The sequence below is a fragment of the Youxingia wuxianensis genome (assembly GCF_014385085.1).
GTDB classification, from domain to species: Bacteria; Bacillota; Clostridia; order Oscillospirales; family Ruminococcaceae; genus Youxingia; species Youxingia wuxianensis.
On record NZ_JACRTD010000008.1, the window covers coordinates 111,261 to 152,516 of the forward strand.

The 41,256-nt window shown below is 51.1% G+C and carries 47 protein-coding genes and 2 pseudogenes (1 of these 49 cut by a window edge); 31 read left to right on the forward strand and 18 right to left on the reverse strand.

What is annotated here, in order from left to right:
• From H8705_RS11385 to H8705_RS11450, 14 genes are all read right to left on the reverse strand, one after another.
• Nucleotides 1-186, reverse strand: the 5' portion of a protein-coding gene (locus H8705_RS11385; RefSeq protein ID WP_262395905.1) for an HNH endonuclease. 174 nt of this gene lie to the left of the window's left edge; 186 of the gene's 360 nt are visible here — the first part of the coding sequence; its start codon is at nt 184-186; the stop codon falls past the left edge of the window.
• 123 nt (nt 187-309) lie between these two features.
• Nucleotides 310-810: a hypothetical protein gene (locus H8705_RS11390; RefSeq protein ID WP_392392090.1), complete on the reverse strand. Its 501-nt coding sequence runs from the start codon at nt 808-810 to the stop codon at nt 310-312.
• 18 nt (nt 811-828) lie between these two features.
• A complete protein-coding gene (locus H8705_RS11395; protein ID WP_262395906.1) occupies nt 829-2,193 on the reverse strand; it encodes a DEAD/DEAH box helicase in 1,365 nt (454 codons plus the stop codon).
• Nucleotides 2,174-2,455, reverse strand: a complete 282-nt coding sequence (locus H8705_RS11400) for a VRR-NUC domain-containing protein (protein WP_128746776.1) — start codon at nt 2,453-2,455, stop codon at nt 2,174-2,176. The genes H8705_RS11395 and H8705_RS11400 overlap by 20 nt, the downstream gene beginning before the upstream one ends.
• A 142-nt stretch (nt 2,456-2,597) precedes the next feature.
• Entirely contained in the window at nt 2,598-4,874 is a 2,277-nt protein-coding gene (locus tag H8705_RS11405; protein WP_392392091.1) for a phage/plasmid primase, P4 family, read from the reverse strand.
• Nucleotides 4,874-5,197, reverse strand: coding sequence for a hypothetical protein (locus H8705_RS11410; RefSeq protein WP_262395908.1), 324 nt, complete (start codon nt 5,195-5,197; stop codon nt 4,874-4,876). Before H8705_RS11410 ends, H8705_RS11405 begins: the two co-directional genes overlap by 1 nt.
• The gene (locus tag H8705_RS11415) at nt 5,190-5,618 is read right to left on the reverse strand and encodes a DUF7768 domain-containing protein (RefSeq protein ID WP_262395909.1); all 429 of its coding nucleotides are present in this window, start codon (nt 5,616-5,618) and stop codon (nt 5,190-5,192) included. Before H8705_RS11415 ends, H8705_RS11410 begins: the two co-directional genes overlap by 8 nt.
• 80 nt (nt 5,619-5,698) lie before the next feature.
• The gene (locus H8705_RS11420; protein ID WP_262395910.1) at nt 5,699-7,639 is read right to left on the reverse strand and encodes a DNA polymerase; all 1,941 of its coding nucleotides are present in this window, start codon (nt 7,637-7,639) and stop codon (nt 5,699-5,701) included.
• A gap of 63 nt (nt 7,640-7,702) precedes the next feature.
• Nucleotides 7,703-7,873 (reverse strand): hypothetical protein, encoded by a 171-nt coding sequence (locus H8705_RS11425; protein ID WP_262395911.1) that lies wholly within the window; start codon nt 7,871-7,873, stop codon nt 7,703-7,705.
• A gap of 13 nt (nt 7,874-7,886) precedes the next feature.
• Nucleotides 7,887-8,462 carry a DUF2815 family protein gene (locus H8705_RS11430; protein ID WP_128744955.1) on the reverse strand — a complete coding sequence of 192 codons (576 nt, stop codon included), beginning with the start codon at nt 8,460-8,462 and terminating at the stop codon, nt 7,887-7,889.
• A 1-nt stretch (nt 8,463) separates the two neighbouring features.
• The gene (locus H8705_RS11435) at nt 8,464-9,591 is read right to left on the reverse strand and encodes a DUF2800 domain-containing protein (RefSeq protein WP_262395912.1); all 1,128 of its coding nucleotides are present in this window, start codon (nt 9,589-9,591) and stop codon (nt 8,464-8,466) included.
• Entirely contained in the window at nt 9,581-9,892 is a 312-nt protein-coding gene (locus H8705_RS11440; RefSeq protein WP_262395913.1) for a DNA ligase, read from the reverse strand. Before H8705_RS11440 ends, H8705_RS11435 begins: the two co-directional genes overlap by 11 nt.
• Nucleotides 9,828-10,034 (reverse strand): hypothetical protein, encoded by a 207-nt coding sequence (locus H8705_RS11445; RefSeq protein ID WP_262395914.1) that lies wholly within the window; start codon nt 10,032-10,034, stop codon nt 9,828-9,830. Before H8705_RS11445 ends, H8705_RS11440 begins: the two co-directional genes overlap by 65 nt.
• Nucleotides 10,035-10,175: 141 nt before the next feature.
• A complete protein-coding gene (locus tag H8705_RS11450; RefSeq protein WP_262395915.1) occupies nt 10,176-10,628 on the reverse strand; it encodes an RNA polymerase sigma factor in 453 nt (150 codons plus the stop codon).
• A 443-nt stretch (nt 10,629-11,071) separates the two neighbouring features.
• Between H8705_RS11450 and H8705_RS11455 the strand changes: the two genes are divergently transcribed.
• The 10 genes from H8705_RS11455 (at nt 11,072) to H8705_RS11500 (ending at nt 21,848) form a co-directional block, all read left to right on the forward strand.
• Nucleotides 11,072-11,263 carry a hypothetical protein gene (locus H8705_RS11455; RefSeq protein WP_262395916.1) on the forward strand — a complete coding sequence of 64 codons (192 nt, stop codon included), beginning with the start codon at nt 11,072-11,074 and terminating at the stop codon, nt 11,261-11,263.
• Nucleotides 11,264-11,333: 70 nt separating this feature from the next.
• Nucleotides 11,334-11,525, forward strand: a complete 192-nt coding sequence (locus H8705_RS11460; protein WP_262395917.1) for a helix-turn-helix domain-containing protein — start codon at nt 11,334-11,336, stop codon at nt 11,523-11,525.
• Between the two features lie 25 nt (nt 11,526-11,550).
• Nucleotides 11,551-12,279, forward strand: a complete 729-nt coding sequence (locus H8705_RS11465; protein ID WP_262395918.1) for a DNA-methyltransferase — start codon at nt 11,551-11,553, stop codon at nt 12,277-12,279.
• Nucleotides 12,276-13,343, forward strand: coding sequence for a DNA cytosine methyltransferase (locus tag H8705_RS11470; protein ID WP_262395919.1), 1,068 nt, complete (start codon nt 12,276-12,278; stop codon nt 13,341-13,343). The genes H8705_RS11465 and H8705_RS11470 overlap by 4 nt, the downstream gene beginning before the upstream one ends.
• Entirely contained in the window at nt 13,340-15,553 is a 2,214-nt protein-coding gene (locus tag H8705_RS11475) for an AAA family ATPase (RefSeq protein WP_262395920.1), read from the forward strand. Before H8705_RS11470 ends, H8705_RS11475 begins: the two co-directional genes overlap by 4 nt.
• The gene (locus tag H8705_RS11480) at nt 15,550-17,022 is read left to right on the forward strand and encodes an LlaJI family restriction endonuclease (RefSeq protein WP_262395921.1); all 1,473 of its coding nucleotides are present in this window, start codon (nt 15,550-15,552) and stop codon (nt 17,020-17,022) included. Before H8705_RS11475 ends, H8705_RS11480 begins: the two co-directional genes overlap by 4 nt.
• Nucleotides 17,023-17,037: 15 nt before the next feature.
• Complete coding sequence (locus H8705_RS11485; RefSeq protein WP_262395922.1) at nt 17,038-17,838, forward strand: helix-turn-helix domain-containing protein; 801 nt, start codon at nt 17,038-17,040, stop codon at nt 17,836-17,838.
• Nucleotides 17,839-17,852: 14 nt separating this feature from the next.
• Nucleotides 17,853-19,745 (forward strand): transcriptional regulator, encoded by a 1,893-nt coding sequence (locus H8705_RS11490; protein ID WP_262395923.1) that lies wholly within the window; start codon nt 17,853-17,855, stop codon nt 19,743-19,745.
• 19 nt (nt 19,746-19,764) lie between these two features.
• On the forward strand, nt 19,765-21,306 hold the full coding sequence (locus H8705_RS11495; protein WP_392392092.1) for a hypothetical protein: 1,542 nt from the start codon (nt 19,765-19,767) through the stop codon (nt 21,304-21,306).
• Entirely contained in the window at nt 21,306-21,848 is a 543-nt protein-coding gene (locus H8705_RS11500; RefSeq protein WP_262395924.1) for a hypothetical protein, read from the forward strand. The genes H8705_RS11495 and H8705_RS11500 overlap by 1 nt, the downstream gene beginning before the upstream one ends.
• A gap of 50 nt (nt 21,849-21,898) precedes the next feature.
• Here the strand turns inward: H8705_RS11500 and H8705_RS11505 are convergent, their stop codons facing one another.
• From H8705_RS11505 to H8705_RS11515, 3 genes are all read right to left on the reverse strand, one after another.
• Nucleotides 21,899-22,384: a hypothetical protein gene (locus H8705_RS11505; protein ID WP_262395925.1), complete on the reverse strand. Its 486-nt coding sequence runs from the start codon at nt 22,382-22,384 to the stop codon at nt 21,899-21,901.
• A gap of 6 nt (nt 22,385-22,390) precedes the next feature.
• Complete coding sequence (locus H8705_RS11510; protein ID WP_262395926.1) at nt 22,391-23,593, reverse strand: recombinase family protein; 1,203 nt, start codon at nt 23,591-23,593, stop codon at nt 22,391-22,393.
• A 174-nt stretch (nt 23,594-23,767) separates the two neighbouring features.
• A complete protein-coding gene (locus tag H8705_RS11515) occupies nt 23,768-24,082 on the reverse strand; it encodes a helix-turn-helix domain-containing protein (RefSeq protein WP_262395927.1) in 315 nt (104 codons plus the stop codon).
• A gap of 128 nt (nt 24,083-24,210) precedes the next feature.
• On the opposite strand from H8705_RS11515, the gene H8705_RS11520 reads away from it, so the two are divergent.
• The 17 genes from H8705_RS11520 to H8705_RS11600 all read left to right on the forward strand — a co-directional run bounded on the left by H8705_RS11520 (nt 24,211) and on the right by H8705_RS11600 (nt 37,127).
• Nucleotides 24,211-24,699, forward strand: a complete 489-nt coding sequence (locus H8705_RS11520; RefSeq protein ID WP_262395928.1) for a DUF1273 domain-containing protein — start codon at nt 24,211-24,213, stop codon at nt 24,697-24,699.
• A 4-nt stretch (nt 24,700-24,703) separates the two neighbouring features.
• Entirely contained in the window at nt 24,704-25,138 is a 435-nt protein-coding gene (locus H8705_RS11525; protein WP_262395929.1) for a hypothetical protein, read from the forward strand.
• A gap of 436 nt (nt 25,139-25,574) precedes the next feature.
• Nucleotides 25,575-26,249: a hypothetical protein gene (locus H8705_RS11530; protein ID WP_262395930.1), complete on the forward strand. Its 675-nt coding sequence runs from the start codon at nt 25,575-25,577 to the stop codon at nt 26,247-26,249.
• Nucleotides 26,250-26,322: 73 nt separating this feature from the next.
• A complete protein-coding gene (locus H8705_RS11535; RefSeq protein ID WP_262395931.1) occupies nt 26,323-27,012 on the forward strand; it encodes a hypothetical protein in 690 nt (229 codons plus the stop codon).
• Nucleotides 27,013-27,015: 3 nt separating this feature from the next.
• Nucleotides 27,016-28,212, forward strand: a complete 1,197-nt coding sequence (locus tag H8705_RS11540) for an antirestriction protein ArdA (RefSeq protein WP_262395932.1) — start codon at nt 27,016-27,018, stop codon at nt 28,210-28,212.
• Between the two features lie 160 nt (nt 28,213-28,372).
• A complete protein-coding gene (locus H8705_RS11545) occupies nt 28,373-29,425 on the forward strand; it encodes a hypothetical protein (protein WP_262395934.1) in 1,053 nt (350 codons plus the stop codon).
• Nucleotides 29,426-30,520 (forward strand): DUF4314 domain-containing protein, encoded by a 1,095-nt coding sequence (locus tag H8705_RS11550; protein WP_262395936.1) that lies wholly within the window; start codon nt 29,426-29,428, stop codon nt 30,518-30,520.
• Between the two features lies 1 nt (nt 30,521).
• The gene (locus H8705_RS11555) at nt 30,522-31,694 is read left to right on the forward strand and encodes an antirestriction protein ArdA (RefSeq protein ID WP_392392095.1); all 1,173 of its coding nucleotides are present in this window, start codon (nt 30,522-30,524) and stop codon (nt 31,692-31,694) included.
• A complete protein-coding gene (locus tag H8705_RS11560) occupies nt 31,691-32,725 on the forward strand; it encodes a hypothetical protein (RefSeq protein ID WP_262395939.1) in 1,035 nt (344 codons plus the stop codon). The genes H8705_RS11555 and H8705_RS11560 overlap by 4 nt, the downstream gene beginning before the upstream one ends.
• A gap of 153 nt (nt 32,726-32,878) precedes the next feature.
• Entirely contained in the window at nt 32,879-33,223 is a 345-nt protein-coding gene (locus tag H8705_RS11565) for a hypothetical protein (RefSeq protein ID WP_262395940.1), read from the forward strand.
• Complete coding sequence (locus tag H8705_RS11570; RefSeq protein WP_262395941.1) at nt 33,220-34,206, forward strand: DNA adenine methylase; 987 nt, start codon at nt 33,220-33,222, stop codon at nt 34,204-34,206. Before H8705_RS11565 ends, H8705_RS11570 begins: the two co-directional genes overlap by 4 nt.
• Before the next feature lie 2 nt (nt 34,207-34,208).
• Nucleotides 34,209-34,634: a hypothetical protein gene (locus H8705_RS11575; protein ID WP_262395942.1), complete on the forward strand. Its 426-nt coding sequence runs from the start codon at nt 34,209-34,211 to the stop codon at nt 34,632-34,634.
• Complete coding sequence (locus H8705_RS11580) at nt 34,627-35,352, forward strand: DUF3849 domain-containing protein (protein ID WP_262395943.1); 726 nt, start codon at nt 34,627-34,629, stop codon at nt 35,350-35,352. Before H8705_RS11575 ends, H8705_RS11580 begins: the two co-directional genes overlap by 8 nt.
• A gap of 18 nt (nt 35,353-35,370) precedes the next feature.
• Nucleotides 35,371-35,730, forward strand: coding sequence for a SpoVG family protein (locus H8705_RS11585; RefSeq protein WP_087295641.1), 360 nt, complete (start codon nt 35,371-35,373; stop codon nt 35,728-35,730).
• 80 nt (nt 35,731-35,810) lie between these two features.
• A complete protein-coding gene (locus H8705_RS11590; RefSeq protein ID WP_087295639.1) occupies nt 35,811-36,317 on the forward strand; it encodes a YodL domain-containing protein in 507 nt (168 codons plus the stop codon).
• A 145-nt stretch (nt 36,318-36,462) separates the two neighbouring features.
• Entirely contained in the window at nt 36,463-36,717 is a 255-nt protein-coding gene (locus H8705_RS11595) for a DUF6133 family protein (RefSeq protein WP_087295637.1), read from the forward strand.
• Entirely contained in the window at nt 36,717-37,127 is a 411-nt protein-coding gene (locus H8705_RS11600; protein WP_262395944.1) for a prepilin peptidase, read from the forward strand. The genes H8705_RS11595 and H8705_RS11600 overlap by 1 nt, the downstream gene beginning before the upstream one ends.
• 77 nt (nt 37,128-37,204) lie before the next feature.
• Here H8705_RS11600 and H8705_RS11605 read toward each other — a convergent pair.
• Nucleotides 37,205-38,638 (reverse strand): annotated as a pseudogene (locus tag H8705_RS11605) (recombinase family protein); the annotation flags it as partial.
• Nucleotides 38,639-38,817: 179 nt separating this feature from the next.
• On the opposite strand from H8705_RS11605, the gene H8705_RS11610 reads away from it, so the two are divergent.
• The 4 genes and pseudogenes from H8705_RS11610 to H8705_RS11625 form a co-directional block, all read left to right on the forward strand.
• Nucleotides 38,818-39,036, forward strand: coding sequence for a hypothetical protein (locus H8705_RS11610; RefSeq protein WP_002604486.1), 219 nt, complete (start codon nt 38,818-38,820; stop codon nt 39,034-39,036).
• A 128-nt stretch (nt 39,037-39,164) separates the two neighbouring features.
• A complete protein-coding gene (locus tag H8705_RS11615) occupies nt 39,165-40,109 on the forward strand; it encodes a DUF6017 domain-containing protein (protein WP_002604485.1) in 945 nt (314 codons plus the stop codon).
• 36 nt (nt 40,110-40,145) lie between these two features.
• The gene (locus H8705_RS11620; protein WP_002604484.1) at nt 40,146-40,619 is read left to right on the forward strand and encodes a PcfB family protein; all 474 of its coding nucleotides are present in this window, start codon (nt 40,146-40,148) and stop codon (nt 40,617-40,619) included.
• A pseudogene (locus tag H8705_RS11625) lies at nt 40,616-41,149 on the forward strand (type IV secretory system conjugative DNA transfer family protein); the annotation flags it as partial. The gene H8705_RS11620 and the pseudogene H8705_RS11625, both read left to right, overlap by 4 nt.
• Between the last annotated feature and the right edge of the window lie 107 nt (nt 41,150-41,256).

Sequence of the window (41,256 nt, forward strand, 5' to 3'; positions counted from 1 at the left end):
ATGCTGCTGCACATAGCTGTCACGGATACGCTTCCAGGCCCGTCCGTATCTACGGCGTACAGCAGGGTCTCTGTCGTACTTCTCGTAGCGTTTGGCTTCAGCCTTTGCGTGTTCCTCACAGAACCTGCCATCCGTTAGCTTGGGACAGCCGGGGTAAGAACACGGACGCTTCGGTTTCTTCGGCATCGTTTCACCTCCTTGGGGCATACAAAAAGCCCCACGGGATTGCTCCCATGAGGCTCTCTGTGCAGTCTTTCATGATACTATTATACAACGCCGTAACGGAAAAAGCGTCCACGATATTACTCATCACTTGCCATACAGAAGCAGGGCCAGATGCTGAACAGCACGGTTCTTTTTGTTGTATGCGGAAGACCGCTCGATGTTGAAGTGGTCACAGATGTCGTAAACGGCATCGGTTTGACGCTCGTCCTCGTTCCAGTAGAAGGTCTGCAGGACATAGCGTTCATCCTCGGACAGTGCCATCCACGCCGGTTTGAACCAGTCCATGTACTCAACAGCCTGTCTGTACCGCTCCTTCAGCACATCGATTTCATCAATGGCTGCGATGATGCGGTTTTCATTTGCCTGCGGATTATGGGGACCTTTCGGCATATCCGAGAGGACGGGACTGCCAACAGAGGACATTCTGTCATGGACGGTATCGATCTCCTCATCGGTGTGGTCAATGATGTACTGCATACTGCCATAATCCTTCAATGCATTGATGGCAGCGCCGCGTTTGTCCAAATAGTGCCAGATAATATTCATATTCGTACCTCCGAAATGTTGTGATCCTCGGATTGGCACGGATTTTCATAGATTGACTCAGATTTTCAAGGCCGCTTTTACGGCATCAATCAATGCCGTCTGGGTATGCTCCTTTTGGGAGAGGGCTTTCATGATGCGGTTGTCAATGGTGCCCTTTGTGACGATGTGCTGAACCACCACGGTTTCGGAGGTCTGACCCTGCCGCCACAGACGGGCTACGGTCTGCTGATACAGTTCCAAACTCCATGTCAGCCCGAACCACACAAGTGTGGAGCCGCCGGACTGGAGGTTCAAACCGTGTCCTGCCGATGCAGGGTGGATCAGAGCCACCGAGATTTGACCGTTGTTCCATCTACGGATGCTGTCGGAGTCATCCAGGCGGGAGAACGGAATATGCAGTTTTTTCAGCCGCTCGGATATGCGGGTCAGGTCATGCTTGAACCAGTAGGCCACCAGAACCGGCTTGCCGTTTGCCGCTTCGATGATGTCCTCAAGAGCATCCAACTTGCGGTCATGGATTTGGATAACCTTACCGCTGTCATCGTAGATCGCGCCGTTTGCCATCTGTGACAGCTTGCCGGAAAGGGATGCTGCGTTGGCAGCAGTGATCTCGCCGTCATCCAGGGTCAGAACCAACTCACGCTTCAGTTCATCGTAATGCTCCCGCTCCTCATCGGAAAGCTGAACCGTGTACTCGCTGTTTACCAGTTCCGGCATCTGCAGGTGGTCAGTGGATTTCATGGAAATGGTGATGTCTGAAATCTGTCTGTAGATGGCATCCTCCGCATACGGCAGTGGCTTGTAGGAGTAGATGATCTGACCGTTGCGCTTATCCGGCATGAAGTAGTCGGTGCGGTACTTGGTGATGAATCGCCCAAGGCGCTGACCCATGTCCAGGATGCGGAACTCTGCCCACAGATCCATCAGGCCGTTGGAGGCGGGAGTGCCGGTCAGTCCAACGATGCGGCTGACTCTGGGTCTGACTTTCAAGATGGACTTGAACCGCTTTGTGTTGTGGTTCTTGAAGGAGGACAGTTCGTCAATCACAATCATATCGAAGGTGAACGGAATGCCGCTTTCCTCCACAAGCCACTGCACATTTTCACGGTTGATGATATAAATATCGGCAGGTCGCATCAGGGCGGCTTTGCGTTCTGCTTCTGTGCCAACAGCCACGGAACAGATGAGGTTCTGGAGGTGATCCCACTTATCGACTTCAGCCGTCCATGTATCCCGTGCCACACGCAGCGGTGCGATTACCAGAACTCGGTGTACTTCGAAGCTGTCAAACAGAAGATTGCCGATGGCCGTGAGGGTGATGCTCGTTTTGCCAAGACCCATGTCCAGAAAGACGGTAGCGATGGGATGGGTTTCGATGTAGTCGATGGCATAAGCCTGGTAGTCATGCGGTGCGTATCTCATCAAGAATCCCTCCGATCTGCTCTTCGTTATCCAGGACATAGACCCTGAACCCCAATCTCCGCAAGAGTGCGTGGCGGGAGGTCTGCAATGCCCGTGGCTTTTTCCCTGGGGCCTTTACTTCCACAAAAGCCATACAGCCACCGGGCAAAAGAACGATTCTGTCCGGCATCCCATCAAATCCAGGAGAAACGAACTTCGGACAGATGCCGCCCTGCTTTTTTACCATCAGCGTTAATTTTTGCTCGATTGCTTTTTCTCTCATAATGCTTTCTCCATTCGTTTTTCTGACCATGTGCAAGGTGTATCAATGTCATTTACTAAACTCTTTCTTATGGTTTTTTCTTGAAATTTTCCCTTAAGAGACTTTTTGTAATAGACCTTGATACACCTTGTCATAGTCCCGGTTAATTCAAAAAATCCTCAAAGTCGCCATCATCTGTTTTCAGCTTCAGACCCTTAAAATAACGCTTGCGGTTCAGTACCAAACGCTCAAAACCCGCATTCTCCAAGGCAAGGTAGAAATCTGCGGTGTTACGCACATACTCATTGCAATCAAGGCAGTAGTTGCGGTATGCCTGGTAAAGGGTACTGGAACTTTCTTTCAGACCGTCACCGACCTCACACTTTTCAGTCAGGAAGTTACCGAACCAGTCATTCTGGCTGCGGTAGTCATCAATGGCTTTCTGCACGATAGCGGGAACGGGAAACTTGTAGCCCAGGTCAATGACCTTTTTGGCACCCTCGATAATCCAGGCAAGAATGCTCTCGGCAGCGTTCTGATACAGGTAGTCACCGTAATTTTTGATGTCGCTTTTGCCCTCAATCTTGGCATTGAACGGGATAACGATAAGGCGGCGCCAGGTACCGTCATCGGAAGCGCTGACTCTGGGAAGATGGTTGGTGTACAGCACCAAGCTGTGGCTCGGAGAGAAGCTGAAGGGGTCCTTGTACTTCTTTTCCGCAAAAATGTCATCCACGGAGCAGAGCTGCTTTACGGTAGAATCGTTCAGCCGAGCGCCTTCTTGCATCTCGGCGGCAATGAGCAGACGCTTGCCCTTGACCTCGGCCATCTCCGGCTTCACATTGCGGCGGCATCCGAAGGTCAGCGTGTCGGCGGAGATATTGCCGCTGTAAAGACCCAGGACACGGGACACGGAGTTCCAGAAGGTGGACTTACCGTTACGGCCACAACCGTATGCGATAATGAGAGCTTCGACCTCGACCTTGCCAACGGCAGCGAGACCACAGATCATCTGCACATAATCGATGAGTTCCTGGTCACCGCAGAAAATGGTGTTCAGGCAGTCGAGCCAGATCTGTTTGCCACGGTCGCCGGGAGAAACGGTGGTAGTCTTGGTGATAAAGTCCTCCGGCGAATGTTCCCTTGCACCCGCCATACCCAGACGGAGGTCATAGGTGGCATCCGGGGTACAAAGCAAATACGGATTGGCATCCAAGTCCTGTGGGGTGATTTCCAACATGGGGCGGGACTCTTTCAGCGTTGCGGTGATATTCTTGGATGCACGGCGCTGAATGACATAGGACTGATATGCCTTTGCGGCGAGGAAGGCTTTGTAGGCTTCCATCTGTTTCTCGTTCATCATGCCTTCGGCTTTGGCTTTGCTGTTGTTTTCCATGATTTCCTGTGCACCGCAAGCCTTCAGCGTAGCAAGGGCGGCAAGCATATCGGAAGATGCCTCTGCAAGCTGACGGCGGGTCAGTTCGTGGGCAACAGCCTGTGCGCCGGGTTCGGTTTCCTGCCAGTACCGGCCGTTGTAACGGATGTAGTGGGTTGCCGGAGAATAACGCAGTTCCCCGGAGAAGTGCTTTGCCAGAACCTCTGCCTGCCCGACATCGGAGAAATCGTCCGGTTTATAGGATGTATCATCGTTGTATAATTCGGGAGGAACATATCCGTCCTGCTGCTGAACCTTGGCATAGAACTTCTGGGCGGAGTGCCAGATGGTCATCAGTTCCTGCTGTTCCAAGGGAGGATTGCACTTGTCGGCTTCCTCCATGAAGCACTGGAAAGCGGTGTCGTTGTCACCATATTTTTTGATGACGCGACCGGCAAAGCGGGACATAGTAGCATTACGGCTGCCTTCGGGAATGACCTGTGTGCCACCGTGGGAACCACCGGGCATATCCGCATCAAAATCCTCTGCGGACAGATACTCACTTAAGGTCATATCACCAGGGTACAGTTCGACCTCTGGGTTCGCCGTTCCGAAAAAGAAACGGGCAGCATCCAGGGCTTTGGTATCGAAATACGGGAAAATGGTATTGACCAGTTTCTTCATTTCGCTGTATGCGGCGGAGTCCGTCATATACTCAATGGGAAACAGGACATGGAACTTGGGACGAGCGGGTTTGCCGTTTTTCTCACGCATATTGAAGCGACTGTAGTGAACGGCAAAGGTAATGCCGGGGAAAGCCGCCTGAACATCAGCCGGAGTGACCCAATCGGCAGGGTTCTCGGAGTGGTCATTGTCACAGTCCACAGGCAGACAGTCCGAGCCGAGGAAATTATCGCCGTTGCGGTAATTGTTCATGTACTCGGCGCAGACATAGTCGCGGCTGACCGCTTCCGCAAAACTGGCAGGATCGGTCACCTCGACTTTGTGGGGATAAGAGCAGTTGCTTGGGGCATTGATAAAATCTGCACTATACAGGGTGAACATCAGTCATGCACCTCCTTGGCACCGTCCTCCAGGGCTTTTGTGATAAACTTGAGCGCACGGATCATGGTCTCCAGTTCACAGTCGCCGCCGAGGAACAGTTCAAAACCTTCATCACCGTCTCGCCCCAAGGGGTTAACACGGATATCGGTAGAACCCATATCCTCAATGCGGATATAGGCGCGGCTGCCGTGACCACTGTCGCCACCCTGGAATCCATTGGTGCCTGCTTCGACTTCCAGGACATTGGCGCTGTAAATTTCTCTGGTGTAGGTGGTGATTTCCTTACCGTACACTTTTCTGGTTCCTTCAGTTATTTCAAACATGGTGTACCTCCTCGCAGGTTTCAGTAAAATAACGCAAGCGGTAATTTTTCCACTTGGCACGGTTGATCTCTGCTTCCATTCCGGCAGAGATACGGCTGCCAAACACCCAGACCTCGGAGCATTTGCTCATGAGGGCGTTGCCGAAGAACAGACCAAGCTGCCGTTCCTTGGGGTTGGCATCATTCAGAAATTGCGGAAACAGTAGGTGCGGTGCTATGGGGATATAGCCTTTTTCCACCGCAAAGCGGCTGTATCCTTGGGCGGCCTTTACATTTTTCTCGATCTCTCCGGCATAGGGAGAGCAGATATACACGATAGGCCGAAATGCACGAAGCGCCCGTTCCTCTTTTTCTACGGTGGACATAGCCTCGTATGCGGTTGGGTCGTAATAACCCTCGCTGTTGAATTTATCTACACTCATACAGGACTCCTTTCACGATGGGCTTCACCGCCATCTCTACTATCCACTGGAGGTGAAGCCCCGTTTTGAACACAAAAGCATCAATCTTTTTTATAAAAATCTGTTTCATAGCCATCGGCACGGAGCAACAGTCCCGACGCCCAGGGCGGGGTTCTGCCCATCTGGTCGCAGACTGCCTGCAGAGACATCCTGCGATCCGCTTCGATGACAACTTCATCGTGGATATGCATCACAATGGAACAGCAGCGGAGGGTGTTCATTGCATAGCAGAGAATGTCACGGGCAGTTGCCTGGACAATGTTTTCCACAAACTTGGGACCGTAGCTGTCGAGCCGCTCCCATTTCTTTGTGCCGCCGACGCCTTCGTAGGTGATACAATCGCCGCCGAACTTATTTGTGCCGACCTTGGGTTTTACATAGGAAAGCTGCCTGCCGGACGGAAGCGTAATAAAAAGCATCCCGCTCCTGCAGGAGAACTCAATGCCGTGGGTTTCGTTGGTGTGCTTGTAGCGCACTGCTTCCATTGCCGCACGGTCAACATCCCACCACAGTTTTGTAATGTTTGGATTGGCCTGCCTCCACGCATCTACCAGAGGCGGCAGTTCCTCTTCGGAAAGCCCCATCTCCAATGAACCCATTGCCTTCAAAGCACCGACTGATCCGCCATAGCCCAGAGCCAACTCTGCGATTTTGCCCTTCTGCCGGAGGTGACCGTTGACACCGTGCTTTTCGACCGGGACACCAAACATCTGGGAAGCGGAAGCACAATAAATGTCCTTACCTTCGGCAAAAACCTTCTGCCGCCACTCTTCTCCGGCAAGCCACGCAATGACACGGGCTTCAATGGCAGAGAAGTCCGCCACGATCAGCTTGGCATCTGCTCTGGGGACGAATGCCGTGCGGATAAGCTGCGACAATGTATCTGGCACATCTTCGTAGAGCATTTCCAGAGCATCGAAATCGCCGCAGCGGACAAGTCCACGGGCTTCCGCCAGATCCACCAAATGGTTCTGGGGCAGATTCTGCATTTGGATGATGCGCCCCGCCCATCGACCAGTGCGGTTGGCACCATAGAACTGGAACATCCCTCTGGCGCGACCATCGGCACAGACAGCAGTCTCCATTGCCTGGTACTTTTTCACCGAGGACTTGGCAAGCTGCTGACGGAGAGTCAGAACTTTCTGCAATTCCGGCGGCGCAGTCTTCAGCATTTCAGCCACAGCCTTTTTGCCAAGGGTGTCGGTTTCCATGCCGTTGTCCGAAAGCCACTGCTTCATTTGCTGCACAGAGTTGGGATTTTCCAGAGCCGTCAGTCCCTTCATTGCCTGGGTCAGTTCAGAGCGGGATCTGCCATCCATCTGAATGGCCTGCTGCACCAGTTCCATGTCCAGGGCAACGCCACGGTCGTTGATTTCCTGGTCGATGTGGTATTCGTCCCAGACGCTGTCCGGCACAGGGTACTTGGCAAGTCGCGCCTGGATGGACATCTCGGTTTCAACATCACGGATGTTATATTTTTTGAAAGCCAACCACTTGTCCGGGGCATGAGCCGGAAGGTTGCGGGTGCGCTGACCGTTGGACTTGGTAGGCGCACAGGGCTGACAGAAATATTTGATGAGGTCTTTGCCTTCGGTCAGCTTCTGCTTCTCAAGCCCAAGCACTGAACCAACACCTTCCAGAGAAAGCGGCAGTCCCATCGTTGCTGCCCACACCATAGAACACTTCCATGAATCTGGCTCCAAGTAGTCTCCAGTGGGGTAACCCAGGTGCCGAGACAAGCAGATGCGTTCAAAGTTGGCGTTAAAGGCCCACTTGGTTACAGAATCGTCCTCTAAAGCGGCAACAATGTCGGCGGGGATCTGTTCTCCGCAGGCAAGGTCGACCAGTTGCACGGGACCGCCGTCCACACTATAGGAAAACAGCAATATTTCAAATAAAGGTGACTCTACATAGCGATACACGCCAGTTTTTGCAAGGGGCTGATCGCTGTAGGTCTCGATATCAATTGAGAGAATTTTCATATCATTGTCCTTTCAACGAGAATAAGGGCGGCAGAGACTGATCCCCGCCGCCCCATTGGTGCGTTAGTCCACCTTTGTGGCGGATTCCCTCATTTTCTTGGCTTCCTTGCGCTTGCGGATCTTGCCCTTCACCCAACTCACCGCAGATGCGATGAGGAAGATGAGTTCAGCGATAAACACGCCGGTCATGGCTCCGAAGCAGGTGTAAAGCATCAGTTCCTGAAATTCAGTCATGGTCGCACCTCCATTAAGCCAGGAAATCGTCATCCGCATCGGTTGCGAAGTCGGACTCGGCGCTTGCCTTACCACCCAGAGGTTCTCCGGCACGGATGAGCTGGAGATTGTTCAGACCGCAAGCGATACCCTTGTTGCCATTGGAATTGAAGGCATACAGGTTGATGCTTGCACGGCCATACACGCCGGAGTAGACCTCGGAGCGGGTCAGCACAGGATTGCGGTCAGCATCCACGATGCCGGGAGCGGTAGCGGAGTTGGCATTGATGAAGTAGGCGTTGGCATAGGCAGGATCATCGGGTCTCTCGATATCGCCGTCGCGCAGAGGGGTCTTGATGGCAGCCAGAGGGGGTACGCTCTTGCTGTTGCCCTTCAACTTGGACTGACCCTCCTGGTAGGCAGCTTCGATTGCCGCCTTGATCTTTGCGACAGTCTTGGTGTCGGACTTGGGAATGATGAGACTGACACTGTACTTGGGAGTGCCGCCGTTAATGGACTTGGGTTCCCAGACATTGGCATAAGACCAACGGGTATCGGGACCGGTGATGACCTTCATAGGGTTGTTGACTCTGTTTGCGTTGTTAGACATATTAAAATTCCTCCATAAAATCATTTTTGGCTGTGTTCATTGCCGGACGTTTGTCGCTCTCCGGCACGAGCGTCGGTTTGCCTTGCGGCTTTTCAATGTAGGGAGCGAGAAGTTCCTCAAAGCGGGATTTTCCGAGCAGCTTCTGCATGGCGGTGACACCGAGGACTTTGCGCTCATACGGGTCGAAGCCTGCGCCCTCCACGGTGGCGGCAACAACGGCTTCACTGGTGTACTTGCGGTTGGAACGGCCTTCGACCAATTTCCATCCGCTCCAGTCCTTGCCGCTGATAGCCTGCTGAAGGGCGTATTCCTTCACATCAGAAGCCCAGGCTGTCAGAGCATCGACCTTGCCGAGAATATCTGCAATTTCCGCATCATCGAGGAGCGCAGGAGTCTGGAAATCATATCGGGCAAGAGCCGTATTCGCTTCGGCGCGTTCTCTGCATTCGGCTTTTGCCTTACAGAAACGGCACCATTCACCACAGTGGAAGTCACCTTGACCCTCATAGGCCAGTTTCGCTTTCTGGGTGAGTTCTGTGTCTGCCCATTGAAGCAGATCGGCCTTTTCCATCTCGTACACGCTGATATTGGCCTTCCGGGGTTGGAAGATGGTCATGCGGACGGTATCGATGTCGTAGATGTCATCGAAGATTTCCAGGGCACCCAGGGCATACAGCATCATCTGGGGATTTGCCACGGCGGAAACCTCGACGCCTTTGCCGTGCTTGTAATCGCAGATGTTCATCACACCGTCAGCGATAACGATGCAGTCGGCAGTTCCGAATCCGTCCTGAACCCAGCGGGAGAAGTTCACTCGCTGTTCAATCATGACCACAGGATCGGTGCAGGTCTGCTTTGCAGTTTCCAGGAGTTCTACCACATAGGCGGCATATCCGGCAGCGCATTCTTCCATCTCCTCGTTGTACCAGGAGAGGTTTTCGATGGGGTCCTCCGTGGGCATCCCCAGAGCCTGTTTCAAGCGGAACTCGCAAAAGGTGTGGGCATCGGTGCCTTCAGCAGCGTAGTCACTACCTTTGTCCTCGTAGTTCTCGCAGAGCCGAGCAGAAGGCGGACAGTTGAGCCACCGTTCAGAAGAGGATGCGGACAGAACAGCGTGTTTATTTGCCATCAGTCAGCACCTCCGCATCGGCAAGCAATGCCTTGTAGTGGGCGGGGTCGATCTGGGACAGCTTGGCGGCACCATACTTCTGGAGCAGGGAGCGGATCTCTGCGGTATGACCCTGGCGGGACTTGTCTGCAAGAACGGCTCTGACCTGTTCCAGGGTCAGTGCGGGTTCGGCGGGAGCAGCCGGTTCTGCATCTCCTGCACCGCTGAACATCTCTGAAAGCCAATTGGCGGCATCGTTAATAGCGGCAGCAGCAGTGCGCAGCTCTTCGATGGTCGCAGCCATATCGCTCATTTTGCTCATCCTGTTTTCCTCCTTCCGTAGATTGACTTTGAATCAGCGCCAGCTTCATAGCCAGTCGCTTGGACACTACACTGATGGCCGTGAGAACATCGATGAGTTCCTGGTCAGTGCCGGTGCCGTGTTTCTTCTGGGCTTCGTACATTCTGTTCACCTCCTTGGAAGGAGCGGTGTCGTTTTTGCTCTTTCCACTACCCACTGGAGGTGAGGTATGCGTTTGAACAGAGAAACACAGAAAAATTTCAAAAAAATCTCCAGTCACCGAAATGATGACTGGAGCAGGTGTTTAGATGTAGTCTCCGAGCAGAACACGCAGTCTGTCAAAGGCTTTCTGTTTTCTGTAATTCACAGCACTCTGGTTGTTATAGCCCATGATGGAAGCAATATCTCTCTCGGATTTACCTTCCATAATCAGTTCACAGATACGGCGACCTTCGGGGTCGAGTTCCTGCAACTTCTGATACAGGGCGCAGAGCAGTTCACGATCCTCCATGATGGACTGTGCGTCTGGGGTGTCATCCTGCAAGTTATCCGCCCAACTCTTCTGGTTACCCTCGCCGTCCTCAACGGTGTAATCCAGAGAGAGGTTATCTCCTGCGGCTCGGAATTCACAGGCAAGGCAGTCGCCATCGCACATCCAGGTCTTGGACTTGGGACACATACACTGACCGTGTGCCTGGGCGCGTTTGCGGGTAGCCCAAATATCGCGGTAGTAGGCGTAATACTGCTCTTCGGTCACTTCCACCCAGGTCTTGAGACGGTGGATGTAGACCTTGTACTCACGGGTTGACTTCTGATTTTCATTGGTTTTCATAGGTTGTCCTTTCCGCCTGGTCAGCGGGGGGCGGAAGGACACAAAAAGGTCTGTGCAATTCGATACACAGACCCTTGGAGCCTAATATGGGCGCAACAAGAACAGGGTACCGATATTGCGACCCACCAACGATGCAGTGGGAAGACAATATTTGTATCCTCGGCCCTTATTGCAAATCAGGCTTTGAATAATTAAATTGTTCAGTCTACGGAGATTCCGTCTGACTGTGCTTTAATTATAGAAGAAAGGACACCATTTGACCCGGACACGGCGTGTCCGCTGAATTTAGGGGTAAAAACAAAAAAACCTCTCCAGACAAGCACTAAGGCTCGTTGGAGAGGGTGCAGTGATGCTGCAGGGGGGCAAATTTGTCTCGTTTTGCCGGACACGATATGTCCACCAAGAGAAAAAATATTTTTGATTTTTTTGTGGCACACACGATGTGTCCGCTTTATTGGACTGTGTTTGCAGTAGAATTAGAGTGGCTTGAAGCACACCCTACGGTATCGCAAATATCACGAAATAGCGGAAAAAGCAAGAAAGATGCCCAAACGACTTGAAAAAGATACAAATATCTGGTATAATATAAAAGCGAAACTGCGCAAACATACGAAGATGAGGTGTGCAAATATGTCTAATTTAATTAATGAGAACTATATCAGTATTGAAGATGCAGCGTTGTTTCTTAACATCAAGCCTGTTACATTGCGTAAATGGATAAAGGATAAAAATGTACCTGCCCACAAAATCGGCAAACAGTGGAAGTTCAAACGCTCCGAACTGGAAGAATGGGTAAAAAGCGGTAAGAGCGCGATGGAATAATAACTCACCAGGAAGGAACAATGATATGTCTGAAGTGATACTTTATAACAGTGATTGCATACAGGCTATGACCGAAATTGCAGATCACTCTATTAACTTGATTCTTACTGATCCGCCGTATAATCTCGGCAACTTTATGATAAGCAGAGATACCAACCTCAAAAAAATGCGTGATAATTTCTTTGGGGCTGCGGGTTGGGATAACCTCGAATATGATGAGTGGGCAAATGCTATGGACGGTTTCTTTGCGCAAGCTGCGCGAGTTATGAAAAAGGGCGGGTCTATGATTGTCTTTATGGCAGCCATCAAAGTCGAAACCACCATCAGTTTGGCTGAAAAGCACGGATTTTACTATAAGACCACCGGAATCTGGCACAAACTGAATCCTATGCCCCGTAATATGAATTTGCATTTTGTAAACTCAACGGAAACATGGATTTATTTCACATACAAAACACGCACCGGTACCTTTAACAACAATGGTGCAGTTCTGCACGATTTTATTGAAACCGCAGTAACCCCTGCCAGTGAGCGCAAATATGGTAAACACCCTACGCAAAAGCCAGAGGTGCTCATGAGTCATTTTGTTGAAGTTTTGTCCAACACAGACGATTGGGTTCTCGATCCTTTCATGGGAAGCGGTACATCCGGAGTCGTAGCAAAACGAGCCAGTCGCAATTTTATTGGAATTGAACTGGATGAGAATTACTTTGATATGGCAAAGAAACGCATCGAAGGAGGTCGAACTGAATGAAACCTACAGTCATTGACCTCTTTGCGGGTGTTGGTGGTTTGTCACTTGGCTTTGAGCAAGCCGGTTTTCATGTTGTACTGGCAAATGAGTATGACAACGAAATTGCAACTGCATACCGACAAAACCACCATGAAACTAAAATGGTGGTCGGTGATATCACTGCGTTAGATCTCGAAAATACCTTCGGTACATTTGCAGGAAAAATCGATGTAATTATTGGTGGTCCCCCATGCCAAGGGTTCTCCCAAAAAGGACAGCGCAAAACAATTCACGATGAGCGTAACTTCTTATTCAAGTATTATGTCAAAGTCGTAGATCTTGTTCGACCCAGATATTTTGTAATGGAAAACGTTCCGAATTTGCTGACAGCCGAGAATGGATACTTTCAGAAGGAGATTATTGACCTTTTCAATGGAATGGGGTACAGCCTGAACACTGGTGTCCTTAACGCAGCAGACTATGGTGTACCGCAAAACAGAAGGCGTGCAGTGATTATCGGTAAAAGAGACGGTAAAGCACCTGCGTTACCGATAAAAACAGAACAACGAGTAACAATTTGGGATGCAATCGGTGATTTGGCTTATCTTAAATCAGGCGAGGGTCAAGAAGAACAGCAATATGCTGACCTTCCGGCCAGCGATTATGCAAAATCTCTGCGTGGAAATATGTGTGTGCTTCATAATCACGTCGCTACCAAGCATTCAAAATTGGTATTAGAACGACTGGCGCTTATTCCGCCGAACTGCGGAAAGGAAGTTTTGCCGGACGAACATTTGACAAAATCCATTTATAGTGGTACCTGGTCCCGAATGATAAAAGACGATATTTCTGTTACTATCACGACCAGATTCGATACGCCATCCTCTGGGCGTTTCACGCACCCTTATTTGGATCGTGCCATTACCGTGCGAGAGGCAGCACGTATTCAGTCATTCCCAGATAGTTTTATTTTCACTGGGACAAAGAGTTCCCAAATGAAACAGGTTGGAAACGCCGTTCCACCGCGTCTGGCAAACGCCATTGCAACAGTGATAAAAAAAGATATGGAGGACAATGAATTATGATCAGACCAGAATCTGCTCCTGTATATGACCAAATAGACTTGAAATTAGGAATCAAATCCTCTCTGCCATCCGTTAAGCCGACATTAGCATTGCTCTTTCTTATGTGGCGTGAAATGGGGCGTCCGTCTGAGTTAGAGTATGCAACTGCGCAGGGAAACGCAATTGTACTGCGAACAGATATTGAAGAAGCGCTGTATCAGAGACTGCAGGAGGTTTCTGACGGGGTAACATTAGAGCAATTCCGAGATAAGGTGAACAACAATTTGATGCTCAAAGCGCAGCTTGAAGCATTGTTGGTTGCTTTTGAACTTGTATGGAAAGTTGCAAAAATTAGATTTTCTGATGGTAGGCCTAATAGTGCCGAAAGAACGGGCGGTTCTCGTTTCCCTAAAAAAGTATGGTTTACACTCAATATGGATCTGCTCGACGCTGTCTGTGGTGATGATGCTGATTACATAAAAGTCTTTTTTTCGTGGCTTGGCTTTGATCTGAATGCTGATAATGAAAAAGAAAGTAATATTATTCGTTTTCTGACCATCATTTCGGAATCAGCATACTACAAGCTGATTGACAACGAAGCTGATGTGGTGTTTAACCTGGAAAGTGTGTATAAAGCAGTCTTGTCCCATACCGATGCCGTGGATATCTCTGGTGACAAGGAAGCAAAGGGCTCTTTGCGTATTTTGAAATCTGCCCTTGCAGAAAACCTTATTTCAAATATTTCTGCCCACAACAATGCAGTAACAGCAATTGACGCAGATGCTTTGAGACATTATGCCGACAGAGTGGCTGTATTCCATCAGCTGGAACCTAAGGTATATCTCACAACTCCCGCTACAGAGCCAACGATTGATTTTGATGCTCTTCGTCGGGAGTGGATGGATAAGGACAACCAGGAATTTATACTTTCATGTCTTGATTTCATGAAAACACACGGATTGTTCACAGATAAATCTCTTGAAACACTCCAGGACAAAGAGCAATGTGCAGTTCTGTTCCGCCACAACTCGCTTAAGGGCATTCTCTTGTGCGTGAATCCTAACCAACCAGACGATGAGCAGCGCAAGGATGCTAACGGCAATGCCCGCTACTATTCCGAAAAGTATATGATTGCTGAAAATGGATATTTTGTTTCCTCCGAATGGAGACCCGACAGAGAGGATGCAAGAAAGCCATTAATAGATTGGATTTTTGCACTAATGCAGGAAATTAAATTCAGCACAGGTTATCAGAGTGAATTCCCTCGTAACCGTATCCTCTTCGGTGCTCCTGGCACTGGTAAGAGCTTTACGCTGAATCACGAAAAGGATCTGCTGCTTGCAGATGGCGGCGAGTACGAGCGCGTTACCTTCCACCCGGACTACTCCTACGCTAATTTTGTCGGTACATACAAGCCGGTGCCCTGCAAGGACAGCGATGGCAAGGACGCCATCACTTATTCCTATGTACCTGGTCCGTTCATGCGTACCTATGTAAAAGCCCTCCAGAACAGCAGAACTGATGCACCCAAGCCTTTCCTGCTTGTAATCGAGGAAATCAATCGTGCCAATGTCGCTGCTGTGTTCGGTGATGTATTCCAGTTACTCGACCGAGGCGATGACGAGGTTAGTGAATATCCGATCCAGGCATCCGAGGACATCAAAAAGTATTTGGCAGGAGAACTCGGCGGCAATCCCGACGATTACGCTGAAATCCGCATCCCAGACAATATGTTCATCTGGGCTACCATGAACAGTGCTGACCAGGGCGTATTCCCGATGGATACTGCTTTTAAGCGCAGATGGGATTTCACCTATTTGGGCATCGATGATAGCGAAGCCGGAATCGTTGGCAAAAAAGTCATCCTCGGTCAGGGTGATTATCGCCGCATTGTGGAATGGAACGCGCTCCGCAAGGCCATCAATAATGAACTGCTCACTTATAAGGTGAACGAGGATAAGCTGATGGGTCCGTATTTCATCTCCAAGAAGAATCTGCCGGAGGGGGAAATGATTGACCCTGCAGTCTTTACTCGCATCTTTAAGAACAAGGTCATTATGTACCTGTTCGACGATGCCGCAAAACAGAAGCGCCCGTCTCTGTTTGCAGGGTGCAAGGACGAAAACAAAAACCTTTACTCTCAAATATGCAGAGAGTTCGACACAAAGGGCGTTTTCATCTTCTGTACCAAAATTAGTGACTGTTTCTTGCCAGAGGATGATGGAGAATGATTTCAGTATTTTTACGAGAACAAAAACGCTATACCCAGGAAGACCTGGTTAAAGAGTTTCGTTGCTCCGAGGAAAAGACTGTCCGCATTCTGAAGTGTCTGAAAGAATATGGCGTTCTGAAGGCCGTAAAAGCAAATGACACACAGAGGGATCTCACCGATCTGTTGGATGAGGACATTGAAATCGCTGATGTTGAGGTCGGTGAAAACGAATATCTGTATGTGTTCACTTTTGTAGGTGTTATTACAATTGAGGGTCGTGTGCTGAAATGCTATCCGAAATATCTGCTTGATGCCACGGCCCCCAAAGCAGAACTGAAACAAGTGCTGAAGGTTCTGGAAAAGTACAATTCCAAGGAACAGATCATTCGTATGTACAACGATACGAGTGACAGCAGTGCATTTAATATGTTGGCTGTTATGCTGTTTCTCCTCCAGGATTATTTCGAGTATGGTGCCTATACCAACACGCAGGACATCATCGAGTACAACGGGTCCGGCGACATTCTTTGGGATAAGACCATCAACGAAACATTCACCCTCTTAAGCAACAACCGGCCGTATTACCCGGAATTGCTGACCATGAAGCGTGTGAATGACGATTTCGATTTCTTCAAGCGCCTGCATGAGTGTGTCCTCACCCGTTGCACGGAGGAATTGCGAGATGCCGATCTGTTGGATCTGTTCGATATTATGGGTGTCGATATTTCCGATGAGAATATCGAGGACTTTGGTGACAAGGAGTATGTCCTGGAGCGCATTGTCAAAGAACTCAATATCCAGTTCAATACCCGCAAACAGCTTCTGCTGAAAACACTGTATGCCTACATAGCCAACAGCAGCGCACTGGACGATCTTGACTGCTTCAGTATGTTCGGAACGAACAGTTTCAATCTGGTATGGGAAAAGGTCTGTGCGGAAGTAATGGACAACCAGTTGCAGAAGCCAATCGGTGGACTGCGACTGCCCGTACCATTGGCCGAGCAATACCGCGATATGCGGCATAAGAAACTCATTGACTTGATTGATAAACCGCAGTGGTCTGGGACTGCACCGAACGGTGAACCGTTTGTTAAGCAGGCCGAGGATACACTTATCCCAGACCTCATTTCCATCGTTAATGTCGATGGGGACTATCAGTTTATCATCTTTGATGCCAAATACTACAATATTCAACTGGAACACAATAAAAAGCTGCGTGGTCAGCCCGGTATCGAGTCCATCACCAAACAGTACTTGTACCAGTTGGCATATCAGCCTTTTGTGGAAGCACACCAGATCAGCACCGTGCGGAACTGCTTCCTCATGCCGACCGCTTCTACGGAAATAGTCGAAAAAGGCACTGCATCCCTCGCCATGTTGCGGAATCTGGGATTGCAGGACATACAGGTGCGGTTACTGCCTGCGGAGCTGATGTATCGGCACTACATTGAAAACACAAGAATCGATATTCAAACCTTAAATCTGTAAAAAGGAGGTAGAGCCATGGCCCCTGTTGCTTCTCCCATGCCGTCAAAAAAGAATGATAATACCGATGGTCATGTCTTTGCCGAGAAGCGTGTCCTGCGCATTCCGAAGGGTTTGGTTCTTTCGTACTATAAACGGCACCCCGATTTTCGAAGAGCCATCGATAGCGGAAAGTACATCTATATTGATGGTCTCTTTGTCCTTCGTCCTATAGCAATTATCCTATTGGAACAGAATATTGATGTTCACGCATTTTTCCGTTCCCAAAAACTCTTCGGAGAGAAAAATGGGCTGACGGCTTTCTGCTTGTGCGAAGAGCATCTCTTTGTCGAGCGGAAGCCAAAGCCCGATGAGTTATATCATTTCGCTAAAGAATATAAGGGTAAGCGGATAGCTCATGCCGAAAAGATTGCATCGATCGACACGATTTCTGAAGAAATGTTTCGGAATATCATATCCGGCGGTGGACAAGAGCCCCCATTTAATTTCGGCGGAATGCTGTCCTTTTTCATGGAACTGAAAGATGTTACCGAAGAGGGACTGGCGGAATTGACAGGCATTTCTGATCGCACAATTCGCCGATACAAGAACGACGAGGGCGAACGCCCAACGCTCGAAAATGTTGTTGCTATCGGGATCGCTTTGCATTTGTTTCCACACCAAATTGTCAATTTGCTTGGTGCGGCGGGTTATCAATTGCGGAAAACTCCCAAGGAAAGAGCATATCAGTACCTTATCGATGCCGCTTACAACAACACAGTTTATGAGTGTAATATGTTCCTGAAAAAGTCAGGAATGCCGCCACTAACAAATCTATAGAAGGAGGGCTTTCTGTGGCTGACCGTTCGTTTAAGGAATACATCGGCAGCAGATTTTATGACCAGTTCTTCAATGCCATAAAATCGTATGTCATACAAAACCGCCATAATATCGAACTGAGTTCCCGTACGGTCAGCAGTGCCGATTACGCAGAACTCTCTGATTTTGAAATAAAAACCGTGGGAATCGATGATCGAGACGGGATGGGCATCGCATTTGATGTTCTCGTTGAGGCAGAGGTGTATGTTAAAGAACACCACCGCCACCGAGATGTAGATGAGGATACCTGTTTCCCCTGGTTCATCCTTTCCTGCACAGCCGACCTCTCCGAAAATATGGATGATCTCCGTATTCATCGGGTCGATCAGTATAACCAAAAAAATAAGCAAAACAAGCCTTTGTCTGATTCTCTTGTTCCTATCAGCTATAAAATCGACCTTGATAAGATAGCTACGGAATTTTTGAGGAAACACTACCCGGAAGCCCTGCGAACTCCTATGCCTGTTGACCCTATGGTTCTTGCCGACAGGCTCGGTCTTTCGGTTGTTACCCAGGAACTGACAGAGGATTTTTCTGTATTTGGGCAGATTTTCTTCCAGGACTGTGATACCGAAGTATTCAACTCCGATACGGGAGAAATGGAAGTCACTCACTTTCCAGCAAAGACCATCGTTGTTGATCCCAAGGCATTCCTTTTGAGAAATCTGGGTTCCGTTAACAACACCATTGTGCATGAGTGCGTCCACTGGGATCAGCACAGAAAAGCCTTTGAACTGGAGCGTCTTTATAACCGTGACGCAACACAGATAAAGTGCTTGGTCATTGGCGGATCGAAGGGTTCGTCTGACCGAACCGCAGCCGACTGGATGGAGTGGCAGGCCAACTCCCTGGCACCGCGTATCCAGATGCCGATCGGCTCTTTCAAAACAAAAGCGGCCGAATATGTCCGTAAATTTCAACGAGAAATGAATGCCACCCACATTGTAGATGTGATGGAAGCTGTCATTGATGCCCTTGCGACCTTTTTCGTTGTCTCCCGCCACGCGGCTAAAATGCGTATGGTGGATGCGGGATACGAGGAAGCAATTGGTGCATTCACTTATATTGACGGACACTATGTGAAGCCCCACGCCTTCAAAAAAGGTCGCTTGCAAAAAGACCAGACATACTGTATCAGCGCAGACGATGCCCAAATCATCGCCTTCAGCGATATACGTCTTTCCACTCAATCACAAAAGGGTTCCTACATATATGTGGATTCGCATATGTGTTTGAATGACCCGAAGTATGTCACCAGAGATGAAAACAATACCGTGCAGATGACCGATTATGGCCGCTTGCACATTGACGAGTGTTGCCTGGTCTTCAAACTGAAAGTAAAGGCAACCAATAAATATGGCGAGGAATTTTATAAAGAGTGCGTTCTCTTTAGGGATGTGGATTCCGGCATTGTGTTCCAGACCACTTTTGCCAAAGAGGTCAGCGCCGATGTAATGGGAAAAGCAGATGCCATCCTCGCTCGTGAAACAGAGATTCAGCGAGTTCTTCAAGAATTACCCGCTACATTCGGTGCTGCGCTTATATACCTTATGGATTGGGTAGAAATATCCGAGGAGTCTCTGGCAGAAAATGCCCTGATATCCACGAGAATGGTTCAGCGTATGCGTAATAATCCTCAATACCCAAAGAGCATAGATAGTGTTGTTGCGATATGCATTGGTATGCATTTGCCACCAGAGTTGAGCAAAGCACTTATTGAAAGATCTGGTTTTACCCTGCGATTGGCTCAAAGCGAAGCCCATTTGCTCTATAACTTCTTTCTCCACCACTACTACACGCATTCTATTCATGACTGTAACGATATGTTGGTGTCGAAAAATCTGCCTGTTATGACCGGCACAGAATAATCACGGGAGGTGAACCGCAGTGGCAGATATGAAGCAAATCCACGAATTTGCCGTCAAGTGGTTTGACAAATTCAGAAACAAGAAAATCAACTACCTCGAACTGGTAGATCACTATATGGCCGATGACTGCGAGGCTCTTGGCTTCGTAATGGACTGCGGTCATGCCTTTACTGAGAAGTACGGTGATGCTGCAAGCAACAGCGAGGCTTTGGAGCGTATCATCGGTCAGGTGACCGACATTCCGTTGCTCGGCTCGGCGATTTATTCTCGGTGGCGCTATTTCAATCATTGGGCATATTCCGGCGAGGAAATCCTGGAAACGCAGAACCGTGCGTGGTTTACGATAGCATTGTCCCGTCTGGGGGAACTGGCCGAATGTCAGTTAAAGCGATTCGACGGCACTCCGCAGAAGGTGCGCATCGTTTCCAATAACATCTGCTATGGCCCGCCGCCTGAACCAGATGACGAGGTCGAACAGCATATCACCATCAACGCCGATGGGCGCGTGTGGTTCTCGGCATACAACTTTGGCTCTGGCTTTGACGGACACGAAAAATCCAGAAGCAAGATTTATAAAATTGATAAAGATACCGCTGCCAGGGTGCTGAACAGCATCGCACAATATTTCAGCATCGAGTACATCGAGGTTTTCGCTACCGACATTGGCGAATGGGAGATGGAAATCACCAACACCGATGGCGAGGTTTATAAGTACCGTGGTTCGCTGATTGCGGACTTTGAGGTGGACGGCGTTGACCTGTCGGATATGGTGCGTGAGGCGCTCGAAATGGATGACCTCTATGTATTTGACGGCAATAACAAGCTGGACAGAGTTGACCGTGTCACCATTGATTATCGCCGAATCACCAAGATTAAGCCAAAGCAACCGATCTCCGAAACAGCCGAATATATGACCTGGGATTACACCGAGAGGTTGGTGCTTGATCGTGAAAGCGAAACCTTGGAGCATATTCAGAACATCGGTAGTGGATGCGTAGTGTCCAGAAAATACTATGTCCAGGGCGGTGTTGAGGGGCTCCTTGATGACATTGATGCCTATGACCTGTTCGGTGAGATCGAAGGCAACCCCGATGATGTGGTTAGCAACCCGTTTGAAACAAAGGATTACACTATCACCGTGGACTTTACGAAAGGACCACAGCGTGTTATCCAGGGAACATACGATAAGAAGGCTCTTCCAGAGTTCTGGGGCGATTTTGCCGACTCCGTATGGCAGTTTATGCGTTTCTACGGAATGGGTGAAATACTCGATCCTGCGGTCTACGAGAAGGTCAAGCGCCGCAGAACCGATTACATTTACTGTAGCGTGGAATTTGACGAGGGCTACAAAAGCTATTACTACATTGCTGATGAGGACAATATTTCCGTTGGCGATTATGTGATTGTACCCGTTGGCAAGGATAACCACCACTCCGCAGCGGAAGTTGTGAAGGTGGAGTATTTTGCAGAGGAGGATGTCCCTCTGCCGCTTGACCGCACAAAGCATATCATCCACAAATGTACGGACAACGATTTCGACCCGCCGGAGGTGACAGACTGATGCGTTGGGATAAAGCTGATATTCCACACAAGGGCTGGCAATATGTTGGTATGGAGGATTTGGGAGAGGATGTTTATCCCGGTGATCCAATTCCGTATGAACAATGCGAGATGTGCGGCAAAGAGAAAATCCGATATGTCCATTTATTGAAGCACCCTAATTATGACGGGGAAATACGGGTCGGCTGTGACTGTGCCTCGAAAATGCTCTGTGATTATGTGACGCCACAGGATCGAGAACGGAATCTAAAGAACCGTGTTAACCGTAGAAAAAACTTCATGAAGCAAGAGTGGTATCGCAAACCCGAAACTGGCAACTACACGCTGCGTTATAAAGGCGACTATATCACCATTATGAAGAGCAAGTTTGGGCCGGGATGGGGTATCATTTATAAAGGACAACAGCAATGGGAGTACCACGGAAGGAAAATCACCGACTTCGATACTGCAAGAACCGTTGCTTTTAATCTGTTCGATGACCTTCATGAATCCCGCCATCAAGAGCAGCCATATTGGGATGGTGACAGATGGATATATGTCTAACAACAAATGCCGGACTGACATTTTGAAGGTGTCAGTCCGGCATCTTTTATTTATTCATCAACCTCCTCTGCACCATCCGCCACGGGATTTCCGGCAAGAGCTGCCGCAGCCGCTTCTTCCTTCTGACGCTTAACCGTCCAACCACCCTTCGGAGACGGTCTGTAAGCAGCACCCACATCGTAAACGAGCGCATCATCCTCGGCAAAATAAATGCCGGGGATATTCCAGTTATCCTCGGCAGACCAGTTTGCCATCTTGCGGATCATATCTACCACAGCGGCGGCACTAATCTTAATCTGGTATTTCTGCTCACCCTCCGGCTTGGAGAACGGCACTGCGTTCGGCGCATCCTCCTTGCAGCCGCGGATGGCGAACTGCTTGTCCTTCGGGTTGATCAGCACCTGGATGTACGGAGCGAAGTGCAGTTCGGCAGCGGTCTGGTTGTTGAACTTCAGGACATTGCCGGTGATGGTGGCAACGGAAGCGGAACGGGTCTTGATGAGGTCGATGACAGTGAATTTTTCCAAAATAGACATAGTAGGTTACTTCTTTTCAATCATAAAATTTTCGTCCTCCAACACAGGTGAAGTGACGATTTCGGTCGGTAGGGACAGCTTTTCCATAATGCTGTCCACATCTTCTGGTTCCCATTTGGGGTCGGCAATGATGAAGCCCGCCAGGGGGCCTTTGACCACAATCCGTGGTTTGCACTTCCTGGTTTGCCTTCTGGTATATCGCCGTTCTTTGCGGATTTGCTGTACCAACAGCCAGTCGCTCTTTTCAATGATGGGTTCGTGATGACCCTCAATGAAATACTGCGTTTCCAGTCCGTTGTTTTTGACGCTCTTGTGTGTAAAGAAATCTACCGTTACTGTTTTTTGACACAGGGCATCACCGCAATACTTCTCGTTGCGGAGAATGCCGAGGACGCTGCCGGAACTCCATGTCGATAGACCCTTTACAGTCAGAATGCCGCTCTTTGTCAGCAAGTCTGCAATCTGGGTGGAGGAATAGCCCTCCAGATAAAGACTGTAGATGGTTCGTACCACATCGGCTTCGTCCTCATCAATCTCCCAATCATGGCCTTTGTAGCCGAGGAGAGACCAGTTAGGGTAAATGCCCAAGCCCTGGGCTCGGCGGCGTTTGAATGACCATTTCAGGCTGTTGGACTTCTGCTCGGATTCGCTCTGGGCTACAAGGCTCAATACGGTGATGACCATATCGCTGCTCCGATCCAGAGTGTTCAGCTTTTCCGTTTCAAAGTACACGCCCACAGGAGGGTCGAGTTTGCGGAGCATAAAGATGTAGTTCAGACTGTCCAGGACATTACGGGCAAAACGGCTGACCTGCTTGGTGATAATCAGATCGATTTCACCGGCCTTGCATTTCTCTATCATTTCAAGAAAATGCTCACGATGCAGAACCGAAGTGCCGGAAATGCCCTCGTCCGCAAAGATGCCTGCAAACTCCCACTCTGGATTCTCTTGAATCATTTTCGTGTAGTTCTGCACCTGCAACTCATAACTGCTTGCCTGGTTGTCCTCTTCGGTACTTACACGGCAATAGGCGCAGACGCGGAGTTTTTTCTTTTCCGCATCTGTGACCAGATCCTTTTTTGCCGGTATTATCTGCACCTCCTTCTGAGGATCGTTAGCATACGCCTCACGAATCGCATCTTTGGTAGACTGCCTTTTCTCATCACTACGCCCACGCGGTCGAAGTGGTTGTTTCTTGGTTATTTTCATACGGGTTCACCTCCTCCCGCTGCAGAATTGTAACTGTGGCAAGAAATCCACAGGCTACGGCAGCACGGAGCCGGCGCCCTTTAATTATAGTGCAAAAGCATCATATTTGAGCGATATTTGCATTTCAGTCCGTATGTATTCTGGGCAAAAAATAAGAAGCCCGAAGGCTTCCTACTATTCGTTGTCATGGCTCATGGCTTTGAGCATTTGGATGGCTGCGGATTTCTGGCTCGGTGTAAGGCAGACCCAACAGTCAAACAGTTCCTTCATATCCGGGGTCAGTTCGACCATGTCGGTATCGGCGAAGAACTGTGACATAGTGATGCCGAATCCTCTGCATATCGTCTCAAGGGTCGCAACGGAAGGGACTGTATTTCTTCTGAAGATGTTTCCGATAGTGGACTGTGCCAAACCGCACTCTTTTGAAAGTTTGTACTCCGTCCATCCGCGTTCCCGCAATAACTGCTGGAGACGAGCGTGCGTATCCATAGCATCACCACCTTTCTCATATCTATTTTACTTCCAAGGTGAGAGATAAAATACATACGAGTTGAAACGAAAATAGGTATGTAGTATGATGTAATGTTAGTAAGGCAGGAAGCACGGAGGGGACTTATATGACCGAAGCCGAAAAACGAATGCACCGAGTATGCTTCACGGGACACCGCTCGGAGAAGCTGACACGCCCGGACAGAGCTATCAAAAAGGATCTGGAAAAAGGAATCCGTCAGGCAGTTGCTGACGGACTGAATGTCTTTATTACGGGTATGGCAAGGGGCGTAGATATCTGGGCAGCACAAATCGTGCTGATGCTTCGTGATGAGGGTTACGATGTCAAACTGATGTGTGCCTGCCCCTATGACGGCTTCGAGCGTGGCTGGAGCCAAGAATGGCAAGGACAGTACAAAGAGATACTGGCATCCGCCGACTTCGTGAAATATGTCTGTGATGGCTACAGCCGAGCCTGCTTTCAGATCAGAAACGAATGGATGGTTAACCACGCAGCCAGGGTCATTGCAGTATTCAATGGAGAAAAGAGCGGAACTAAAAACACAATAGATTATGCGGTGAAGGTCGGTGTACCTGTTGTCCGCATCGAGGGGTGAGCATATGAGTGTAGAAATCATTTATGAAAAGAAATATCCTCGCATCGATTCGATGGAGGAAATGAAACAGATAGAAATGGAGATGGCGGACGAGCCAGAAGAACCGACTCCTTCTTTTGATGAGATAATGCAGAAAATACAGGAAAACACCACTTATGTCCTTATGCCTGAACGCATCAAGGCCAGTGAGGATTTTATCCGGGCGGCTATAGAGGTTTCTGAACTGTACGAACTGGACACCAAAATTGAGCGTCACTTTGACAATATCAGCGTGGACTATTCCTTTAACTGCTGTGGTGGCCTGCGGGATATTAACAGAGTTATCGGAATGGCTGACCAGTCCTCTTTCTTTAAGGACATCTTCGGTTGGGACATTACGATCTCTTTGGACTTCTTTACTCATGCCGTGGTTCGGAACGGCAGAGTCGTTGCTCCGTAAAAATGAGCGTTGCACCTTTTAACGAAAGGCACACCTTTTAACGATTTATCCGAGGGGTGTGCATTTCGTATCAGAATTGGTCTCTACTTTCATAAAAGCAAAACAGTATAGATGCCGTAGGCCAGAAGCCTACGGCATCAACTGTTTCCGGGCTTTTTCCCCTCGAAAATTCACCGATGATTCCATAGATGCCAACCACTGTTTCCCCCTAACTGGTGGGACTCGAACCCCCATCTGCTCAGAGGTTGGCAAAATCAAAACCATGTGGTGCCCTTTTTGAAGCAGCATTTTTCAAAAAGGGCGCTATTTTTCTGCCAGTAGAATACACAAAGTTTGGGGCGTCAATTTGTTGGTCGTGATGGGCCAATCGATTGGCGCCCTTTTTCATTTTCAGACCATTTCAAAAAGGGCGCTAAGATTCAGGAGGTAAAACAAGATGGATAGACAACAATTTTTCCGAGAACTTTGCACGGTGCTTGGCCGAGAAGGCTTCACCACACAGCCGGAGCAGGATGACCTCCTCCCGGTGGAATGGGACGGCCGTCCTCTCTGCCGAATCACCGAGGGTGGAGGGGTTCGCTACTGGCAGGAGGATGTGGCCACTCCGGAACGGGACCAGGCCTGTGAGCGGGCCACCAATCTGGCCTGCATGGTGCAGGAGTACATGACCTTGATGGAGCAGGCTCCCCCGCTGAAGGCTCAGGGGCTGTCGGGAGATTTCAGGGTGCTGGCTGATTTCAACGGAACGGTTCTGGCCGGACATCCGACCCAATATGGTGTCCACTTTGTTACCTGGGACTGGAACTTTGACCGCACAGGTCTTAACTACGGACGCTACTTTCAGGAAAACTATTCGGGCGCCAAGCAGGACTTCGCCACCCGGTCCGGTCTCATCTCGAAACAGCAGGTATTCAATGAGGCACAGCTTACTGAAATTTACCGCTGCTGTGCTGATACCCTGGACGCCGGATTCGATTTGACCTATGACCAGGAACAATGCATCAAAGGCGTTCAGGAACAGATCCTGAGCGGAATGCCCAATATCCTGGATCACATCAATGAGCAAGAGCAACACTCTACGGATTCTCAAAGCCAGGAGCTGACAATGTAATACACCGAGCGCTGGAGTTTTAGAAGCAAGACTCCGGCGCTTTTTTTATTTCACCGAAAGGAGATCACTACCCATGACGCGCCACTTTATGAGAGATACCCCCTTGTACCAGATGGAGCAGATGATGATGACCCCGCCTTATTTTAAGCCAAGAGGCCACAGCCTGCGCCGCTCCGGATTCCGGTATCAGGCCAAGGATGTGGACTGTGAATACTGCATGAATTACTCTCGCAGGAACCTCTGCCCTCTGGACCAGTGCATTTGTCTGGAGGAACGGATTGAAACCGGGGCTCTCAGCCTTGAGGAATTGCTCCGGGACTGTCTCAACAGTAAGCCGAAGATGAGTCTGTGGAGGCGACTGGCACAGCTTCTGTACCAGCAGTCTCTGCAGTTCTTTCGTACTGACGAACACCGCAGACGATGGATGCACTGGCGAACACGCTACCACCGATTGTCGCAACGCAACCAGGCAGCGCTGTTTCTCCTGACAGCCTACGATGATATCTGGCGCAGGGTAATCTGGAAAGTTGAAGATAATGGCTTCGATTTTGACTCCGTCCGGCTCGCCGGCATCCAGCCGGAGCTTTACAGCGTTTATCAGGCAGCGAAGGCTATTTCCATCGGCAGCCAAAACATTACCATTGCTGATCTCGCATCCCGTGAACTGGTCACAGATGAGGCGTTCCAACTGATTATCTGCGCTCTGCTTCTGGCCAAGTACGGTAATGCGATTTCAAATTTAGAAAGAAAGGGTGATTCCTAAAGCATGATGGAAGCAGTTTTAAGCAATTCGGACCATCCGGAGTTCGGAGAAGCGACTATTCCGCTTCCCATCCCCAGGGAACAATACGACCACTGCATAGAGCTGGTGAATGCACTTGAAATTGGAAGTGTTGTTGCCTCCGACTGCCATGTCAATGAGATCTGCAAAGGGTGGCCGGTATTTTATCGTCTGGAGGGGATGCAGGTCAATCTGGACGAGCTGGATTATCTGGCTAAGCGGCTGGAGAGCTTCGATGTCGGTGAGTACGCACAATTCCAGGCCATGGCCGAAAAGCTGGATCTCACCAGTATGAAGGATCTGATCAACCTGACCTTCTGCTGCCAGCAGGCAACGGTTATTACGGATTTTTCTGACCTGGCAGCCATTGGCCGCAGCCACTATCTGAATACCCACGGTGGATGTGCCAGCACCGAGGAGTTGGAACATCTGGATGGTGAGGAAACGGCAATTCTTCTGATTGAAGGCAGCGAAGGTACCGTCACACGCTACGGCGTGGTTTATGACAACGGTATGCAGCTCTCGCAGCTCTACGATGGAAAGCATCTCCCCGGCTACCACTATGAAGCGGATATGATCATGGTGGGATTGGTTTCCCGGCAGGAACCGGAGAATACCAAAAATGTCACCTGGATATACCTCCCCGCATCCAAAGGACAGATCGAGCGTGCCATACAGCGCAGCGGCATTGTCGATCCCAAGGATATATGTTTCCGCATGGGTGACAGCATGTTCCCGGAGGAAGTGGATGTGGCACTGGACTTTCGCTGTGAAGACATCTATGAACTTAACGATCTGGCGCAGGCCGTGGGTAAACTCTCCCATGATGACTGCATCAAACTGGGTGCTGCTGTGAGCATAGCCGGACCGGAGTGTGCCAGTCAGATCCGTCACCTGGCCGAGAACCTGGATCTCTTTGAGTTTGCTCCCGGCGCTCATACCCCTGCCGAATACGGAAAATACATGATCCAAGAATCCGGCCATTTTGAGTACGACCCCAATCTGGACGAGTTCTATGACTACGAAAGATACGGCCTGCAGCACATGGATCAGGAGTCCGGTATGTTCACCAACCGCGGCTATATCGCCTACCAGGGTACGGTGAGTCTGGAGGAATTGATGGCAGACGATCCGGCAGAAGCGCACGGAGCGGAATATGGATTGCAGATGGGAGGAATGTAAGTGAAAAAGAGAATCGTGATCACACTGGCATCTGTGGCTGCGGTGGGAGCGGCTGTCGCGAGCTACCTCCACTTTTCCGGAAAAACGCCTTTTGGCCATAGCTATTTCCGCTGAGTAGTGATATGTTGTGTAGCTATACCAGCACGAAGGGAGTGAGAAAATGAGCAACAAAACGATTGCCGAGTTTTTGGAACATCATAAACAGTTCAGCCATTTCAGGCCCGCTTCTCGTGAGGAGGCGGGTCTCTTTTATTCGGAGCCGGACCAGGCGCTGGATGAGGCGCTGGGTACGGTTGGACATCTCCGCATGGATTTCGGCTCCGGGGGAAAAGAATTTTTCCACACCTGGTGGCCTCATAACGAAGATCAATTCAACACCGGAGAATTTAAGGACGACCTTCAGGAAGTGGTGGATGCCCTTCGTGCCGATGGTCCTTTGAAGGATCTGACCGCGATGAGCGCATACTGTCATCGGAACGGCGGAGCAATTACGCAGGACGGCCGGAGTTACGGCTACATTGCAGAAACAAAGCATTACCGCTACTGCCTGCGCTGCACCCCGTCCCCCGGCGATTACCAAGGATATCTCTACTGCTACGACCTGCGTCAGCAGCAGATGTCCCATCAGAACAAACCGATTGGCCGAGTGACATTCGCCAGCGGCGAGCAGATGGAGTATCTGGATGGAGAAACATATCTGGCGGCCATTCGGGAAGAATTACCCTATATGGCCACCACCGGATTCCGCTGCGAAACGCTGACGGATGACCCCGCCATCCGCAAGGCTGTGGACGACATCCTGCTGGACTGCGCTGGCGAAGCAAACCCTCGTCGGGAATGTAGCTACGGACTGACAGAAAAGGGCATGAAAGCGTTGCGGGATGCGGCTGACCCGTCGCTTCCGCACAGCTATAGCTGGTTTGTCATCACCGACTGCAATACCCAGGAGGAGCAGTTCCATCGGAATCTTACCTTGTCGGATGCCATTCGGATTTACAGTTCCAGCGACCGGCCTGAAAAGCGCATTGGCGTCACGAAGGATGGCATTGCCACGGTAGACCTTGTTCACACACAGGATGGTGAGCAGAGGCTCTTCGAGGACTATCAGAAGATGAACAGCTTTCAAAATGATCCTGAAATTCTGGCGGCGGTAGATTGTCTCCGGCAGGAGCTGGAGCCGCCCAACCAGGGCATGAATATGGGAGGAATGTAAATGGCGGTATCCAAGGAATGGCTGAACTTCCTGCGGGAGCAGTATCCGGCAGGAACCAGAATCAAGCTCAGAGAGATGAAAGACCCTTATGCCCCGCTGCCCCCCGGCAGCACAGGTACCCTGAAATACATCGACGATATTGGCCAGTTCCACATGAAGTGGGACAATGGCAGCGGCCTCGCCCTGATTATCGGGGAGGACAGCTTCTCCGTGATCCCGCCGGAACTCACTACTCTGAAGCTGTATATGCCCCTGACAGCGGACCTCTATACCCGCAACGAGTACGGTGAGATGGAGGATGAAAGCACCCTGCTGGATGGCAAAATGCTGCGTGGCTATGAGGGGGACATTCTCAGTGCCATGATCAAAAATCGTATGCCGGAGGAAACTGAGCGCGGCCTGATGCACTGGTACAGCGGAGATGACAGCGTCAACCGGAAAGTCCAGTCCGCCGTGTTCACGGTCGAGGATCGAAACGGCCAGCTCTGGGGTGTGGCTGAATGCCGTGTTGCAGGGACCCTTACCCCGGAGGAGCTGACCAACCTGAAAGAGTACATCTCCGGACAGGCATCGGATGGCTGGGGCGAAGGCTTTGAGCAGCGGGACATCTGCATTGGTGATGACGAGCTGTATGTCCATCTGTGGAACTTCGACGATTGGAGCATCCAGACCGAGGACGAGTGCTTCTCCCCAAAACTTGCGGAAGGTCTGCCGGAGATGTGCTTCTCCACGCTGCAATCCACCGGCGAACTCATCTGCATCAAGAGAGGTGAAACCGGCTACTATCCGTCCCAGTGGAATACTGGGGACAAGGAGAAAAATGTAGAACTGGCTGACCAGCTGAACGAACAGCTGGGTGTGAATATGTGGCAGCGGCAGGCCATGGAGGTGGGCAGCATGTGTGGCTGGGATGTCCCCGGCGCTGACCCCGCCAAGTACCAGGAAGACTATGTACAAACCGGGGCCCCCGCCGAAGCCCAGCACAGCAGGTTCGGCGGGGAGAGGAGTTCCGGCGAAATGAGTGAGCCTTGTCCCCAGGACGAGGCGAAGGATATGGAGTACGGAACGACGATGGGAGGGATGACCCTTGGATAAGGTGTTTCGCGTGGAGCTGTCCGGAAATAAGGACCGTTGCTGTGAGCTGGAACTCCCCGCTGCCTACTACAGCCTTCTGGATGCGCTGGACAAGCTCCAGATGGCTCCCGGCGATAAGCCGAGATGGGGATTCCTTGAACACCACAGCTTTCCGTTCCTCCATGTCCATCTGGCCCATGAATGCGATCTCTATCAGCTCAATGCTTTGGCGACCTTCCTGGGCCAAATGAATGGCAGAGAGAGAACCGCATTCGAAGGGCTGTTCAACATGGAGGTGGCCAAGAAATACGGTCCCATCAGCGTTGCCACCATGATCGACCTGGCCTACAGCACAGACTGCTGCCACGTGGTCAACGCCTCAACGGATGAGCAGCTGGGCAGATTCTACGCCGAGAATGATTTCATCCCCGCCCTTGAAAAAGTCCCCGACTCCATCTTTGAGTATCTGGACTTTGAAATGCTCGGCAGAAAAGCCCGATTTGAGGAGGGCGGCATCTTTGCAAGCAACGGATATGTCACGCAGCACACCGAGCTGAAGCAGGTATATGACAGCCTGGCCTTGATTCCCGAAGTGCCGGAATATGGCATTCGCCTGCTGGCCGGAGGCCCCCCCATGGACTCCGATGGCCTGCCGGAAAAGCAAGTATATCTGAACCTCCCCGCAACTCAGGAGGCGTTGGATCATGTGCTGGAGATGTGTGAAGCGCCGTCCTGGCGTGAGGTGGTCTTCTGGGCAGAGGATGGCGCTGTCCCGGAGCTTCTGGAGAGTATGGACTGTGACGATATCCAGGAGCTTAACGAGCTGGCAAAGCACCTCAAATGCCGTGAAAACAGCGGAGAGCTTTCCAAACTGAAGGCGGTCATCCTTGCGACGGACTGCCACGATGTCGGAACCGCTATTCAGATCTCCGAGAACCTGGATGACTACTTGTTCGAGCCTGACCAGAGAAATCCCGAGGAGGTTGCATCCGAGGAGCTTCGGCTCATTGTGGACGAGCAATCCCTCTCGATTCTGAAGAAGCATGTCAGTCTCTACAACTATGGTCTGGATGTCATGGCCGCCAACAATGCTGTGCTGACTCCCTATGGACTGGTACAGCGTAGAGATGGCAACGAGCTGCTCCAAGCCCAGGAACCCCCGTCTGAGCGTAGTGGAATGGAGATGATGCAGTGAACGCTCAACAGTCTGAACTCTTCGACCTGCTGGATGGCTTTGAGATGACCAAATCCCAGCACGACTGGCTGGAACGGCGGTTTGAAAACATGACGGTAAAAGAAAGCCTCTTGTTCCGTGGGGCAATGCAGATCGAGCGCCCTCAAATGACTGCCGATGTGATGCTGATTGCCAATCAGCTGGATCACTACGACCTGTTCTACGGTGCAGGAGACGATGCCCGACTTGGCAAATTCGTCATGGAGCAGATCCAGCGCCCCTCCTCCCAGGCACGTGCATTCCTTGACCCGGAGAAAGTGGGGGCAGCTTACCGTCAGAAAGGTGGGAACACCTTCTGCAATGGGCACTTCATCAAGGTCGCCTCTCTGATCGATCCGTTCCTGGACGGCGACCCGACGCTGAACCCCGACAAAGGTGACTACGGCATCCGGGTCAAGCTGGCAAGCCGCTCCAATACGGAAGGCGTGTGGGTTGGATTCCCGGACACCGGCGAGTATATGGATACCGCACACCCGGACGAACTTCTCTTGGCGCTGGATGCACTGGAGGTAGACTCTTTGACTGAGTGTATCGCCGTGGATGTGGACTGCTGCCTCCCGCAGCTGGAGAACATCCTCTCCCAGTATGCCTCCGCAGCGGAACTTGTCCGTCATGCCATCGACTTCGGCTATGCGTGGGGTGAGCAGGGTCAGGGCGAACCCCGGTGGCTGGATAAATGGCAGGCTGTTATGGAGCTGGAGGACTGCCACCGTCTGGATTACGCCCTGGATCTGGCACAGAACCTCCACTGCTATCACTTCATGCCCCGCGATATGGAGCTGGAGGACTACGGCAAAACACTGGCGAAACACGACGGTGTCTACCCCAAGGATGAACTGCTCGCCTCCTGCTTCGATGCGGAGGGTTATGCCAATCAGCGGATGAAGAACATGGGTTTATCCGCCGCTGAGCATGGTTTCGTATCCTGGAACGGCACAGAGCTGGTCTATGAGTACAGTCAGCCGGATATGGAGCCGACCATGTCCATGTGAGAAGCCCCCACAGATCAGTTGCCGCCGGGACGGAGGTGATGAAATAAAAAATGAAATAGCCTGAACGCCACAGGGGCCGTTACCCGAATCGGGACAAACGGCCCCTGATTTTTTTGCGCTCTTTTCGGGTAACAGCCCCGGAAAGGAGCCCGCATGACCACGAAAACGGATAACCCCATCGCCGAGTACCTGAAGACCTATCACAAGGGAGCGCAAAGTGTCATATCCAGCCGGGAGCTGGAGGCGGCTTTCCATATCCGAGGCCCCGACCTGCGCCGGTTGATTAACAGCCTGCGTGGAGATGGCATCCCCATCTGCAGTTCTGACTCCGGCTATTACTACGCCGGTACTGAGGAAGAACTGCAGAGAACCATCCGGCAGCTTCGGAGCCGCATCAAGAAGATCGCCCATGCGGAACGCGGTCTCACCAAGGCGCTGGAGCAATCCATCGACAGCGGACAGATATCCCTTCCGCTGGAGGGCGGTGATACCGCTTGAAAAGCTTCATCCCCTGGGTGGGCGGTAAAAGCAAGCTGCTGTGGCTGATCCGAAAGCTGTCTCCCTCGCGGTATTCCCGGTTTATTGATGTGTTCGGCGGCAGCGGCACAGTGACCCTGAGCCGCCCCATCCAGCCGGGATGTATGGAGGTCTACAACGACTTCAACAGTGACCTGACCAACCTGTTCTGCTGTGTCAAAAACAGGACCATGGCGCTTCTGCTGGAGTTGGGTTTTCTGCCGCTGAATACACGCGACGATTTCAATGTGCTGTATAAGTTCTTCTCCAAAGAGGAATTCACCGATGACTATCTGAAAGAGGAGCTGGAGCTGACGGAGCGGTATCTGGAGTTTCCGGACGCCGAGACCATCCAGAGAATGATGCTGGAACGAGCGCCTCGCGGTGATGTGCGGCGCGCTGCCGACTTTTTCAAGCTGATCCGATACAGCTTCAGTGGCGGCGCTAAGTCCTTTGCCGGAAAATCCTGCGATATCCGCCGTTTCTTCTATCTGATTTGGGAGTGCTCCCGCAGGCTGGCAGATGTCGTCATCGAAAACAAGGACTGCGTAGAAATCGTCCACCAGTATGACCGGCCAGACGCATTTCTTTATTTCGATCCGCCCTACTACGATGCAGAGGACTGCTATGCGGCGGTGTTTCCCAAGGAAGATCATCAGCGTCTCCACGACGCTCTGCTGGAGTGTAAGGGATATGTCATGGTGTCCTACAACTACTGCCCATTCATCGTGGAGCTGTACAAGGAATTTTATATCTTCTACACCACTCGCCCCAACAGTATGTCTCAGAAGGCCGGAAGCGAATATGAGGAGATCGTCATCACCAATTATGACCCTCGCCTCCACGATTCCGCAAGGCATTGGCAACTCAACCTTTTCAACCTGTCTGCCGCAGACGAGGAGGAAGGAAAATACACCCTGATCCATGAACCCACAAGAGAACTCAGACAGAAAATGGAGGAATGAACATGACATTTATCAAGTACACCAACGACGGCAAGGCCGTCATCCAGCCCGCCGCCCTGACCTTGAGCGGTCTCGAGCAGGAGGAAACGCTGGAGATGCACACTCTGGAAAACGCCATCGTCCTGCTCAAGCCGGAGATGATGCCGGTGGAGAAAGCTGCGCTGATGATGACGCTGATGCGTCTGGTCAACAGCCTGACGGTGGACATGATGACCACAGTGGATGAGCCGGAGGCAAACGATGGCGAGAGTGACAGCGACGTGATCGGCGTACCCATCGAGGCTTTTGCGGATGCCGGCATCCTTCAGGATGATCTGCAGGTGTTCAGCATGGAGGGTGCCGTTGTGATCGTCTCCGAAGACCGTAAGGTCAAGTGGGACCCGGAGTTTGTGAAAATGGTCACGGAGCGTGAGAAGGCGAATGACTAAGGATCACGCCTACCTCTACCTCAGTTCCTTCTCCGAGGCCAAACGGCAAAACGAGGTGGCGCTCTGGCGGGCAAGCCACTTGGAGAACATTGCTTGCAAGCAGGCCATCGAGGAGGCCATTCGCAGAGATTTTGACGGGATGCACCTGGACCGTGAATGCGCCAGAAGCGTCATCGACAAGTTTGGATTCAAGCGTGTGGGGTGGGTGTTGTCCGCCACACTTCAGCAAAAGCAGTATGATGGACGATTCAGCCCTCAAAACAAAACATGGGCCGCATCCACCTTCATTCCTCCCAGCGACCGCAATTACGAGTTTGCGGTGGAGAGTCACCCCGCTGTGCTGGACGGCTTCGTCAACGCCTTCCGGGAAGCGCAGGCAGAGCTGAAGCTGTTCAACGGCTCCCACTGCGACGATATGACCGGACAAGAGCTGGAAGGCAAGGTGCTGGTCATGAGTCCGTTCACGCTGAAGGAGTCCTACTGGGCGCCGGAAAATCAGCTCTGGCTGGCCACCGGCGGCTTTGGCTGCGTACCCACTGCCGCAGGCAGAGCGGTATACGCCACCTGCCTTGGCGATGGAGAGCAGACACGCTGGAATCGCAGCGACTTCATCGGCATTCTCCGGGAGGAACATCTCCCCGACTGGGCCAGAGAGCGTCTGGAGCAGCTCCGGCAGGAAGCTCCCGCCGCTCCCGAAATGAGTCATCCATCCATGTAAAGAAAGGAGATCCGTCACATGGCAACACCGAAGAAAAAGCAGCAGGAAATCCCCACGCCCCAGGTGGAAGCACGAATCGACCGCCTGGTGGATGGGGATTTCAAGACCAAAGCCTATGCCAGTGCCACCATCGGCGGCGCCTTTGCCGTCCACGGCATCCGGGTCATTGAGTCCGACAAGGGGCGCTTCATCTCCATGCCCCAGGAGTCCTACAAGAAGAATGGCGAAACCAAATACAACGACACCTTCCACGCCATCACCGCCGAGGCCCGGACCGCACTGGTGGAGGCAGTCAACGACGCTTACGAGCAGAAGCTCCAGGAGCAGCAGGAGCAGAAAAGCGACGCTCCTGAGCAGGCCATGAGCCAGCAGATGTAACCCGGCTGTCCGGAAGGAGGTGATGCACCCTGATTCGTTTCACAGTAGACAACCAAAACCGCCTGATCTTCTATGGCAATATGGTGGGCTATGTAAAAGACAGCACCGCCGTTGTGGACGAAATGTTCCAGACCGATGAGCTGTCCCGTTATCTGGCCAGAATGAACCTGGCTCCCCAGTGGGAGGAGGGCGTATTTGACCGCCTGACTGCCGGTGAGGTACCCGGTGAGGAGCTGGGCCAGCCGCAGAAAGGCTGCCGCATCTGGCAGCTCCGAAAAGATGTGGATGTCACCATGCGTTTCATCGGATATGAGGATCTGGTCAAAAAGTTCGGAGAACCGGACGCAGAAAACTACACGCAGGTATTCGATGGCGATCTGGGAACCAATGATCTGGAGCGGATCTATGCCATCTGCAGGGATAGTCCTCCTCCCGGATACCAGGGATACCGAATGGCGCTGTCCGATGTGGTGGAGCTGTACGACGCTTCCGGCAGCGAGTTTTATTACTGCGACCGGGTGGGCTTCCGCCCCATCCAGTTCAACCAAAGTCAGGAGCAGACAGAATGTATCGAAATGACCATGTAGGCCGGACGATGGGCAATCGTCCGGCTTTTGCTTTGCCAGGGCGAGGTCGCAGCCCTCCCGCATTAGGAAGCCTGAGACCGAACCTGCATCATCAAATCATCCACTAACATTCAAAATCCATTTACTTATAGGAGGAATTTATTTTATGAAGAAGCTGTTTAAGAACATCGCCAACACCGCCAAGACTACCGCCGCCAACTGCAAGTCTTCCATCGCCGCTTTCCACAGCCGTGCTGTCAGCAACAACGCCGGCGAGGGCTACATCGATACCGCTGTCAAGGTGCTGATCGCCGTCGTTCTGGGCGCCCTGGTGCTGGCCGGTCTGTATGCTGTGCTGAACGACACCGTCATGCCCACCGTCACCCAGCGGATTCAGGAGATGTTCAACTACGCAGGCTGATGCTCTGGGTACAGGCACTGGTCTTCTGCGGCGGGCTTGTTTATGCTGCCGTGGACGACCTGAGAACCAGAAAGGTCCATGATATCGTCTGCATCGCAATCGCTTTGGCGGGGCTGATCACCATCAGCCCCGCCTCCCTTTTGGGGGCACTGCTGGCAATGGCCCCATTCTACCTCTGTGCAGGTCTCGGCCTGATGGGGGGCGGCGATTGGCGGTTAGCCGCCGCCGTAGGATTTGTTCTGGGAGTTGACCGGGTAATTACAGGCTTGTGTTTTATGGCTGCTGCGCTCCTTTTCACTTCCTTTGCCATGCGGGTGATTCCAGCACTGCGGGAGGGCGCATCGGCAAAACAGCCGCTGGTTCCGTATTTCGCGGTGGCTTTCATCCCCGCATATTTTGCTTATGTGTGATAAAGAAGCAATAGAAGTGCAAAAAATTTTGCCGTTCCTATCCGACACTTGGCCATTGTGTCGGATAGGTCGGGCGGTTATTCGGGCAAGTCAATCTTGCCGACAAAGCTGTAATAAATCTCAATGTCCTGCCTGCGGGTGCCGTTCTCATCATAGCTGCACTCATGCACCACAATTTTCTCGATCATTTCCCGCAAGAGAGTGGGGGTCAGTTCTTCAAAGGCAAGGTGCTTGCGGACAATGCCCATAAATTTCTCGGCGTTGACGGTAGCTGCCTGTGACTTGTCCAGTTCGGCTTGCAGGGCGGCGGCTCTCTTTTTCAGCTCCGCTTGCTCGGCTTCGTAGTCAGCCGACAGTTCCATGAAACGCTCATCGCTGATTTTGCCGTTTACATTGTCCTCATACAGCCGCTTGATAATGCGGCTGATTTCAGAAATGCGTTCCTGCGCCTGTTCAAGCTGCTTGGTGGCTGCGGCGGTCTTTCTCTTGCCGCCGATCTCGTTCTGCTGGATAAGCAGCTTCACAAAGCGGCTCTCATGCTTGGCGGCGTATTCGGTCACTTGCCGGAGATTGGAGAGGACACCGGCGGTCAACAGGTCGGTGCGGATAAAGTGCGCCGTACAGTCGCGGGTGCGCTTCTTGTAGCTGCCGCAGATGTAACAGTCCTGCTTGCGGTTCTTGTTCTGATACCGCTGCTGGTACATCACATGGCCGCAGTCGGCGCAGAACAGCATACCGGAGAACAGCCCCACCTCGTCATAGCGGTTCGGGCGTTTGCGCTGCTTGCGTAACTCCTGCACGCGCTCCCATGTTTCCGTGTCGATAATCGGCTCATGGTGGTTCGGGAAAATGGCCTGCTTCTCAATGGGGTTCTCTACGCTATGCTTGGTCTTGTAAGAGGGCTTCTCCGTCTTGAAGTTTACCAGACAGCCGGTGTACTCCCGGTTTTCCAACAGGTGGACAACCGTGTTTGTAGCCCATTTACACTCATAGCCGGGGTGGTAGCGGCGGGTGCTGCCCGTCCTGCGGTATTCCAGCGTCCCCGGCGTGGGGATTTGCTGCTCCGTAAGCATACGGGCAATCTTGGTCGGGCCGTTCCCGGCAAGGCAAAGCTGGTATATCTGCCGGACTACCGGCGCGGTTTCCTCGTCAACGATATAGTTCTCGTCCTCGTCCATGAGGTAGCCATACACCGGCTTGCTGGTAACGGGCTTGCCGCTCATGCCTTTTGCTCTCTTAACTGCCTTGATTTTCTTGCTCGTATCTCTCACCAGCCATTCGTTGAACAGATTTCGCAGAGGGGTAAAATCGTTGTCCATGCCGCCGTTTGCACTGTCCACATTGTCGTTGACAGCGATAAACCGCACGCCCTTTTGGGGGAACAGCATTTCCGTGTAAAATCCCACCTGCAAGTAGTTTCGCCCTAACCGGCTCATGTCCTTGACAATGACCGTACCTACTTTCCCGGCTTCAATGTCTGCAAGCATGGCTTGAAAACCGGGCCTTTGAAATAATGAGGTGTGATAGCGATAGCGGCAAAAAGCTAATAAAATCAATGGTTTTGCGGACAGCGGATAGACAGGGAATGTGTTAAAAACTGAATACGCACACAAACGGCGTTACCTTAACCCCTTTGGGGGAGAAAGTAACGCCGTTTTTTTATGCCCGCAGGAAAGGAGGTGCAGCCGGAATGTATTTCACAAAGGGCAAGCAGCGGGCGTTTGAATTGCTCATGCAGCAGAAGCCGGGATTTGACCGCTATCAATCCGGTTGTGCCGGAGATGATGAAGATTGCGGCACTTGCCGTTTCTACCGCCCCGGGTGGAAATATGAGTTTTGCGTTTTCAAAGAGTGTCCCTATTGCCCCGGCAAAAGGACGCGGAAAACGCACGCCAGCATGGACAAATAGACGGGCAAAAGCCCTTGTACCATGCGGCTTTGCAGACGCGAAAACGGCAAAGGGCATATTGCAATACCAAAACAGCCGAAAACGGCTTTCTAATTGTCCACGCATACCAAGAGAGGAAGTGAGGAAATATGGCAGTTTTCAGAGTGGAGCGAAATACGGGATATACCGTTATGAGCAACCACCACTTGCGAAACAAGGAATTGTCCTTAAAGGCAAAGGGCTTGTTGTCGCAAATGCTTTCGCTGCCCGAAGATTGGGATTATACCCTTGCGGGCTTATCCCATATCAACCGGGAGAAGATCGACGCAATCCGCGAAGCGGTAAAGGAACTCGAAAAAGCCGGATATATCGTGCGCAGCCGGGAGCGCGACGAAAAGGGACGCTTGCGGGGCGCAGATTACGTCATATACGAGCAGCCGCAGCCGCGAGAGCCGGAAGCAGCTACCAGCGGCGGACAGCCGCCTATATTGGATTTACCTACATTGGAAAATCCAACATTGGATAATCCAACGTTGGAAAAACCTACGCAGGAAAAACCTACGTTGGAAAATCCAACGCAATTAAATAAAGATATATTAAGTAAAGAACAATCAATTACTGATTTATCAAGTACCGATTCCATTCCTTTCCATTCCCTAAACCCCTTGCCCTTTGCGCATGGCGAAGCGGCTACGCCGCCGGAAAGGAAAAGAACGGAAGCGAAAAGCAATAGCGCAGTAGAGATTTACAGGGAGATTATCAAGGACAATATCGAATACGACCATCTCATTCAAAACTGCAAAATTGACAAAGACCGTTTGGACGAGATTGTTGACCTTATGCTGGAAACCGTCTGCACAGCCCGAAAGACAATCCGTATTGCCGGGGACGACTACCCCGCCGAATTGGTGAAATCCAAGTTTTTGAAGCTGAACAGCAGCCATATTGAGTTTGTTTTGGATTGCATGAGGGAGAACACAACCAAAGTGCGCAACATCAAGCAGTATCTAAAAGCGGTGCTGTTCAACGCGCCGAGTACCATTGACAGCTACTATACCGCCCTTGTCAATCACGACTTATACGGCGGCGAATGAGCATAGCCGCACTTTACCGGGAAAGGAGTTGATACCTTGCAGGAGGAAGTAACCCAAAAAACGATTGCCCTATACGTCAAAGTGGGAAAAGGCGCGGCGCGGCTTACCGAACAGGCGTTACAGAAAGCAATCCAAAAGTTTTTGGAGCAGAAAAGCAAACCCGCGCATGGGAAACAGACCATGCGGCAGCTTATGAAGCAGAACGCGGGTGTTTCCAACATCGAGATCACCGACAGCAATATTAAAGCCTTTGAGAGTACGGCGAAGAAATACAACATAGATTTTTCGCTAAAAAAGGTTAAGGGCGAGCAGACCCGTTACCTTGTGTTTTTCAAAGGCCGGGACGCGGACGTTATGACCGCAGCGTTTCAAGAGTTTTCCGCAAAGAAGCTGAACCGGGAGAAAAAGCCCTCTATCCGCAAAGCCCTTGCCGCTGCAAAGGACAAGGCGAAGCAGCTTAACGCCGCCCGCGACAAGGTAAAGAAAATGGACAGGGGGCGCGAGATATGAAGCAGATCAACTACAAAAAGCTGATACTTCCGAATATCCCCTATGTGTTCTTTGTCTATCTCTTTGATAAAGTCGGACAGGCGGTGCGGCTTGCCCCCGGCGCGGATATTTCTGCAAAGATACTGAATATCACACAAGGATTTTCCGCAGCCTTTGAAAACGCCTTGCCGAGCGTTTACCCGTTGGATTTGCTTGTCGGCATTGTCGGTGCGGTGATTATCCGCTTGATAGTCTATGTCAAAGGGAAAAACGCGAAGAAATACCGCAAGGGCGCGGAGTACGGCTCTGCCCGATGGGGAAACGCCGAAGATATAAAGCCCTACATAGACCCGGATTTCCAAAACAACATCATTTTGACGCAGACGGAACGGCTTACCATGAACAGCCGCCCGAAGCAGCCGAAGTACGCGAGAAATAAGAACGTCGTCGTGATCGGCGGCAGCGGCAGCGGAAAAACAAGATTTTTTGTCAAACCTAATCTAATGCAGCTTCATTCCTCTTACGTCTTAACCGACCCGAATGGTAATTTACAATAAGGATAAAGGGAGCGCGCACCCTCAAGAAAGGAGGTTACACCCCATGAAGAAACAGCCGGACAAGGGAAAAATCACAGCCCTGTACGAGCGTCTTTCCCATG

Coding starts and splice junctions, on each gene's coding strand:
- H8705_RS11395 (WP_262395906.1), bottom strand. CDS start 2,193: ATGAGATACGCACCGCATGACTACCAGGCTTATGCCATCGACTACATC.
- H8705_RS11400 (WP_128746776.1), bottom strand. CDS start 2,455: ATGAGAGAAAAAGCAATCGAGCAAAAATTAACGCTGATGGTAAAAAAG.
- H8705_RS11405 (WP_392392091.1), bottom strand. CDS start 4,874: ATGTTCACCCTGTATAGTGCAGATTTTATCAATGCCCCAAGCAACTGC.
- H8705_RS11410 (WP_262395908.1), bottom strand. CDS start 5,197: ATGTTTGAAATAACTGAAGGAACCAGAAAAGTGTACGGTAAGGAAATC.
- H8705_RS11415 (WP_262395909.1), bottom strand. CDS start 5,618: ATGAGTGTAGATAAATTCAACAGCGAGGGTTATTACGACCCAACCGCA.
- H8705_RS11420 (WP_262395910.1), bottom strand. CDS start 7,639: ATGAAAATTCTCTCAATTGATATCGAGACCTACAGCGATCAGCCCCTT.
- H8705_RS11425 (WP_262395911.1), bottom strand. CDS start 7,873: ATGACTGAATTTCAGGAACTGATGCTTTACACCTGCTTCGGAGCCATG.
- H8705_RS11430 (WP_128744955.1), bottom strand. CDS start 8,462: ATGTCTAACAACGCAAACAGAGTCAACAACCCTATGAAGGTCATCACC.
- H8705_RS11435 (WP_262395912.1), bottom strand. CDS start 9,591: ATGGCAAATAAACACGCTGTTCTGTCCGCATCCTCTTCTGAACGGTGG.
- H8705_RS11440 (WP_262395913.1), bottom strand. CDS start 9,892: ATGAGCAAAATGAGCGATATGGCTGCGACCATCGAAGAGCTGCGCACT.
- H8705_RS11445 (WP_262395914.1), bottom strand. CDS start 10,034: ATGTACGAAGCCCAGAAGAAACACGGCACCGGCACTGACCAGGAACTC.
- H8705_RS11460 (WP_262395917.1), top strand. CDS start 11,334: ATGTCTAATTTAATTAATGAGAACTATATCAGTATTGAAGATGCAGCG.
- H8705_RS11465 (WP_262395918.1), top strand. CDS start 11,551: ATGTCTGAAGTGATACTTTATAACAGTGATTGCATACAGGCTATGACC.
- H8705_RS11470 (WP_262395919.1), top strand. CDS start 12,276: ATGAAACCTACAGTCATTGACCTCTTTGCGGGTGTTGGTGGTTTGTCA.
- H8705_RS11475 (WP_262395920.1), top strand. CDS start 13,340: ATGATCAGACCAGAATCTGCTCCTGTATATGACCAAATAGACTTGAAA.
- H8705_RS11480 (WP_262395921.1), top strand. CDS start 15,550: ATGATTTCAGTATTTTTACGAGAACAAAAACGCTATACCCAGGAAGAC.
- H8705_RS11485 (WP_262395922.1), top strand. CDS start 17,038: ATGGCCCCTGTTGCTTCTCCCATGCCGTCAAAAAAGAATGATAATACC.
- H8705_RS11500 (WP_262395924.1), top strand. CDS start 21,306: ATGCGTTGGGATAAAGCTGATATTCCACACAAGGGCTGGCAATATGTT.
- H8705_RS11505 (WP_262395925.1), bottom strand. CDS start 22,384: ATGTCTATTTTGGAAAAATTCACTGTCATCGACCTCATCAAGACCCGT.
- H8705_RS11510 (WP_262395926.1), bottom strand. CDS start 23,593: ATGAAAATAACCAAGAAACAACCACTTCGACCGCGTGGGCGTAGTGAT.
- H8705_RS11515 (WP_262395927.1), bottom strand. CDS start 24,082: ATGGATACGCACGCTCGTCTCCAGCAGTTATTGCGGGAACGCGGATGG.
- H8705_RS11520 (WP_262395928.1), top strand. CDS start 24,211: ATGACCGAAGCCGAAAAACGAATGCACCGAGTATGCTTCACGGGACAC.
- H8705_RS11525 (WP_262395929.1), top strand. CDS start 24,704: ATGAGTGTAGAAATCATTTATGAAAAGAAATATCCTCGCATCGATTCG.
- H8705_RS11530 (WP_262395930.1), top strand. CDS start 25,575: ATGGATAGACAACAATTTTTCCGAGAACTTTGCACGGTGCTTGGCCGA.
- H8705_RS11535 (WP_262395931.1), top strand. CDS start 26,323: ATGACGCGCCACTTTATGAGAGATACCCCCTTGTACCAGATGGAGCAG.
- H8705_RS11540 (WP_262395932.1), top strand. CDS start 27,016: ATGATGGAAGCAGTTTTAAGCAATTCGGACCATCCGGAGTTCGGAGAA.
- H8705_RS11545 (WP_262395934.1), top strand. CDS start 28,373: ATGAGCAACAAAACGATTGCCGAGTTTTTGGAACATCATAAACAGTTC.
- H8705_RS11550 (WP_262395936.1), top strand. CDS start 29,426: ATGGCGGTATCCAAGGAATGGCTGAACTTCCTGCGGGAGCAGTATCCG.
- H8705_RS11565 (WP_262395940.1), top strand. CDS start 32,879: ATGACCACGAAAACGGATAACCCCATCGCCGAGTACCTGAAGACCTAT.
- H8705_RS11575 (WP_262395942.1), top strand. CDS start 34,209: ATGACATTTATCAAGTACACCAACGACGGCAAGGCCGTCATCCAGCCC.
- H8705_RS11580 (WP_262395943.1), top strand. CDS start 34,627: ATGACTAAGGATCACGCCTACCTCTACCTCAGTTCCTTCTCCGAGGCC.
- H8705_RS11585 (WP_087295641.1), top strand. CDS start 35,371: ATGGCAACACCGAAGAAAAAGCAGCAGGAAATCCCCACGCCCCAGGTG.
- H8705_RS11590 (WP_087295639.1), top strand. CDS start 35,811: ATGGTGGGCTATGTAAAAGACAGCACCGCCGTTGTGGACGAAATGTTC.
- H8705_RS11595 (WP_087295637.1), top strand. CDS start 36,463: ATGAAGAAGCTGTTTAAGAACATCGCCAACACCGCCAAGACTACCGCC.
- H8705_RS11600 (WP_262395944.1), top strand. CDS start 36,717: ATGCTCTGGGTACAGGCACTGGTCTTCTGCGGCGGGCTTGTTTATGCT.
- H8705_RS11610 (WP_002604486.1), top strand. CDS start 38,818: ATGTATTTCACAAAGGGCAAGCAGCGGGCGTTTGAATTGCTCATGCAG.
- H8705_RS11615 (WP_002604485.1), top strand. CDS start 39,165: ATGGCAGTTTTCAGAGTGGAGCGAAATACGGGATATACCGTTATGAGC.